Origin of the sequence: Micromonospora qiuiae (assembly GCF_016863555.1) — a bacterium.
In the GTDB taxonomy this organism is placed as follows: Bacteria; Actinomycetota; Actinomycetes; order Mycobacteriales; family Micromonosporaceae; genus Micromonospora; species Micromonospora qiuiae.
Genome location: NZ_BOPC01000073.1, coordinates 1 through 40547, shown reverse-complemented (window position 1 = coordinate 40547; position 40547 = coordinate 1). Strand labels below are relative to the sequence as shown.

At 69.9% G+C, this 40547-nt stretch carries 31 protein-coding genes and 1 tRNA gene; 15 read left to right on the top strand and 17 right to left on the bottom strand.

The features are described from left to right. From Vqi01_RS23310 to Vqi01_RS23300, 3 genes are all read left to right on the top strand, one after another. The coding region (locus Vqi01_RS23310) for a type IV secretory system conjugative DNA transfer family protein (RefSeq protein ID WP_204036969.1) at nucleotides 1-1806 on the top strand (1806 nt) is incomplete at its 5' end. Further along, on the top strand, nucleotides 1803-2009 hold the full coding sequence (locus Vqi01_RS23305) for a hypothetical protein (RefSeq protein ID WP_204036968.1): 207 nt from the start codon (nucleotides 1803-1805) through the stop codon (nucleotides 2007-2009). The genes Vqi01_RS23310 and Vqi01_RS23305, both read left to right, overlap by 4 nt. Beyond that, a complete protein-coding gene (locus Vqi01_RS23300; RefSeq protein ID WP_204036967.1) occupies nucleotides 1999-4071 on the top strand; it encodes a toprim domain-containing protein in 2073 nt (690 codons plus the stop codon). Before Vqi01_RS23305 ends, Vqi01_RS23300 begins: the two co-directional genes overlap by 11 nt. 101 nt (nucleotides 4072-4172) lie before the next feature. On the opposite strand, the gene Vqi01_RS23295 is transcribed toward Vqi01_RS23300, so the two are convergent. The 6 genes from Vqi01_RS23295 to Vqi01_RS23270 all read right to left on the bottom strand — a co-directional run bounded on the left by Vqi01_RS23295 (nucleotide 4173) and on the right by Vqi01_RS23270 (nucleotide 9467). Continuing rightward, a complete protein-coding gene (locus Vqi01_RS23295; protein WP_204036966.1) occupies nucleotides 4173-5591 on the bottom strand; it encodes a hypothetical protein in 1419 nt (472 codons plus the stop codon). Continuing rightward, the gene (locus tag Vqi01_RS23290) at nucleotides 5588-5980 is read right to left on the bottom strand and encodes a hypothetical protein (RefSeq protein ID WP_204036965.1); all 393 of its coding nucleotides are present in this window, start codon (nucleotides 5978-5980) and stop codon (nucleotides 5588-5590) included. Before Vqi01_RS23290 ends, Vqi01_RS23295 begins: the two co-directional genes overlap by 4 nt. Nucleotides 5981-6255: 275 nt before the next feature. Continuing rightward, the gene (locus Vqi01_RS23285; protein WP_239098606.1) at nucleotides 6256-6924 is read right to left on the bottom strand and encodes an adenine nucleotide alpha hydrolase family protein; all 669 of its coding nucleotides are present in this window, start codon (nucleotides 6922-6924) and stop codon (nucleotides 6256-6258) included. Beyond that, nucleotides 6924-7382 carry a DUF4913 domain-containing protein gene (locus Vqi01_RS23280; protein ID WP_204036964.1) on the bottom strand — a complete coding sequence of 153 codons (459 nt, stop codon included), beginning with the start codon at nucleotides 7380-7382 and terminating at the stop codon, nucleotides 6924-6926. The genes Vqi01_RS23285 and Vqi01_RS23280 overlap by 1 nt, the downstream gene beginning before the upstream one ends. Next, nucleotides 7379-8359: a hypothetical protein gene (locus Vqi01_RS23275; RefSeq protein WP_204036963.1), complete on the bottom strand. Its 981-nt coding sequence runs from the start codon at nucleotides 8357-8359 to the stop codon at nucleotides 7379-7381. Before Vqi01_RS23275 ends, Vqi01_RS23280 begins: the two co-directional genes overlap by 4 nt. Nucleotides 8360-8606: 247 nt before the next feature. Further along, nucleotides 8607-9467 carry a restriction endonuclease gene (locus Vqi01_RS23270; protein WP_204036962.1) on the bottom strand — a complete coding sequence of 287 codons (861 nt, stop codon included), beginning with the start codon at nucleotides 9465-9467 and terminating at the stop codon, nucleotides 8607-8609. Nucleotides 9468-10520: 1053 nt separating this feature from the next. Between Vqi01_RS23270 and Vqi01_RS23265 the strand changes: the two genes are divergently transcribed. Then, entirely contained in the window at nucleotides 10521-10772 is a 252-nt protein-coding gene (locus Vqi01_RS23265) for a hypothetical protein (protein ID WP_204036961.1), read from the top strand. 191 nt (nucleotides 10773-10963) lie between these two features. Here Vqi01_RS23265 and Vqi01_RS23260 read toward each other — a convergent pair whose 3' ends face one another. The 4 genes from Vqi01_RS23260 to Vqi01_RS23245 all read right to left on the bottom strand — a co-directional run bounded on the left by Vqi01_RS23260 (nucleotide 10964) and on the right by Vqi01_RS23245 (nucleotide 14857). Further along, the gene (locus Vqi01_RS23260; RefSeq protein WP_204036960.1) at nucleotides 10964-11194 is read right to left on the bottom strand and encodes a helix-turn-helix domain-containing protein; all 231 of its coding nucleotides are present in this window, start codon (nucleotides 11192-11194) and stop codon (nucleotides 10964-10966) included. A 174-nt stretch (nucleotides 11195-11368) separates the two neighbouring features. Further along, nucleotides 11369-11917, bottom strand: a complete 549-nt coding sequence (locus tag Vqi01_RS23255; protein ID WP_239098605.1) for a hypothetical protein — start codon at nucleotides 11915-11917, stop codon at nucleotides 11369-11371. Nucleotides 11918-12266: 349 nt separating this feature from the next. Beyond that, entirely contained in the window at nucleotides 12267-14027 is a 1761-nt protein-coding gene (locus Vqi01_RS23250; protein WP_204036959.1) for a DUF2637 domain-containing protein, read from the bottom strand. Between the two features lie 344 nt (nucleotides 14028-14371). Next, a complete protein-coding gene (locus tag Vqi01_RS23245; RefSeq protein ID WP_239098604.1) occupies nucleotides 14372-14857 on the bottom strand; it encodes a hypothetical protein in 486 nt (161 codons plus the stop codon). A 249-nt stretch (nucleotides 14858-15106) separates the two neighbouring features. Between Vqi01_RS23245 and Vqi01_RS23240 the strand changes: the two genes are divergently transcribed. Further along, nucleotides 15107-20308 carry an NACHT domain-containing protein gene (locus Vqi01_RS23240; protein ID WP_204036958.1) on the top strand — a complete coding sequence of 1734 codons (5202 nt, stop codon included), beginning with the start codon at nucleotides 15107-15109 and terminating at the stop codon, nucleotides 20306-20308. 57 nt (nucleotides 20309-20365) lie between these two features. On the opposite strand, the gene Vqi01_RS23235 is transcribed toward Vqi01_RS23240, so the two are convergent. The 4 genes from Vqi01_RS23235 to Vqi01_RS23220 form a co-directional block, all read right to left on the bottom strand. After that, entirely contained in the window at nucleotides 20366-20767 is a 402-nt protein-coding gene (locus Vqi01_RS23235) for a Mom family adenine methylcarbamoylation protein (protein ID WP_204036957.1), read from the bottom strand. A gap of 141 nt (nucleotides 20768-20908) precedes the next feature. Further along, nucleotides 20909-22486, bottom strand: a complete 1578-nt coding sequence (locus Vqi01_RS23230; protein ID WP_204036956.1) for a ParB/RepB/Spo0J family partition protein — start codon at nucleotides 22484-22486, stop codon at nucleotides 20909-20911. Nucleotides 22487-22728: 242 nt separating this feature from the next. Continuing rightward, nucleotides 22729-23031: a hypothetical protein gene (locus Vqi01_RS23225; protein WP_239098603.1), complete on the bottom strand. Its 303-nt coding sequence runs from the start codon at nucleotides 23029-23031 to the stop codon at nucleotides 22729-22731. 56 nt (nucleotides 23032-23087) lie between these two features. Beyond that, nucleotides 23088-23417, bottom strand: a complete 330-nt coding sequence (locus tag Vqi01_RS23220) for a hypothetical protein (RefSeq protein WP_204036954.1) — start codon at nucleotides 23415-23417, stop codon at nucleotides 23088-23090. A gap of 932 nt (nucleotides 23418-24349) precedes the next feature. Here Vqi01_RS23220 and Vqi01_RS23215 point away from each other — a divergent pair. From Vqi01_RS23215 to Vqi01_RS23200, 4 genes are all read left to right on the top strand, one after another. Continuing rightward, the gene (locus Vqi01_RS23215) at nucleotides 24350-24802 is read left to right on the top strand and encodes a DUF1778 domain-containing protein (protein ID WP_204036953.1); all 453 of its coding nucleotides are present in this window, start codon (nucleotides 24350-24352) and stop codon (nucleotides 24800-24802) included. A 176-nt stretch (nucleotides 24803-24978) separates the two neighbouring features. Next, nucleotides 24979-26247: a relaxase/mobilization nuclease domain-containing protein gene (locus Vqi01_RS23210; RefSeq protein ID WP_239098602.1), complete on the top strand. Its 1269-nt coding sequence runs from the start codon at nucleotides 24979-24981 to the stop codon at nucleotides 26245-26247. Nucleotides 26248-26409: 162 nt separating this feature from the next. Then, a complete protein-coding gene (locus Vqi01_RS23205) occupies nucleotides 26410-26910 on the top strand; it encodes a hypothetical protein (protein ID WP_204036952.1) in 501 nt (166 codons plus the stop codon). 254 nt (nucleotides 26911-27164) lie between these two features. Further along, a complete protein-coding gene (locus tag Vqi01_RS23200; protein WP_239098601.1) occupies nucleotides 27165-28019 on the top strand; it encodes a tyrosine-type recombinase/integrase in 855 nt (284 codons plus the stop codon). Between the two features lie 69 nt (nucleotides 28020-28088). On the opposite strand, the gene Vqi01_RS23195 is transcribed toward Vqi01_RS23200, so the two are convergent. The 3 genes from Vqi01_RS23195 to Vqi01_RS23185 all read right to left on the bottom strand — a co-directional run bounded on the left by Vqi01_RS23195 (nucleotide 28089) and on the right by Vqi01_RS23185 (nucleotide 29776). Next, a complete protein-coding gene (locus tag Vqi01_RS23195) occupies nucleotides 28089-29120 on the bottom strand; it encodes a tyrosine-type recombinase/integrase (protein ID WP_204036950.1) in 1032 nt (343 codons plus the stop codon). Beyond that, on the bottom strand, nucleotides 29117-29578 hold the full coding sequence (locus tag Vqi01_RS30970; protein ID WP_239098600.1) for an AbrB/MazE/SpoVT family DNA-binding domain-containing protein: 462 nt from the start codon (nucleotides 29576-29578) through the stop codon (nucleotides 29117-29119). The genes Vqi01_RS23195 and Vqi01_RS30970 overlap by 4 nt, the downstream gene beginning before the upstream one ends. Before the next feature lie 114 nt (nucleotides 29579-29692). Beyond that, a tRNA-Leu gene (locus Vqi01_RS23185) sits at nucleotides 29693-29776 on the bottom strand. A 209-nt stretch (nucleotides 29777-29985) separates the two neighbouring features. On the opposite strand from Vqi01_RS23185, the gene Vqi01_RS31380 reads away from it, so the two are divergent. The 6 genes from Vqi01_RS31380 to Vqi01_RS23150 form a co-directional block, all read left to right on the top strand. Then, complete coding sequence (locus Vqi01_RS31380; protein ID WP_275408840.1) at nucleotides 29986-32160, top strand: tetratricopeptide repeat protein; 2175 nt, start codon at nucleotides 29986-29988, stop codon at nucleotides 32158-32160. A gap of 273 nt (nucleotides 32161-32433) precedes the next feature. After that, nucleotides 32434-35052, top strand: a complete 2619-nt coding sequence (locus Vqi01_RS23170) for a fibronectin type III domain-containing protein (RefSeq protein WP_239098607.1) — start codon at nucleotides 32434-32436, stop codon at nucleotides 35050-35052. 25 nt (nucleotides 35053-35077) lie between these two features. Beyond that, a complete protein-coding gene (locus Vqi01_RS23165) occupies nucleotides 35078-36073 on the top strand; it encodes an AAA family ATPase (RefSeq protein ID WP_204036949.1) in 996 nt (331 codons plus the stop codon). A gap of 14 nt (nucleotides 36074-36087) precedes the next feature. Then, nucleotides 36088-37299, top strand: coding sequence for a DUF58 domain-containing protein (locus Vqi01_RS23160; protein WP_204036948.1), 1212 nt, complete (start codon nucleotides 36088-36090; stop codon nucleotides 37297-37299). 62 nt (nucleotides 37300-37361) lie between these two features. After that, complete coding sequence (locus Vqi01_RS23155) at nucleotides 37362-39632, top strand: transglutaminase TgpA family protein (RefSeq protein ID WP_204036970.1); 2271 nt, start codon at nucleotides 37362-37364, stop codon at nucleotides 39630-39632. 72 nt (nucleotides 39633-39704) lie between these two features. Next, a partial coding sequence (locus tag Vqi01_RS23150; RefSeq protein WP_204036947.1) for a DUF1028 domain-containing protein occupies nucleotides 39705-40547 on the top strand: 843 nt, incomplete at its 3' end.

Here is a 40547-nt window from a genome sequence, read left to right as displayed (position 1 = left end):
GCACCGTGGCTGATCCTGGGAGCCTGCGCCGCCACCGCGGCCTTGACCTGGCTGGCGTGGATCGCCGGCCGCCTCGCCGCCGTGGCCGCCGGCCGCCCCTGGGACACCGGCCCGTCCTTCGGCTGGGAGTTCACGGAGCGCCTGCTTGACCAGGACTGGCAGCATTTGTGGCCCGGCGTGCCACCGCTACTGGTAGCGCTGATCTACGCGCTACTGCTCACCACGACGGTCGTGCCCGGCTTCTGGGCGTGGGCGTGGTGGCAGGCCCGCCGCCCGCAGGCCGGAGACCCACTGCCGTCCCTCGCCCGCACCCGCGACGTCGACGAACTCATCGGCGCGACCGCGCTTGCGCGGGCACAGCGGCTACGGCCGAGCCTCGCCGGACGTGCACCCAAGCAGGTGCCCGCCACCGCGATCGGCATCGCGCTTGGACGACTCGTCACCGGGGGCCGCTGCGGGCCGGTCCTGCGGTCCAGTTGGGAAGACGTGCTCCTCGCCGTGATGGCGCCCCGGGCCGGCAAGACGACCAGCCTCGCCGTACCCCCGATCCTGGACGCACCGGGACCGGTGCTCGCCACCAGCAACCGCTCCGACCTTTGGGCCGCCACCGCCCGAGCCCGCGAGCGGGTCGGCCGGGTCTGGACGTTCGACCCACAGCGGGTCACCCGGCAACCTCAAACCCTCTGGTGGAACCCCCTGGCCACCATCAACGGTGTCGAGGACGCCGCACGGCTCGCCGACCACTTCATCCAGGAGATCCGCGGCGTCGGTTCCTCCGACCCGTTCTGGCCGCTGGCCGCCGGGGACCTGCTCATGTGCCTCTTCCTCGCCGCCGCGAACTCCGGCGGCACGCTCACCGACGTGCAAGCCTGGCTGTCCGACGTGACCAGCCGCGAACCGGTCACGCTGCTGCGCGCCGCCGGGTACCCCCAGGCCGCCCGGTCGCTCGCCGGCCGTCAAGGAGGGGCCCCGGAAACCAGAGACGGCGTCTACGAAACCGCGCGTACGGCCGCCCGGTGTCTGTCCGATCCGGAAATCATGGCCTGGGTAACACCGCCGACCAGCGCCCTGGACCGGCTCGACGTGACCACGTTCCCCGACTCCCGCGACACCCTCTACCTCCTGAGCAAGGAGGGCGCGGGCGCCGCCGCTCCCCTGGTCGCCGCGCTCACCGACGCCGTGTTCCGCACCGCTGTCGTCCACGCTGAGGCCGCCGGTGGCCGCATCGACCCGCCTGTCCTGGCGGTATTGGACGAGGCAGCCAACATCTGCAAGATCAATGACTTGCCGCAGCTCTACAGCCATCTCGGCGGTAGAGGGGTCATCCCGATCACCATCATCCAGAACATCGCCCAAGGCCAGGGCGTGTGGGGCGAGCGCGGCATGACGGCCCTCTGGTCCGCCGCCACCGTCAAGCTCATCGGCGCCGGGCTCGACGACGCCCGCCACGCCGAGGACATCTCCCGCCTGATCGGCGACCACGACGTCGCGACGACCTCGATCAACCGTGACGGCAACGGTCACACCAGCTACTCCACCAGCGCTCAACGGCGCCGGATCCTCGAACCGGGCGACCTCCGTGCCCTCAAGCGGGGGCGGGCGATCCTGCTCGCGACCGGCGCCCGAGCCGCCATGATCGACCTGATGCCGTGGTATCGCGGCGACCACGCCGACATCATCGGCGCCGGCACCACCGCCAATAGCGAGGCCATCACCCGCACCGCCCGCGCGGACCTGGCCGCCGACCACCCCGGTCCGTCGAATTCGGGCACAACGACATCCACCGACCGTGGAGACCTGTCATGAGCGGACACTCCTCACGGCTGTCGGCCGACCTGCGCTGGGTCGAGGCGATGCTCACCGACCTGCAACGGCAGATCGACGAACTCGCCGGTGAGCTGCGGGCGCTGTCTCACCTCGTGCATGTGCACACCCTCGCAGCGCTGGGGGCGGACACGGACAGCACCGTCGCGCCGGCCACACCCACGGAGGCCGACGATGCCCGGTGAGCGGCCCGCCCCACCGCCGGAACGCCTCTACGCGGTCAACGCCGCCGCCGCCCAGTTCTACGCCAGCCGGCTGCCCGCCTCACGCAAGGCAGCCCGCTACCTGCACAACCACGGCATCAGCAACGCAGCGGACCCCACCGGCCCCTGGCAGGTCGGCTACGCCGCGGGACGGTGGACCGAACTGGCCACCCACCTGCGGGCAGCAGGGTTCACTGACGAAGAGGTGACCGGTGCCGGTCTCGGTTTCGTCCATAACAGGAGCGGACACCTGCTGGACCGCTTCCGCGACCGGCTCATGTTCCCCGTCACCGACGTGCACAACCGCGTCGTCGGATTCACCGCCCGTGATCTGGGCGGACGTGCCGAGGCCAAGTGGCTGAACACGCCGGAGACAGCCATCTACCGCAAACGCCTGCTGCTGTACGGTCTCGGCCAGCAGCTCGCGAACCGGCCCGCCGGTATCGGCGACCCGATCGTGTTCGTCGTCGAGGGCGCCGCCGACGTCCTCGCGATGCACCGCTTGGCCGCCGCGCACGCTGCGATCCCCGAGACGCAGCCGCTGTACGCGGTCGCACCGTGTGGTACCAACGTCACCCGAGATCAGCTCGACCTGATCCAACAAACCCTGCCAGGTGCCCACCTGATCCTGGCCTTCGACGGCGACGACGCCGGACGTCGAGCCGCCGACCAGGTGTACCCGGTCGCCTCTCGATGGCCCGGCCAGGTCTCCGGAGTACGCCTGCCGGAGGGACAGGACCCTGCCGACATGCTCGGCGCCATGGATCCAGCCTGGGCGATCAGCGAAATCATCGGTGCCGTCCAGCCTCTCGCTCAGGTCCAGATGACTAACACGCTCGACCGGTTGTTCGCCACCAAGCGGATCACCGATCCGGTCCGATTCGTCGAAGATCGGATCACCGCCTACCGGGCTATCGCCGAGTTGTTCGTCGACGCGCCGCACGCCACCCGTGACATGGCCGAAGCCGCCGCCGAGCGGCTCGGCCTGGCCTCGACCGACGTCGCGCGTGGGGTCATCGAGGCATGGAGTGCCCGCACCGATACCCCTGGCGGAACCGACCCTCCTCCGGACACGGCCGCCCCACCCTCCGCTGATGAACCGGCGGCAGGCCCACCAGCCGAGGTCCCGACGCCCTCCAGCCCTTCTCATGGCGTAGCCGAGACGGACATCACCGTCTCAGCCACAGCTCACAACACGGGAAGTCGCCGCGCCGGCACCACTGCTGCGATCACACGCCACGACCCGAGCAGCGGAATCACCGTCTGGGCACTTGCCGACGGCATCGGCCGCCACGCGCAGGCCGCGACCGCCGCGCAGATGGCGGCCGACATCGCGGCGACGGTCAGCCTGCGCTCCACGCCAGCGGCCGGGCTGCACGCCGCGCGGGCAGCGATCAATGCCTTCTACAGCGGGGTTCACCCCAGCCAGGCGGGCGACGCCTCCCTGCTCGTCGTCTCTGCGTACCCATCCCCGACACACCGTCACGGCGTACGGTGGGAGCTTGCCTGGGCCGGCGACTGCCGCGCCTACACCATCCGCGCCGGCCAACTTGCCCAGGTCACCGCCGATCACACCGCCGCCCGGCAACGCCGCGATCAGGGAGAGCACCCATCGCCCGGTATCGCGGACGTGCTGCTCACCTCCAGCATCCGCGCCGGCGACATCAGCGTGTGCCCTCTTGACGAAGGGCCGCTGCTGCTGTGCAACAACGGCGTGCACCGCGCGATTCCCGAGCGCCAGCTCGCGGCAGAGCTGGCGGGCATGAGCGATGCCCAAGCCAGCGCCGACCGGCTCGCCCGCGGGGTCGGGCAGCACAACGCGCGAGATGCGACGGTCCTACTCATCCACGCCCGATCCGCACCACCGGCTCTGGTCACCACGACCAGAACCAACGCCCACGCGACGGTGACAGCGTCAGGATCCCCGGCGGCCCTGGCCAAGACCTCCTTCATGGACGCAGGAACCGGTCCTGCGGCGGTCACGACGCCGCAGGCCGAGTCGGTTCGAGGGTTCGGTCAGCCGGCCGCCGGCCGGCGACGCTGACCGACTGCGGCCCTGTGCGTCCGATTGGAAAACGCAATCGGTCCCCCGGGAAAGACCAGGGAACCGATTGAAGCCTTGCTTCCGGCGTCGTAGCCGTTGACTTACCGGCGCGAATGATCGTGGCGACTCGGACGTGGCAGGACCTCCCGTGCAGCCCGGTCTATCGCGCCTTTCGCCTGCTGGCTCGGCTCGGCGTCGACCGGCGCCGCAAAGGCGAGCTTGGCCAGGCGTGGTGCGGCGCGGGGTAGGTGCGACGGCGTCGAAGCGAGTGCGGAGGAGCCCGCAGCGGCGAGCGCTGACCTCAACCGGTAGACGTGCTCGTCGTCTGGCTGCGCGACGCACCATCGTGCGACAGCGTGGTATACGAGCGACCTGGGTACGCGTTCGAGTTGCCGGCGGCCGAGAACGAAGAAGTGGCGGTTTCGAGCGGCCGTCTGGGTTGCCACACGCAGAACCTCCGACAGTGACGGGAGCACCGCGGCTAGCTTGTGGATCGCTTCGAGTCGGGACCCACGGCTGGTGACATGGCCTGGTCGCGGTGGCCCAGGGCGGACCCATCTTGTCACCAGATCAAGCTCACGGGCTGTCTGCGCTGCTGCCGGGCCGTGTGGAGGCGTGCCGTGTAGCTGACCGGCTGCGTGGGCCGCTGCGCTCCATGATCGCCAGTCCGCTCCAACAGCGCCGGGTGAGGCGAGTGCGCTGACCGCGAGTGCCGCTTGGGTTGCCTTGGCCAGGTGCATGACGCGTACCTCGCCGGGGTTGCGGTGCATCCAGTCTCGCGTCGCGACCAGCGAGCGCAGCGCCGACGCGCCATCGCTGATCGCCCGGCGACCTGCCGGGACCGGTGGCGGCGGTTCCAGCAGGTGCAGCAGTGATGGAGCGTCGCCGGCGTCCGAGATCAGCTGGTGCACGACCTGGGTCAGGTGGCCGTTGCTGGTCCAGCGGGCCTCGTCCGCCACCGTCTCGAAAGCGCCGTACGCGAGTCGATGGCTGCCGGACAGCCACTCAGGTAGCCCGGCGTCGATGGCCAGCATGTCGGTGGTCAGTACGGCGATGTCGGCCAAGCCGGCTTTTTGCCCGGCACCGGCACGAATCGCCGCGCCTTCCGGTGTCAGCGGCTCCCGGGCCGGCGGCGCGTGACCGGCCAGGATCTCCCCGGCCACCGCGATCGCCTCCGCCGCCGACTCCAGATGGCGGCCGACCCGGCAGATCGGCACCGTGGGGAGAACGGGCCGCCGGTCGCTGCGAGCCGCAGCGGTGAGTCCCAGGTAGAGCCGTGTCGTGTGATCCCCCGCCTGCATTCGCAAGGCGACGTCGACGGTTTCGCGGTCGATGTCGGCACGAGCCGGTTGGCCGCCGACGACCAGCTCCACGAGTTTGGCCAGCCGGGCATAGACCCGCTGCCGGGCCACGACGGTCGCGCCAACGTCGTCGAGAGTGACCGCCGGATCGGACGGTAGGCGTGCTTGCGCGCGGCTGAGCTCGTCGTGCGCCCGCGACAGCCAGTTTCCGTACGTCACACCAGACCTCGCACCGCGGCGTTCAATCGCTCGGCTGTCGCGGCGTAGGCGAAGCGACGCTGGACCGACAACTCCGGCTGCCTACTCGCCTGGTCGTAGCCCTCCCCCAGCACCGAGACGAGGCGGATGAGCGTCCGTTGCGTCGCGGTGGACGTGATCGAGGACCGCGCCGTGGGGACGGTGACGGCGATCGGTGCCGGTTCGGGGTACAGCTCGGCGAGCGCGGTGAGCAACTCGAACCCGAGCAGTGCCCACTGCTGGGAGGGCACAGCCGGAGAGTCGAAAGCCAGACAGGCCAGCCGCAGGCCGGCTTGCGCCTCCGTCTCGTCGACGACTCCCCGTTCCTCCAGATGAGTGATGGCCTGCTGCAGCGCGCTGATGTAGTCCATTCCCGGATCCTTTCCACGGCCCAGAACTCTGTCCACAACGGCAGCGAAGCCCTGTGGATAACCGACGAGGCATGTCGCGCCCGACCTCGGGTGCTCGCACGGAGCAGTTGTCGGCGCTGGTCAGGTGAAGCAAGAGCTGTTGTCGCAGAGGCCACCGCCAGGTTCAAGGTCGAGCCCTGGCAGGGTTTGCTGCGCTTCGGGGATCGCTTCGGCGAGAGGGCGGTTGTACCGCGACAGCCAGACCGGATCTCTGCCGAGCGTGCTCCGCCGCGCGTTCAGGAGAGTTTCCAGATCGCAGGCCGAGTGGAAAAGGCTCGGCCGATCGCGCCGCATCTCGCCCCAGCCTCGGGGCGTCTTGAGAGGACAGAAGCAGCACGCGGACTTGGGCGGAACCGGGAGTTTCGCCCTGGCAATAATGCCCGCGCAGTCGTGGCGGCGTCGTGGAGGATCGTGGTCAAGCAGGGGATACACCGGATCTCGTACGGCATCGCCTGGCGTCTGTTGACCCGCTCGATCTCGTCCAGGCTGATGCCGATGCCCACCGTCGCCGGCCTGTCACGGCTCGCGCCGTGCTGCTTCAACCACTTCTCGATGACCTTGATCTTGAAATCCGCGGTACACGATCTGGTGCCAGGTGCGCCGTTCGACATGCGAACCGGGATGGGCAGGCTACGAGATCCCTCGCGGGTGAGTCGGCCCCACAGAATCTCGACGGTGCCGTCGCGGCGTGTGCGGTGCAGCTCGTGAAGCTCGATGCCGTGCGCCGCCGCGTACGGCTTGGCGCACCGCTGGAGGTACTCCAGAGTTGCTGGGTCCTCAGAGTCGCGACCGGTGTTGGCGAAGAGGAATGTGGGAAAGTTGATCTTTCCGGTGGCAGCGAGGACCAGCAGCGCCGTCGACTGGACGCCGCCGCCGAACGCGACCGCTCGGATCGGGGCGGTCATCAGTCCCACCACCCGTCGGGGGCGGAGTCGGCGGTCGCCGACGGCAGCTCGGTGTGACGGGCGGCGCGGTCTTCGTCGGCGGCCCGGCACTGTTTGAAAGGTCCGTCGTCCCCGAGCAGTTCGTGGATGTGCCGGTCGACCTCGACCGACCAGCCGGACATGTTGGTCGGGGCGAGACGGCTGACTTCCCAGGAGCGCCAGAGCAGTTCGAGGCGCCAGATGGCCTCTGCGTGGCGCCACCACTGCGGGCACCAATGCCACCGTTGCCCGTCGACACGCCACGCGAACATCGGGAGGAACAAGCCGGTGACCCAGGCTTCGACGGTTGGGAACCTCAAGGCGGCCGGTGCCTCGGTGGCACCGGGCGCCTGGTCATCGAGCCGCTGAGTGAGTTCCGCGACCTGGGTCTGCAAGGCGGCGACCATTCCGGCCAGATCCTCGTCACGGCGGCTGGTCACCGGGTCCTCCTCGGGGCGGGATGCGCGGTCGGGGTACGGGCTGGCATGGCACTCGGGTGAGCGGTGAGTGCCCGCTGCGCGGGCAGGGCGAAGGACTCGGCCGCCAGCCGTGCCGCCGCTGGCGCGGTCGCGTCGTGAGCGCTGGCATCGGCGGCGAGGTCACCGGCGCGGCCGGTTGCCGCTGCGGCGGCGGCGCGAGCCGTCTGATGTTCGTTGACCGCGGTGGCGGGGTCGTCAGGGGTGGCTGCGGTGGTGGCCGCGGTGCGCTGCTCGGCCTCGGCCCGGTCGAGGAGGGTCTCGATGTGGGCGAGTGACTGCGCGGACCAGCCGCTGTCTTCGAGGTTGCGCAGCAGTCGTGCCCGGCCAACCGGGTCCAGCGTGCCGGCGAGTCGGGTGATTTCCTGGTCGAGTTCTTCACCAACTTGGGTGAGCGCGCCGGCGGTGGGGGCCCGGCCGCCATGTGGCCGGGCAGGGCCCGATCCAGACCAGACGTAGCGGGCCGCGTCCGCCATCGCGTCCTGGCGTGAAAGGCCGGCGTCGCGGCCCCGATGGTAGAAGTCGATCAGGCTCGGGGCGCGGCGGCGCAGTTCCTCTTCGGCGGCCGTCAGCACGGTGGCGTCGGTGGGATTGCGGTCGGCGTTCTGGGCCGCCTGTCCCCAGTGCCGCGCCACCTCCACGACGGGCAGGTCCGCAAGGTAGCCGCGTAGCCGGCCCTCGTCCCCGGCGAGACGGGCCCATTCCCGCTTGCGCCGAGAGGCGTCCGCTGCGGCGAGCCGCTCGGCTTTCCGGTTCGCCTTCTGCTCGTCCTGCTCCCGGCGTGTCTGGTCGCGTAGTTCCTGTTCGGCTCGGTTGGCTTTGGCCCGGGCGTTCTCGGCGGCCAGCCGCGACCCGGCCTCGACGAGTACGCCGAGGGCCATGAGCCGTTCCATCGCGCGCTGGTTGCCCTCGCTCCAGGGATCGTGATGCTCGGGTTCCATGTCGGCGACGCTGCGCGGCGTGGGTTTCCGCCGGCGCTACCGGCAGCGGCTACGGGCAAACGGCCAGTGCTCCGGCTGACCGCCTACGCCTATTGTGCACTCCTTGCGTCTGCCCCATGACGCCCTCGGACGAACCCAGCGGGCACCAGCAAATTAACGCGAACGAGACCACGATTGGACCAGCCTGCACCGCCAGCGCCTCGTCCGGATCTTGAGCTACGGCTCTGGCCACGATCCTCTCACTCGGCTACCAACGCGGAAACATCGTCGGGATCGGCCAAATAGCAGGGCGGATAACGTCCAACTGCTCGCGCGGTACTCCCTCCAAGAAGCTTGTCGCCACGCAGTCCAGCTCGGTCGCGATCTCCCCCTCAGAAGAGACTAAAACCTTGAGACCGATCGGGACGCCCGCCAGGCTGACTTCCAGCCAGCGGTGGCCCGGGGTGCCGCCGCCGGCGACGACCCCGCTCCCCAGTTCCACCGGCTCCGACACGCCCACACGTCGCAGGACCGCTTCCAGCTGCTTCCGCGCTTGCTGCTGCTGCTCGCCAGACGGGCTCAAAACACCGAAGTGGCGAAAGGCGCTGAGACCGATCCCGACATCGCCACGCCACTCATCCACTTTGATCGGCCGAACCCGAAATCCGGCCCGCCTGACGGCTCGCACCGACTCTGGAAAGAGCTCCTCCGGAACGGCATAGTCGAAGCTGACGGTTCCCCGGGGCGACCATGCCGCGAGGTGCTCGATGGGAAGGATGTCCAGCCGGATGCCGCGGACGTTATCTGCGTACTGCTTGGCGGCCGGACTGATACCCACAGTGCTGACAAGCAGGCCCATGTCAGCGCCGACGTCCTCCACCAGACCGACAAACGTTCCGACGTGGTTGACGTCGAGCGGCTTCGTGTATCGCTTGCAGTCCACGACCATCGTGGCGTTGCCGGACGCGAACAGGGCCCCGGTGACCCTGACGTCAATCTGGCGTTGCTTGCCGCTCCTCTTGCCTGGCATCCGGATGTTTCGCTCCACCACGGCGGCGTCACCGGCCAGGTAGGCCAGTACGTCGGCCACACCATTCTCATACTCCGTGTCAAGCGCGTCAGCAGCCACGCCGTCGAGTATCCATGCTTGCGGAGCTTTCCGATCACGCCACGTTTGGGTCCAGCGGCCGCGTCCACGCCGAGACCAGCCGTACCAAGTCTCACGCCGGTCGGCGCAGCATCGGGCTACCCGACGGCGTGCTCCGCGAGCACCGCGACGAGCAGGACTAGAAGCATGCAGCCGCCGCCCAGCTATGCGAGGGTGTCGACTGGCTGTTCGCTGGCGGCCCGGTCAACTCGCGTAACGACTACGACGAGTGGAAGCGGCTGCTGCGGCTCGCCGGACTGCGAAACGGTCGGCTACACGACGCTCGACAGACCGCCGCCACGGTGCTGCTGATCCTCGCCTAGCGGAGCGGGCCGTAATGGGCATCATGGGTTCAATTCGGCGATGGCGGCCTGATACCAACACCTCACCGCCCAGGTACGCCGGGACATCGCCGAGCAAGTCGGCGGGCTGCTATGGCAGAAGTAAGTATTCGTCTTGCGCGACCCGGCAGAGGCGGCAATCATCACGAAATGAGCCAAGGACGCAGGATGCCTCTAGCAACCGTTGACTTCCCAACAGAGGAATCAAAGAAAGCTGCGAGAAAGAGTCTTTACCTGGACGAACTTGACCGCCAGGCTCGCATGGGTAGCGATGGAATCACGCTTGCCGTCACCCGGGGCTTAGCCACCGAAGACGTACGGGACCCGGGAGTCTGGTCAGCGCTGCAGTCGGCGCTCTTCGCATGCATCGTGGTGGCGCGCACCCTGCAGCCCACCACTAAGGGGAAGTATCAGGGGCTTACGAACGGACAGACCAAGCCAGTACGCCAAGGAGCGGGGTGAAGGGCTCCGGACCCTGCTTGGGATCGAGGCATCCTCCCCTCTCTTCTCAGTTACCGCAGTACGCAACGCCTTCGAGCATTACGACGAGAGGCTCGACGAGCATTTGGTTGGCGGGGTAACATGCATATCCGACTGGTATATCTCAGACGGAACCGCCCTGATATCGCCACCAGCGTCGAATGGCCAGACACATGCGGTTGGACTGCGAGTCTTCTACCCAGCCGGCGGGATTTTGTACTTCGACAGCGAAGCCCTCGACTTATTCGCCCTCGATATCGCGCTCCTCGACCTGAGGAATCAGATCGCAGAAAAGCAGAAGGAGCTGGCGGCTGCCATCCGGGGCCGGGGCACCTTCGGCAACCACGTCCTCGTGCAGCTGGCTGCGCCCGAGGTCGCCGCACGACGCCATCGGGAGTGGCGCGATGTCCGAGCAGCGGCGCTCGCGGGTCTCGCGGCTGCCACCGACGAAGGGCAGTCTGGCTAGGGCCTCGCGGCCAGCAACTGAGACCAAGAACGTGACCGAAACAACCCAGCGCCCGGTTGGTCCTCATGGACTGCCGGCGCTGCGCCTCTTCAAAGAGTGCCGAGTCGGTGACGTCGTGCGCGGCGTATGCACCGCGGATCGCGGCGCCCACGAGGTGCCGTCGCGCGTTATGTCGAATGATCGGGGCGTGGCTAGTCAACGTCGAGGAGCTTGAGCAGAGCCGGGACGCTGACGAGGTAGCGGCGTCCGATGCGGAGGATCTTCACCGGAAACTCGTTGGTCTTGGCGAGCTCGTACGCCTCCGTGCGGCCGATGCCGAGGATCTCCCCGGCGGTCTCGATGTCGGTGGTCATGCCGAGGGCGCGCACCGCCTGCTCCGTCCAGACCTGGGGCTGCGGTGTGGTCGCGGTACTGGTCGTCATCGGTAGGTCCTCCCGCTGCTGTCTCATGCTGACCTGTGGGCCTGCGGCAACAGCGACGGTGCCGATGACGGGGTGGTGCCGGGGCTACCCCTGTGATGTCCTGCGCTAGGCGTAGCGCAGCCGGCCAGGAGGCCCGGCACCCCAGCCAGCCGCGGTGTTACGGGTAGCTCCGGCTCATTCTCCGGCGTCCGGATGCGCGTTCTGTTTCGGCCGACCGGTGCTCGACGCCGATCCAGGGCGGTTGTTGATCCAGCTTTCGACACGGTGACGTTTCCAGGAGCGGATGATCCCGCGACGGCCGGGCTCTTCCAGATCTGGCTTGATCAGGTAGCCGTCCCGGTCCTGCTCCCAGGCCGGGACGCTCTTCTCCACGTACTTGGACCAGGCTCCGTGGGTGACTCGGATCAGGGTGCGGAATTCCTTGGCGTTGATCAGCTCGTCCGGGTCGCCCTCCAGGGTGACCTGGTGCACCCTCGCCATGCGAGCGGTCCGCTTCACTTGGAAGTAGGAGGCGTTGAACACGTCGAGATCCTCAAGCGCGTACCACTCCTGGCCGTCCAGCACGTCGACCGGCTCGCGCCAGCCGGTGGTAGGACGATGCTTCGGTGAGGCGACCCGGTTGATGGTCTCCAAGCTCCGGTTGAGGTACTCCGCGGCCCCGCGACGGTTCGTGCAGAGGCGGTCGTTGACCACCCGTAGCTCCACGCAACCCCCTGCGTTCACGTCCCGATGCGCCCCGGCGTCGCCCGCCAGGCAGCCGTTTCCGCTTCCGCTCGCCGTAGCCGGGCGGCTCCGGTCGCGGGTAAGGGCCACTGTACCGGCAGCAACGTCACCGGTTGCTTCCGCTGCTTCCGGAGGCACCACGTCAGTACGCATCATGAACCGTCCTCTGCGAACGTGGGCAGGTGCAATAAGCATCCGCAGTCGCCCGGCCCTGGCCTGGCGGGCGGCTGATCCAATGGGTCCAACGGGGCTGCGCGGACAGGAGATGGGATCCGCGCTCGGTGTAAGTACGGGCAACGCCTCCCGGACTGACACCGGGAGGCGTTGCCGAATTGCGGGGACTTGCAGATTAGGTGCCGGCGGCGGCGAGTTCCTTCCGCGATGCCGCAGAAAGCACGCTCCGAACCGTCCGGTCGGTGACGCCCACCAAGGTCGCCAACTCCTGCTGCTTCGCGTCCGGGTGATCCCGATGCGCTTCGAGCACCGCCAGGACGGTGCCCGGGCTGATCCGGTCGACCTGCGGTATCGGCCGCCCGTCGAACATCAGTGGCTCGCCCACTGGCGTGTTCGATGTCGTCCGGCGGCGGCGTGGCGACATCCGCTCCATGAGCCCGCGAAGCTGCTCCTCCGCGGCCTCGCGGCGCTGCTGTTCGTCAGCGAGGGCACGCTCGGCGGTTGCCGCCCGCACCTCCAGGTCCCTCTGGACCCGCGCCTGCTCCCTGCCCTTGAGCCGGAAGTTGGCGACCTCCGTTTCCGCGAGTTCGCCGCGCCGGCGCCACTGCTGAGCTTCCGCTTCCGCCTGCCCCCGGCCTCGGGCCGCCTGCTCCGCTTCCGCCCGCGCAGTCGCTGCTGCTTCCTCGGCCGCCACCCGCAGGACGGCTTCGTGCTCCGCCCGCCGCGTCGCTCGTTGCGCCTCCTCGGCTACTTCCGCTCGCCGCGCTGCTTCCGCTTCCGCTGCCTGCCGAGCCGCCCGGGTTTCCGCTTCCGCCTGAGCGCGCCGCGCCGCTTCTGCGGCCAGCCGCGCTTCCGCTTCCGCCAGCGCCGCTCGGGCCAGGCGGGCAGCCTCCTGCGCCGCTTCCATCTCCTTGCGCGCCGGCCCGGGTAGCGCCAGTGACGGTACCGAGGTGCCGGTCTGGGCGAGGTGCAGCAGCAGCGTCAGGGCCTTGCCGGTTTCCCCGGCACGGGCAGCGTTGCGGGCTGCGGCTCGCGCCTGCTTCCGCACGTCTGCCGCGAGCGCCTCTCGCCGTTCCCGGTCGCGCGCGACAGCGGCGAGCCGGCGGCGTTCACGGCGGGCGGCTTCGGCACGAGCGACCAGGGCAGCCGCGCCGGGGCTCAGCCGGTCGAGCACGTCCAGCCGCCAAGCGGTGAGGGTCGAGTGGGGGGCTACCAGCCACCGCCGCCATCCGAACCGCTCCGGCGGTGGCGGCAGCATGCCTCGGTCGCGCAGCGTCGGCCTGTGCTTGGCTCCGCTGCGGACCTCGTAGACGATGATGCCGAGCGCCGAGAGGAACGACAGCCCGACTGCCTTGACCGGGTCGGTGTGGTGGCCGATGGCGTTGATCGCGACCGCCGCCGCCGTGCAGATCCAGATCAGCGCCCGCGCTGTGAGCGCCCGCTCCCCGGCGAGGCGCTGCTGCTGTGCGGTCAGGGCCATCGCCAGTCCCGTGCCCTCGATGGCGACCGCCGCCACGACGCCGATCGGCGTGGGCAGACCGTTGATCCTGGCAGCGTCGACCTGTCCATACACGGCGCCCGCTACGGCGAGGCCGTAGATCACGCCGGAGTAGACCGAGGCGGCGTTGGCCCGTACGTACTCGACGCGACGCGCGTACCAGGCCGCCGTGTCCTGCCGGCGGGTCTGCCGCCGCTTCCGCCTCGCCTCGCGCTTGTTCTCGCGTTCCTTCCGACGACGCTCGGCGCGGTCAGCTTTCTGCCGATCGCGCTGGTCGTCCAGGCGCAGGCGCCCTTCCTGCTCGCGAAGGCGTCGCTGCACCGCCGCGTCCTCGTCGGCGATCCGCTGCGCGCTGGCCAGCCGCTCCCGCTCAGCGGTCGCCAGCTCACGGGCGACCCGCCGGTCGGCCCTGGCCAGGTCAGTCAGGTCGGTACTCATCGCGCCACCGGGCCTTCCAGCACCCCGCGCGCCGGCACCAACCCTGGCGGCAGGTGGCGAATCGGGGGCCGAGGGAACGGCGGTATCGGGGCCGTAAGGTCTGCCATTAGTCGGACCTCCGTTGTCCGATCAAGGTCCCGGCCGGTGGCTTGCCTCCACCGGCCGGGACCGCCTTCGTTTACGGGCCGGATGGGGCACCAACGGTGGGTGATCATCCGGCTCATCGTGAGAGCTACGGGTTATCGGCAGCGCTACGGGTAACGCGCCTGGTGTACGGTGCTCGGATTTCCTGTCCCGGCCGGGGCCGGCGGGTCGCCCTGACCGCACACTCTGCTCGGCACCGCTCAGCCCTCCGGCGGCTGGCCGGGCGAGGGGCGAGTCGGCACGGCGAACGCCTTGACGCAGTAGCCGGAGCAATGCTCCCTCCAGGTGGTGTCGTCGGCGTCGTCGGCGTAGAGCAGGTGACCGGCGGCCCGGCGGGTGCCGAGCCGATACCCGGCGGCGCGAAGCCGGGTGGCGGCGTCGGCGCGGCTGATGACGCGCCAGCCCGCCGCGTGCAACACGGCTTCCACTTCGGCCGTCGTCCGCCGGGCGAAGGGATGCCCGGCCGGTAGCGGTACCGGCGTGGTCGCCTCCAGCAACCTGAACCCGCGGGCCGGGACCGGGCCGTTGTCGTGGTGGGGACGGATGCCGATCAGGCCGGCGGCTCCGGTCGGCAAATGCAGCCACACACCGAGGACGGCGACAGCAAGCGGGTCACCAGGCCAACCCCCGAGGCGGCCAGCGCGGCGGCTGGCCCCGGCAAGGTGGCTCGTCACGAGCGTTGTCATGAGGTCTCCCGAAAACTTGGCGTCGGGCACGGGCAGCACCACCCGACGTGGCTTGTAATGATACCGCATTGCGTCGGTGCTGCCGCCCGGATTATCGAAAAGCGTGAGCTGGTCGGGGTGCGGAGCCGGGGGCGGGAGCGCCGGGGCGATGTTCTACGCCGGCCGCTCAGGTCAGGACCTCACGGTTGCATAGAGTGGGCGCTTCAGTCGATGGCCGGCCAACGGCCGAGGTGCGGCAGGGAAGGTAGGATGGTGGGGGTCGCAACGGGGTCCGAGGAACAGGGTCAGGCCGAAGCCTTTCTGTGGGCCGCGCCGTCTGGGCCGCTTCCCGTGCCGCCGGTCGAGACCAACATTCAGGTGCTGCCTGTCAGCCAGCTGAACTGGCCCGACGCCGAAAAGCTCTTCCTGCGGCTGTTGCAGACGATCCGGCCGGTGACGTACGCCAAGCTGTTCGGCACACCCGGCCAGGCCCAAGCCGGCATCGACGCGTACGCGCGATTGCCACTCCATTTGACGGCGGCTGACGCCACTGGCCGTGACTACATCACGCTGCAGTCACGTCGGGTGCAGTCCTTGACCGCCACCAAGATCAAGAAAGCGGTGGACGACTTCCTTGAGGGCGAGTGGGCGGGCAAGACCCGGACGTTCTACTACGCGACCTCATACGACTTGCAGGAGACCAGGCTCGACGAGGCACTCCGGACGCAAGGCGACCGGTTGGCCGCGCTCGGGGTGACCTTTGTTCCCTGGGGCGTGCAAGAGGTTTCCGCCCTGTTGAAGAACCATCCGCGCATTGTCGACGACTTCTTCGGCAGGAACTGGGTCGAGGCGTTCTGTGGCCCGCAGGCAGCCCAGGCCCTGGTCAACAATCTACCCGCCCTGGAAAGCAGGGAACTGCGCACGCGTTTGCGGCACCTCTACCAGGCGGTCTTCTCCGCTCAGGGTGGCGTCCAGCAAGGTGAGGACCCTGCGTCCGAGTCGCAGTTCGTGATCGTGAACGTTGATCCGCAGCCCCAGCAGAGCAGCGTCCTCGACGTCGAGCAACCGTCCCCAAAGAACTCGACGCCGTCGGAGCATCCGGAGGAGGGCTTCACCTACGTCGCCTCGCGGCTGGGTGCCCGCCGCCAGTCGTTCCGCTCAGCTCAGAAACTCATCCGCGCCCCCGCCACGGCAGACCTGCCGAGCGAGCAGGGCTCCGTACCGGCCGACGCCTGGCTGGCTGGTGGCAAGTATCGGCTCGTTATCGGCGGCCCTGGCGTGGGAAAGTCCAGCCTGCTGCGGTTCGCGGCGGCGGATCTGCTCGCTGAGCGGCCGCAGTCGGTCGCGTTGCACCGTGAGCACGGCGGCGACCTGCCGGTGTGGTTGCCCTTCGGGTTCCTGTGCCGGCACCTGGACGCCTCGACGGAGAACTCGCTGGTCTCCGCCGTCGAAGCCTGGTTACGGTCGCAAAGCGCCAGCGATCTCTGGCCACTGGTTCAACGAGCACTGCGGGACGACCGGCTGGTGCTCTTCGTCGACGGCATCGATGAGTGGAATGACGTCGGCTCAGCCGAACGTGCTCTTGGAATTCTGGAGGCGTTCCTGGGCCACACGAATACTGCCGCTGTCCTTTCGACCCGCCCGTACGCAGTCGATCGGCTCAACTGGCGGCGCCGCTGGACGCACGCGCGGATCACGCCTCTGACCGACGCGCAGCGCCGCAGTATCGCCGCCGGCATCTTGCAGTCGAGTACGGCAGCGGGGGCCGAGAGAGAACCGCGGCTGCAGTGGGGGGCAGGCGTTGAGACGTTCCTCGATCAGCTCGAAGCATCCACTGTACTCGCTCAACTGTCCCGGTCGCCGCTGTTCCTCACACTGCTCGCGACGACATGGCAAGGTGAACCGCTGCCCCGACAGCGATTCAAGATCTATGCCCGGCTCGTCGAGCTATTGATCGAGAAGCATCCGCAGATGCGGCAGCGAGCCTCTCTCGCACAGGGTGGACCGCTACCGGCTATCGACGCGAGCACGCTGTTCGCCGCAGTTGCCCACCGCCTACGTCTCAAAGATGCGGCCGGTATCGCGACCAAGCAGGAGATGCGCAGGATCATCGTTGAGTCGATGGTCGACGATGAAGTCCTCGGTTACCAGCAGGCCGAGGCCCGGCGGATGGCCGACACGGTCCTTGCGATGGCCGAGGACGAGTTCGGGCTGATCGTCTCGCACGGCGCCGGGTCATATGGCTTTCTGCACCGAGTCGTGCTCGACCACCTAGCCGGCCAGCACCTCGCGATGCTGCCGCCGGACGCGCAGCTCGACACAATCCAGCGGTTCGTCCACGACCCGGCCTGGCGCGACGTGCTGCTCGCGCTGCTAAGCGCCCAAGTCAGCCCTCACGCAACCGAACCCCTGCTCACCGCAGCCCTCAACATCGGCGAGCAACTCTGGGAAGACATCGACGGTTACGAGCTGCTGGCCGATGCGCTTGCCGCTGGCATCAAACTCACGCCCCGCGTCCAGACGAAGTACATCAACGACCTCGTCGAACGGATTGAGACCCACCCGTACGCACGGCATCGCGCCAACCTGATCACCGCACTCGTCGGAACGCTCGCGAGCCCCACCGCCAGCAGCCACCTTCTGCCGATCATGAGGAGATGGCTCACCGCGTCTCACTCCGAGCCGTCCCCCATCATGTGGGCACTGCGAGACGCATCCATCGCCGACAACGACGCCGCCGCCAGGTACCTCATCTGGGGCTTGCGGCATCCCGGCGACGGAGTGAAGATCAACGCGGCAATCGCTCTCGCCCGCCGCCTTGGCGGGCAACCACATCTCATTCCTACGCTGGTAGCACTCACCGAGACCGGACCCAGCTCCGCTACCCAGGCCGCCGCCATCTGGGCGCTCGGCGAGGGATGGCCGGACGCGCCAGACACCGAGCGACTGATCGACTGGGCCCGCCGCCAACCATCCATCGCGCTGAGACTGGTCGCTCTGCACCTGATACACAAGGCAGCCGAGGAACGAGACAGCTCCACGTTCCGACCGGAAGAGCGCACCTGGCTACTGTCGCTTTTGCAATATGAGAGATCCGGCACGGGTCCCTGGCCAGTGGCGGACATGGTGGGCACTTGCGCCGCCGGGAAAACGGAGGTTGCAGACTTCGCGCTGGAGACTCTCAAAACCAACAGGCAAACTACCGGCGGCGACCGCTATCTCGCGTGGAGTCTGGCATGCACGGTGTTCGCCGCGGACGACCGATTCAAAAACTGGGTCGCCGAGCAGCTCACCCGACCGCACGGGCTGATCCTCTACAACGTGCACATGATCCCCGAGCAGTGGCGCGATGACCCGATCTTCGCCCAAGCTCTACGCCCATACATCGAAGACGACATAACGAAACTCGGGTCCTTCGGAAGCGCTGACCTTGCCACCGCACTGCCGCACGACCAGGCCACAACGTTGCTTCTTCGTGGCCTGGACGGCTTTCGCCCATACGGCGCGGCCCGCGTCCTGGCTGACAGGTACGGCGACGATGAGCGAGTTCTCACGGCCCTGACCGGCAGGCTGCGCGGCGCATACGAACAGGCAGCGCCCTTGGCCGGCGTGGCCGTCGATGTGCTCGGCCCCGAAGAGGGATTCGCCCTCCTCGTTTCGCTGCTCCGCCAGCCCGCTGAGGCTCGGCGCGCCCAAGAACGTGTCGTCGTTGCGCAGGCTGTCGCTGAGGCATGGACCCGTCTCGTGGCCGCCGCTGACCAGCCTGATGGTGGTTCGGCACGGTCGATAATCGCCGGCTACGACCCGGCCGAATTGGCGGCCCTGTGCACGGCGGTCGATCCGCACTCCTTTACTTGGCATGTGGCCGCTGTCGTCAACGCCTGGCCCACCCAACCTGCCGTACAGGACTTCGTCGAGCAACTCGTCACCGACATCCGACCGGATGGATCAGGTATCCCGGACCCCATTCCGGCCATCATTCTCCGCGCTCTCTGGGCACGCGACGACGCACGGGCACAGCACTTCTGCGATCAGGTGTTGGGCCAGCTCCGATACCTTGAACCGGAACTACGTGAAGTACTCGCATTCGAGCTCGCGCGCAGCTCGCTCGCCATCCGGGATCTCGTTGATGTGCTGTCCCAATGGGAGAGAGAACCCGACTCTGAGGTTCGCCGCACGGCCTTCATCGGTCTGGTGCAAGCAATCAAGGGCCACCAGCAGACTCTCGACCAGACCGCCGGAACCGACGTTCTCAGCGACCAGATGCAGTGGCTGCGCCAGAAGATCAGCGACAATCTCTGCGCCTATGGCCCAGACCTCGACGAGCTGCGGCAACTGGCATGGGCCGGCATGCTGATGGTTGGCGACGTGACGCTCAGCGATGGCATCACCGAAAGAATCGGCGAGCCCCGGCCGGTCAGCGTTAAGCTCACCAGGCTCCCGGACGGTGGCGTCGACCAGATTCTTGTCGACCTCGTCGCCGAGAACTGGCAGCGCTTGCGCGGGCACTTCGGCGACAACATCTACCTACGCTTCGACCGCGACTCGGGCGATCGCACCACCACCATCGCCGAACACCGACACGAGGTCATGTCGGCGCTGGCAACGACAGCCATCCGATTTCCGGCCATCGCCGACATGCTGCGAGAGGAGGCCGACACCGACCCGAAACTACGCCAGGACCCGAACTTCCTTCTATGGGCCAAGCAGGAGAATCGGGGTGACGAAACCGTCCTCCGCGCGCTTGCAGGCAAGCTCGGCGGCACCACCCAAAGTTGGGCAAACCAGGTCCTCGAAGCGGTACTGGACAGAGAGAGTTGGACCGCCTCCGACGACAGGCTCAAAGCTGTGCTCACCGACGACGCAGCTACCAACCACTCCGGCGTCCAGCGCTACGAACCTGCGAAACTCGCAGCCTACGCGGAACTCTTTCCGGAAGATGACGTATCCGTCACCGCCTTCCGAAAGCTTGAGGCATGGTTTCGCGACGACCACTCCCAGCGCCAACCGCGACGGGATTGGGGCGACACGCTGGCGCTCGCGCTGGCGCTCGCGCCGTCACAGGATTTGCCTGCGATCTTTATCCGCGTCCACGAACGCTTCCGCCAGATTGGAATGGCCCATCTATTTCCCCTCTTGCTCAACCCCTTGGTGAGGCGACTACGACGGGATGCAACCGCAGTCGACGCCTTCAGGGACGCCTTGGACGATCCGACGGGAATCGCCGAGGAGAGTCCGCTTTTCGCCACCGCAACGGATCCGATTTCCGAACGCTGGCCGGACATTCTGCCGGCACAGCATGTTTATCTATTCGCTTTGATCTTGCGCCAAGCTGGCGGGCTGCCTGAGCTCAAGGCCGCCAATGTAATGCAAAGGCTGTCCTCCATCTCGCCTGACACTGTTGTACGTAATCCCTTTACTGAACACGAAGGTCCTCTACGCCTCGCCGTTCTCGATCTAACGCACAGTTAAGGTGTCATGTCGGCCACCCCGACTCTGCGATCATCTTCTGGCCTGGTTAATTCACTTCTAGAAAGGCGTCGGTTGCTGAAGTGCCATCACATCCGATTTCTCAGTTTCCGCGTTGGACGGCACCTCATCGAGCAGGACGAGGCGGCTGACCTCGGCAGCCAGGCCGAGGCCGAGGGTGGGGAACGGCTTGGTCAGCACGGCGGGGTGCATCGGCACGCCGAGCACGACCGCCCCGACCAGATGGTCGCCTTCGAGCAGCCCGAAGGACATCCGGGCAGCGGGAAAACTCCTGCTGGAGTGGTGCTCGGCGACGAACCGGCGGGCCGCAGCCTCCGGTACCGGTTCCAGCCGGTAGCGGCGCTGGTCGAAGCCGCCCTCGTGCACCGGCCGCCAGGTGTGGCTCCCGCCCCGCCACCGCTGGCAAAAGGCAGGGTCGAACAGGGAAAGTTGTTCAAGCATGGTGTGTCCCGTGGATCTGTTCGAGGGGCGTGAGCGGCGGGTCGCCGCCCTGGGCAGGTCGACCTGGGCGCCATTGGCACGTCGCTGGTCGCCGGTTCCTCCGGCCGCTGGCGGACGGCGGCGGCCGGAGAGTCGCGTCGGCTACGCCTCGCCAGCAGCGACGGTTGCGAGGTTGGTGTCGGTGACCGGCAGCGGTGACTCACCGCATGCCCGCAGCTCGACCGTGGACAGCTCGTACCCGTTGGCTTCGAGGTAGCGCAGGTAGCGAGTGGTGCTGTCGCTGACGGTGCGCCACGAGTTGCGGTTCGTCGCTTCCTCGTACGCGGCGAGCAGCAGGCCCAGCGCAATCATCTGGGCGCGCTCGTCGCTGGCCTTCCCGACGAGTTCGACCATCGCCGGGGCTCGCCGGCCGAGCGTGGGAGCCTGGTCCGGCAGCCCGAGCAGGTCATGGGCCAGCCGGTTGCCGCCGGTCAGCCCCGACGTGACGGCGTGGTCGGTACGGGCGAGGCTGCCGGCGATGAAGCCGGCGGCCGTCTTCGGCGCGGCCTTGCGAGCGAGGAACGTGCGCAGCCAGTTCCGGCGGACCGTCTCGGCGCTGTCCCACGCCTTGTTCGACTGGATCACGTCACGGCGCTGGGCGCGGGCTTCCTCCCGTTCGGCGTCGGTCATCTCCGCGACGGTCTTGCGCCCGCTGCCGGAGTCGTGCCCCTGCCAGCGCAGCGCGTGTCCGTGGGCGGCGAAGTCGGTGCACACGTACTCAGGCATCCAGATCCGGTACGGGCGAGCAGGCTCCGGCTCCTGCGCGTCCTCGTCTGCCTCGGTCGACGTGTCATCGCCCCACGGGTCCTCCTCTTTGTCGGCGTCGTCCTCGTCTGGGTGGACCCATTCGTCGTCGAGATAGGCAGCGTGCCCGGGGCAGGATGCGTGGTTCTCTTGGGTGAGCTGCTCCTCGCCGTGCTTCAGCTCCGACAGCCGCTTGACCTTCTCGTCGTTCCACGCCGGCCGGTCGACCACGCTGGTCCCGGCGGCAGCGAGGGCAGCCGCAGTCTCGGCCTTCGCCGCCTCGTCCGCGCGGGCGTCACGCAACTTCTGCGCCTCATGGTCGAACCCGCCGCGCTGAGCGGCGACCACGAGCCGCTTGACTGCCTCCGCGTCGTCCTCGAACTCCGCGACCACCGCGGCCTGGTCGATGGTGAGGAACTCCCACCGTTGGGTCGCCCCCCGAGCGAGCTTGCTGCGAGCCACCGACAGCGCCTTGTCGACCACGGGCCGGCTCGTGGACATCCGCTTGGCGATCTCCCCGGCCGGGACACCGCACAGGGCGAGCTGGTCGTACGCGGCCAGACGCTCAGCGACGGTGAGGGGTTCCCGGTGATCGTTCTCGTTCACCTGGTCGGTCAGCCGGTCGGCCTCGTCCGGCTTCGGAACGACCATCACCCGTACCCACGGGCGCTGGGCTTGCACGGCCGCCAGGGTCCGGCGTTGCCCGCGCAGCACCACCAGGCGGCCGTTGTCGTCGCGGTAGGCGATGACCGGCTCCAAAACGCCACGCTGGCGGACGTTGTCGACGTAGGTCTTGCGCAACCGGGGGTCCAGGCGCACATTGGCGCCCACGACCAGGGTCGCGGGGTCGACGCGGAGTAGCTCCTCCTCGAACTGCTCGTCATCGAGGGCACGAGGTGCAGTGGCCGTGGCCGTCATAGGAGCAGAGAGCGTCACGGTGAAGTCCTTTCCTCCAGGGATGTGCGGGCAGCAGCGACCGCGACGGCAGCGGGCACGGCTGGCCCTCCGCGTCGGCGGCGCTTGGTGAAGGGGTGCGGTGGCGACGAGCAGCGCTACGGGCAGCCGCAGCGGCTACGCTGGCCCCGTGCCGACCGTCTGGCGGTACGCGGGCTCGGGTTGTAGCGGCCTGGAGTCCCGGTGCCGGCCCGCGCGACACAAGACCACGCGGGCCGGCACCGTCACTTCCGGTGCAGCGGAGTCTTCAACTCGCATTGCCCGATTAGTTGCTGCCCCAGCCACGTACGGATCCGGTACCGGGCCAGCCCATCGACAGCAGGTAGCTCGATGGCCTCCACGTCGACCGGCACCAGAGCGTCAGCTATGCGGATGTAGGCAGCGACCAGGGCGTCACGGCCGTCGGGGCCGTTCAGCCGCCGGCAGATCTCGGTGTGGGCGACCGCCCGGACGCCTCCGACAATGAGCCCGGAATCCGGGCGTAGCGTGGTCAGGATGATGTAGGTCACGGACTGCCGGGTGGGCATCGCGGTTTCCGCTGGCACGAGACCCGGGTTCCCGGCGTCGCCAGGCTGCTGGCCGGTCACTGCGCGCCACCGAGCTGTCCGCCATTGGTCGTGGTCTCCCCTGCCGCCTCAGCCGGTTCAGTCGACTGGGGTGGTGGAGCGAGCAGGAAGGTCTGGCCGCCGGACAGGTCCAGGACCGTTCCGGTGTCGGTGACGACGTTGTATCGGGTCCGGCGTCCGGAGACGGCTTCCTTGTCGAGGACGGTCGCGGTGGTCGCGCCGGTCCTGACGCGGCTCGGGTGCCAGGTGCCCGGGTTACGGGTCGATGCCTTGGTCGCATCATCGGTGATGAGGATCCGATCACCCTGCGTCAAGCGGGTGGTGGTCTTCTTTCCTTGGGCAGTCATGGAGGTCCTTCTGTCTGGCGGTTGTCGGTGACGACGTGAGCCGGGTGGTAGCGACACCCGAAGGCCACACGTAGGGAAGTCAGGGCTGGCGCGAGCCCGGCCGAGGTGGTCCACCGAAGGAGAGCCACGGGTCCGAGTGACCGCCCGCGGCCTCTCCTCGTATGCCGGAGGCGGGCACCAGAAGGCACTCGGCGACAGCCGGGTGCACGGTCTCGATGGCGGTCGTGATCTTGTGTCGAGCGTCGACCAGGACCGGACGGATGATGCCGAAGCGCTCCTCGGGAGCCAAAGAGCTGCGGGGCATGCGCACCTCCAAGAGGGGTCTGGGTTTCATCCGGAGGAATTCGATCCCCCTCAACTTGTAATGATACCGCATTAAGGTCGAGATTGGCAACCATCGGACCTACTTGACCTGCAAGAACAAGAGCAACAGGCGCTCTTCCGGGCATCGCGTTCAGGGACGACAACCGAGCCGCTCAGGGGCGCGGTCCAAGATCGAGAGATCGGACGCCCGCCGCCCTATCGATGATTCGAGCCAACGCTGTCTCGCTCGGTCCCGAGCCGGGATGCGTGGAAAGGCGGCGGAGCAAGTTGTAGTACCGGTCACCGGACGTGTCGACCGAGCGCGGCCGACACGTCCGGCAACCGAGGTCCACCGACCCAGCGGGGTCGGTGGGCAGAACGAATGGCAGGAACCTTGCTTCGAAGAGTCGAGCAACAGCAGAACACCGGCCGCGCCGGATCCACAATGGGGTGCAAAGCCGTACAGCAAACATCGCGACGGCCTGCGTCGGCGGGAGTCAAACCGGAAACGGAAGTGGATCCCCTCCTCTGCTGCCGCTGCACCAGCCCGCTACCCGTAGCGCTTCCGGTAACCCCGTCGCCGCAGGCTAGGGCCAACCGCAGGGACCGGCGAGTGGAGGCGGCCAGCGATGAACTCCCAGACGCGATCGACTAGGCCGGGTGCGCCGAGCCTCAGGGGCGTTGACCGCCGTCACCAGTTCCCCGGCCGACAGCACCGGATCAACCTCCGGCTCGACGACACCGAGCATCGCGACATCGTCACCGCGGCTGCCCGCACCGGCCTGACCCCCACCGGCTTCTGCGCCAACGCCGCGCTCGCCGCCGCCAGGGGCACCACCGCCCCCGGCAGCCTGATCACCGGCACCGGCGTCACCCGAGCAGAGCTTGCCGCCGTACAGCGGGAACTGTTCGCCGCCCGCACCGCAGTCGTGCGCACTGGCACCAACCTCAACCAGGCGACCGCAGCGCTCAACGCCACCGGCGAGACGCCGGTGTGGCTCGACCACGCCGTCAAACGGTGCGAACGGGCGATCGACCGCCTCGACGCCGTCGTGGCCGAGATCCACCAGAGGCTGCGCTGATCCCCGCCATCCACCCCCGCGGCACGAACGTCAGCGGCCTGCTCCGCTACCTGTTCGGTCCCGGCAAGAACGAGGAACACGTCAACCCTCGCCTCATCGCCGCCTGGTCCGGACCTGACCAGCTGTCGTCCCTCACACCCCCACTGCGCCCATCCGGCCGCCACGATGTTCGTAACTTGGCTCGCCTACTCGAACAGCCCGTCCGCGCCGGCAAGAACCCTCCACAGAAATTCGTCTGGCACGCCTCGGTCCGCAACCACATCACCGACCGGATCCTCAGCGACAGTCAATGGGCCCACATCGCCGCCGAGATGGTCGCCGCCGTCGGCATCGCTCCGCACGGCGACCCGGACGCAGTGCGCTGGGTAGCGGTCCGCCACGCCCACGACCACATTCACATCGTCGCCACCCTCGTCCGCCAGGACGGCGACACCGTCTGGGCCTGGAACGAACGCCTCAAAGCCCAAACCGCTGCCCGCGACCTCGAACAACGCTACGGCCTCCACCAGGTCGGCCCCGTCGACCGCACCAGCCACCGCCGGCCCACCGCCGCAGAACAGAACAAGACCCGCCGCCAAGGCCGCCCAGAAATCCCCCGGGACAGGCTCCGCCGCGAGGTACGCGCCGCCGCAGCCGCCGCCACCGACGAAAACGACTTCACCAACCGACTCCAGGCCGCCGGTGTCCTCGTACGACTCCGCCACAGCACCATCCGCCCGGACGAAGTCACCGGCTACGCCGTCGGCCTGCCCGACCACCGCACCAGCAGCGGCGACACCGTCTGGTACGGCGGTGGCCGACTCGCCCCCGACCTCACTCTTCCCAAACTTCGACGACGCTGGGATTCAGCTCTGACCACAACCCCATCCGGCAGCATGCGACACCCTGGGCGCCCGCAGGTCCAGCACCGGGCAAATGCCTTCCGCCAGGCAACAGCAGCTGTCGGCGCCGGCGCCCGTCATCTCGGCGAAGCGCGGCCGACCGACGAGGACGACATCGCCTCCCTCGCCGAGGCCGCAGCCGACGTCCTAGCCGCCACCGCACGGGCCTCCGAAGGCCGTCACGGCGGACCCCTCACCGAAGCCTCGGAAACCTTCGACCGTGCCGCCCGGGAGCCGCACCAACGCCGCCTCCGGCGCCCGCACCTGGCGGTCGGCCAGCTCAGGTCCATGGCCCGACTCATCTCAGCGGTCGGCCGGCTCAGCCGTGCCGACGACACCACCGCCGCCCTACAACTGGTACTACGGATGTCGATGATCGCGGACAATCTCGCCACTCTCCGCGAGGCCCAAGAACGGCTCCACCAGGCTCAGGCAGCCCACCACGCTGCGGAGCGATTGCGCAGCATCGCGGCGTACGCCTCGGTCGACCGGGCCGGAGTCCGACCTGCCGCTGTGCCCCCACAGCCGAAGTCCGGAACATCGCGAGCGGCACGGTCGCAGTGAAGAACTCCGCTACGGGTAGCGCTTCGGTAGCGCGGCCGACGACGTCGCGCCGAAACGCTGCTTCGAGCAGACGGAGGAATGCGTGACGTGGATCGTGGTTCACGGCCTGGCCGGAGCAGTCGTTCGCGAGGCGCGCCTCCCCGAGTCACGGATGAGGGAGCCATGTCCATCCCCGAGAGTTCTCCTGCTCTCTCAGCAGGTGCGGCCAGCACAGATGATCAGGCCTCGTATCTCGACCGGCTCTGGTCGGCGTTACACATCGACATTCCGTCGGCGGCGGTGCTCGGCCGTGGGCTGCCCATGCCGACCCTGGATAGAAAGTGGGCGAGCGGCACGATGCACTTCTCGGTGGCCGCGATCGATGCCGATGGTCGACTCGCGGCCCGGTCGGCCGTAGTGGCGTTGCAGTGGCAGCCCAGGTTGGCCGTCGCCGTGTCCGCCGTTCACGACGCTCTTGTGGTCATGCCGCAGTCGGGCAGCCCGCACACCCTCGACCGGCAGGGGTATCTCCGACTGCCCGCCTCGGTACGGCACGTCGCCCGCCTGAAGGCAGGTGACCGTCTGCTCCTCGCCGCGTGTCGGAGCCGTTCGTTCCTGCTCGCGTATCCGCCAGCCGCACTCGACGCGATGGTCCTTGCCTACCATCTCGGAGCGGCACTATGACCACCACTGATCGCTCACAGAGAACGAAGCTGGAGGCGGCACGCGTTCTCCTGGACCGCCTGGGCGTCACGCCGGAGCAGCTGCTTGCCGCCGACGATGTCGTTGAGCACCAGACTCGACCGATGCCGACGTTCGCCGAGTACATCGACCGCGTAGCGGGCGCCGTGACTCCGGGAACACGTCGGGTCTACGACTCCTACTGGCGACGCGTACGTGAGGTGTGGGGAGAGCGCCGGCTGAACGAGCCGAGCCCGTTGGAGATCAAGCAGCTGGCCGAGCGGATGAAAGCCGCGGCGATCGTCAGGAGCAACTCACGTGGCGGTCGTACTGCCTCCGAACACCTGATCTCGGCACTACGGTGTCTCTACAGGTACGCCGTCGCTGATCGTCTGATGGACGAAGCCGATAATCCGGCGATCCGGGTGGCCAAGCCGCGGCGGCTAGCGAGCACAAGGCGTGCGTTGCCTGACAAGCAGCTGGCGCAGCTCTTCGCGGTAGCCGGGACGACCGGCAACGATCCGGACCTGGATGCGCTGGTTCTCCGGCTCCATGCCGAGACGGCGTGTCGCCGAGGTGGCGCACTCGTGCTACGTCCCTGTGACCTGGACGCGGCGCAGTGCCTCGTCAGGCTCCGTGAGAAGGGAGAGACCGTTCGGTGGCAGCCGATATCGCCGAGCTTGGTACAGCACCTCCTGCTGCACGTCGAAGAGCGGGGCGATGGCGACCGAAATGGACAGCTGCTGCGCTACCGCAACGGCAACCCGATTACCAGCCGCCGCTACGACCACCTGTTCCAGCGGCTGGGCCGTCACCTGCCCTGGGTGGCCACCCAGCAGATCACCGCGCACTGGCTGCGTCACACCACCTTGACCTGGGTCGAGCGGAACTTCGGGTACGCCGTCGCACGGGCGTTCGCCGGTCACGACGGAAAGAGCGACGCGGGTACGACATCCACCTACGTACGGGCAGACGTGTACGAAGTCGCGCTCGCCCTGGCAGCCCTCACCGGCGAACCGCACCCCCTGGCCCAGCCGGCGTCCGATGTCGATAGCCCGGCGGGACGGCCCGGGGAGGCATTCGCGCCACTCGGCGCCCGGCGGCCCATTTGACTAGGGTGTCGGGTGCGCTACCCGGTAACGCACCCGACGACCTCGAAAAGATTCACCCTCGTGTGTTCGTCACGCGAGCGGATGCGCCTCACCGGTCAGAGCGGACAGGGCTGCGGCGATCTCCTGCAGACTCGCCCGAACGTACGTTGTCGTGGTACCGGCGTCTCCCCCACTGTCGTTGTGACCGGCGTACGCCCGCGCGACCGCGTACCCGAAGTTGCGCTCGACCCAGGTCAGGGTGGTGTGACGCAGCCAGTGGGTGCTGATTTGCTGGGTCTCCACCCAGGGCAGATGCCTACCGATGCGCTGCCACAGATGGTCGTAACGGCGATACGTGATCGCCTTACCGCTGCGGTAACGCAGCAACGGCGTCATCGGCGTGGCCGGCCGCTCCGCCACGTGTTGTTGCAGATGCCGCATCAGGGTCGGCGACACGGGCTGCCAGCGCACCGTGTCACCCTTCTCCCGCAACAGGACGAGGCACTGGTCCGGATCGAGGTCCGACGGCCGCAACGCCAACGCACCACCCCGACGGCACGCCGTCTCCGTGTGCAACCGCAGCAGCAGACAGTCCAGCGCCGGATCGTCACCGGTGGTCGCGACGATTTGATTGATCTCAACGAGCCGGGCGTCCGCTACCGCACGGCGGGTGCTGGGCAACCGTCTCGGTTTGGCGACCTTCCGGGCCGGATTCTCCGCCTCGGTGAGAAAGCCGTCGGCGACAGCGTGATTGTAGATGCACCGCAACGCGGCGATGAGGTGCTCGGCCGCGCTACGACCGCCGCGGGCGTTACGACGCGCGACAACGTTTGTTTTGACATGCTCAGCGAGTCGCTTGATATCGGTCGGGTCCGGCTCATCCAGCCGTCGATGGCCCCACTCCTTGAGAACGCGGTTCCAGTACGAGCCGTAGACCCGACGCGTGCCGGCACTGACTGCCTCGGACACCACCGGGATGTACTCGGCGAACGTCGGCGCCGCCGCACGCGCTGGCGCGGCCTGTCGCAGATCCTCCGGCGCGATGCCGAGCCGGGACAACAGCAACAACGCCGCGTCGAGATCAGCCTGACTCGGCCGGGACGAGGACGACTCTGCGCTCATCCGGCCTCACCACCCAGGACATTCGCGTGCCAGCCGATGATCATCGCCTGCACAGCGGCCGGCGGGTGAACCACGAGCCGCCCGGCGTCCGGATCAGCCACCAACAGCACCCGGACCCCGGCCGTCAAGCCACACCAGTGCCGGACCGTCGCTGGCAGCCGTACCTGACCCGGCCGAGTAACCCGAAACGCAGCATGCGGATCGGCAGTCACGAGCACCAACCCGCCGCACACCCGGATATCCACCCGCGTGCCCGGCAGCCATCCCAGGACGGGTATGACCACGGCTTCGCTCAGCCGACCATCACGATCGATCGCGGCCATCCCATAGATCGCCGCCGGCTGAGGCTCAGGAGTAAGTGGTGCGACCGGCAAAGCCCGCCGACCGCTGATCGGCTCAGCCTCCGCGCTGGCGTGGGTCGAGGGCGGGATAACCGCCGCCACAACCCGGGCGGTCACCACGACCACCTCCGCAAAGCGAAGGTGGTCGAGCCACCATCAAGATCCCCAACCTGGTGGTCAAACACCTTCGACCACCGGTACGTCACATCACGCAGATATGCGGGGGAACTGTGTCCGAGGGGGGACTTGAACCCCCACGCCCTATACGGGCACTAGCACCTCAAGCTAGCGCGTCTGCCATTCCGCCACCCGGACTTGCTTGCTCAGCCTACCGCGCCGGCCTCGGTGGTCCCACCACCCACTAGGCCGCCCGGCGGGCCGCACGGGGAGTCACTGTACACGCCGCAGGTGGATCATGCACATCGGCATACGCGAGCCGCCGGGACAGCGCCTTGGGGAGGCGTGCGCGGTACGGCCTGTGGGTCGGGTAGCGGTCATGCCCCCGTACCCGGCAGCATGGCCACGTGCCCCATGCCTCTCCCCTGGCCGTCATCCAGCAGCGGGCCCTCGCGCTGCGCGGGGCGGGTAACCTCGCCGCTGCCCGTGACCTGCTGTCCGACGCGGTCGAGTCCGCTCGCCCGCCGTTCGGCAAGGATCATCCCGACGTGCTCAGCACCGCGCACCTGTTGGCTCGGCTGCATCGGGAGGCGGACGATCCGAGTGCGGCCCGCCGGGTCTTGGAGGAGGCGTTCGCCGCCGGGGAGCGAAGGTGGCCTCATGCGGACCCGTTGATGCTGGCTCTGTCCTACGAGTTGGGGTCGGTGGCCGACGAGTTGGGCAACCGCCACGAGGCCCGCCGCAACTACACCCGGGTCGCCGCCGCCGGCCCCGCCGTGCTCGGTGCCGACCATCCGGCGGTACGCATCGCACGGGAGTATCTCGGCGACGCCGCTCCCGCTCCGCAGCCGCCGGTTGCCCCGACCGCCCCGCCGGACCCGGCTGGTCAGCCGCATCATGGGGCGCTGGTCGAGCCGACCGTGTCGCTCGCCGTGCTGTCGACCGCCTGGAAGCCGCACGACGCGGCGACGGCGGCGTCCACCCGACCGACGGTGTCCCCGACGTTCGGCCCCCCTGCCGGTCCTCCCGCGCCCGGGGTGCCGCCGGCTCCGCCGGCACCGATCGTGCCCGCCGCACCGGCCCCGCCGGCCACCCCGGTGGTGCCGCCGGCCCTATCGCCGGCGCCGCATGGTGTTCCGCCGCCGCCAGCCGTACCACCGGCGCCGCCTGTTGTCCCGCCGCCGCCGGTCGTGCCTACGCCCGCGTTGGTGGTGCCACCGCCTCCGGTGGTACCCCAGGCCCGGGCGGCGTACCACGACCAAGCCGCCCCGGCCATGCCGCCAGGCGAGCAGGTTCCGATGGCGTCGCCAGTCTCCTCGGCACCGGCGGCGCCGGCGGCTCGGCCTGCTCACGAGCCGTCGGTCACGCCGTCCGCGGTGCCGTACGGGCCGGCACCCGGTCCGCCCACGCCTGACGTGTCGACCGGGGCCGTACCCGGTCAGCTCGGCTTCGAGGAAGCGACCGGGGTGATGGCGGTACCGCCGGCTCCGGAGGGTGAGCCGGCGGCGGGCGGCGCTGGTACCGAGCCGCCGGCCGATCCGGGGTGGGCACGGCCGACGATTCGGGTTCAGCAGATCGGCCCGCTGTTGGAGGAGGAGGCGGTCCGGGCCGGACGCCAGCCCCAGAACACGTCTGCGGATAGCGCCGCGACGTTCCCGGCCAGCGCACCACCGACGAGCGCACCACCGGCGAGCGCACCACCGATGAGCGCACCGCCGGTAAGCGGCCCGCCAGCCTTCCCTCCGGTCAGCGTGCCGCCAGCACCCGGGCAGCCCATCAGCGCCCCACCGGTCAGCGCACCACCCACCAGCGCCCCACCCACCAGCGCCCCACCGGTCAGCGCACCTCCCACCAGCGCACCACTGGGTCCGCCGTACCATCCGCCGGCGCCGGGCATACCGGGATATACCGCCCCACCTGCGGCCGGGCCGGATGCCTTGACCACGCGGCTGCCACAGCAGGAGTCCATCGGCGGGCAACCACACGGGTCGGCCCAGCAATTTGCACCCGCACCGCCGGCCTACCCACCGCCTCCGGTCAGCGGCGACGCGTCGGCGTACCCCGCTGCGCCCGGCTGGGGACAGCCGGCACCGCCGGCGGTCGCCGCGCCGTACCAAGGTCAGCTGATGCTGCCGACGACGGAGCCGGAGCCGAGCCGAAGCCGTACGGCGATCGTGGTGGCGCTGATCTCGGTCGTGGTCGCCGTCGCCGCGGTGGTCGGCGTGGGTTTTCTGCTCCTGGACCGCCGGGCCGAGTCACCGGACACGGCGCCCGGTTCGACGGTAACCGAACCGGGTGCGCCACCGACGGACCTCACGTTGCGCGACGACACCGTCACCATCACCTTGACGTGGGGCGACCCGTCGGACGGGTTGGTGCCGTTCGTGGTGGCCGGTGGGCGGGCCGGGATGCCGCTGCGGATGATGGCCACGGTCGACGCGGGGCAGACGACCTACACGGTGAACGGGTTGAGTTCCCGGGTGGACTACTGCTTCGCCGTGCTGGCCGTCTACGACACCGACCAGTTGGCCACCTCCAGCCAGGTGTGCACGTCGCGGGAGGCCGGCGGCACTCCGGGTTGACCGAGAGGACTCTGGCGCCACGGCCGCTAGCCACTCCGGCGGCGCGACCGCGCGCCGGCAGTCGCAACGTGAGCAGCGAACCGGTAGCGGCCCGGGCCGACCGTCGTGGCCGGACACGCCGACGACACACCACGCTGGGTGTCCACAGGTAGACAGTGCGGGTTCCCGGCGTCCGCAACGTGACCATATGATGGCTCCCGGCTCAGGGGAGGGGCTGCCGTCACGGGGCGCCACCTGCCAGGACGACACGGGAGGCAGCCAGCTGTGGCGAGCATCGACGAGGCCGTTCCGACCCGCACCACCCGTTCCCGGTCGCGGCTGCGTGGTGGCCTGGTGACCGTGGCAACGGTGCTCGCGCTGCTCGCGGCGATGGGTCTGACCGTGCTCGGCCTCGGATCGGCGGACAATGCGGTGGCCAGCTTCGACGCGAGTTCGTGGCTGTGGAGCGCGGCGCGCAGCGAGCTGGCCCGGGTCAACGGGGTGACGGCCCGGGTGGACACCCGGACCCAGGTGGCCGGGGCGCGGCGCCATCCGATGCAGGTGGTGCAGACCGACCGGGTGCTGGTGTTGCGGGATCTGCACACGGGCCAGATCAGCACCTTGGACCTGGCCACCCTGCAGATCACCGCGACCACGCCGACAACCCCCGGGCTGGGGGTGAGCGTGGCGTTGCACGAGGACGCGGCGTTCGTGGTGGACGCGGTCCAGGGGGTGGTGCGGCAGTTGGACCCCCGGTCGCTCGCGCCGGTGGGTGAACCGGTGCGGTATCCACCGGGGATCACCGGTGGTGCCTTCGACGGCACGGGTCGGCTGTGGATCGCGGTGCCGGCCGAGGGCACGGTTTCCGCGATCAGTCCGGCGGTGTTGCCGTCGGCCGGGGCCGAGGGGCCGCAGGTCAGCCCGAAGCAGGTGGAGACGCACGACGTGGCCGAACCCAGCCACGAGTTGGTGATGTCCGCCCTGGACGACGGCGTGGCGGTGCTGGACCGTACGGCCGGGGCGCTGGTGACCGTGGTGGCGGGCGCGGTGCGTCGGACCGCGTTGGCGGAGACGTTGACCGGGCCGGGCACGATGCCGGCGCGCACCAGCGGGCCGGCGGTGCCGGTGACGGTGGTCGGGCAGCGCCAGGTGCACACCATCACCGACGGCGGGGAGGTGCTCTCGTTCCCGGTGCCGGGTGAGGGCGACCGGCTCAGCCCGGCGGTGGCCTGGGCGGGCCGTTTCTACTGTGCGGACGAGGCGGCGGGCGTGGTGTACGCGTTCGACTCGGCCGGGCAGTTGGTGGACACCATCCGGGGCCGGTGGCGCGGACCGCTGGAGTTGGAGGTGCGGGAGAACCACCTGTTCATCAACGCTCCGGACGCGTCGACCGCGCGGGTGGTCAACGACCGGCACGAGGTGCGGGAGGTCGACAAGTACGCCAACGACGTGCTCGGTGGTGACCCGCCAGCGGTGGAGCCCCCGCCGCCGCCACCGCCGCCGAAGAAGAAGCAGCAGGTCAGTAAGCCGGGTGCGCCGCGCGGTGTGACCGCGGCGGCCGGCGACGCGCAGGCACGGGTGAGCTGGCGCCCGGCCGCGGCCAATGGCGCGGAGATCATCCGGTACGTGGTGGAGGGTGCCGGGCAGCGGCTGGAAGTCGGTGCGAACCAGCGCTCGGTGGAGGTCAAGGAGCTGACCAACGGCGAGACGTACAAATTCTCGGTGCACGCGGCCAACGCCAAGGGTGCGGGGCCGGCGCGGACCAGTAACCCGGTGACGCCGACGGCGGAGGTGCCGGACGCGCCGACCAGCGTCACGGCGGAGGCCCGGCCGGACGGCACGGTGGTGGTGAGCTGGCCGGAGGCGAACGGGCAGGGCAACCGCATCGCCCGGTACGCGGTGACGGCCACGTCGGCCGGCACGAACGCTCCGGCCGGCGAGGCGACCGGCACCGAGCTGGTCATCAAGGCGGGTGAGCTGGAGTACGGCACGCAGTACGCGTTCACGGTCGTGTCGGTCAACGACAAGGGCGCGGCGTCGGAAGCCTCGCCGGTGAGCAACACGGTGGTGCCGTTCACGGTGCCCGGTGAACCGCTGGAGCTGCAGGCGAGCACGGTGGCCGACCAGCCGGGGACGGTGGCGGTGCAGTGGTCGCCAGCAACTGCCAACGGCCGGCCGGTGACCGGGTACGTGGTGGATGTGGGTGGCCGCCGCAGCGAGGTCACCGACACCCGGACCACGGTCGGCGGCCTGGGTAACGGGCAGAACGTGACGGTGCGGGTCCGGGCGGTCAACGAGGCCGGTGAGGGCCCGGAGGCGACGACGACGGCGCGGACCGTGGCGCCGCCGCGAGTGACGGTGACCGGCTCGTCGGCGACCGCGACGCAGGCGACGGTGACGTTCACCGTGGACGCCGGGGGCGGGAAGGCCACCTGCACGTTGAGCCGGTCGGGTCAGCCGGCGAAGAGCGGCTCGTGTTCGAGCATCACGATGACCGGGTTGACGCCGGGCACCAGCTACACCTTCACGGTGACGGCGACCAACGCCGCCGGCAGCGGGACGGCCACCAGAGCCCAGCAGACCGATGCCCTCTACGGCATCGCGACCTGCAACAACGGCCCTGACGGCGACCAGCGCACCTACTGTGACCGCGATCGCGACGGCCGCAACGGCAACGAGATCTTCTCGGTGCCGCGGCAGGACAACGACCGGCAGGTCGGCTGGGCGAAGCCGGGCACCCGGCTGAAGGCGTACTGCAAGGTGCGGGGCACGAACATCGACTCCTGGATCTACAACAACAACAAGCAGAGCACCTGGTGGGTACGGGTCGAGTACAACGGGCGCAACTACATCCCGTGGGCCTGGCTCAACCTGGAGGGCGGCGACAACATCAACGTCCTGCCCACCTGCTGATCCACCTCAGGCAAGGAGCACCACCGTGAACAGCCACGAGCCGCTGACCCAGCAGGAGGTGCAGGGTTTCGCCGCCCTGGCCGCCCGGCTGGCTGAGAACGTCAACGCGGTGGTGCTCGGCAAGCCGCAGGTGGTCCGGCTGGCGTTGACCGCGCTGTTCGCTCAGGGGCACGTGCTGCTGGAGGATGTGCCCGGGGTGGGCAAGACGACTCTGGCGCGGGCGATCGCGGCGACGGTGCAGGGGCAGTGGCGGCGTATCCAGTTCACTCCGGACCTGCTGCCGTCGGACGTGTCCGGGGTGACGATCTTCAACCAGGCCACCCGGGGGTTCGAGTTCCATCCGGGCCCGGTGTTCGCCAACATCGTCATCGCCGACGAGATCAACCGGGCGTCGCCGAAGACGCAGTCGGCGCTGCTGGAGGTGATGGAGGAACGCACCGTCACCGTGGACGGGGTGCGGCATCCGGTGCCGCAGCCGTTCCTGGTGGTGGCCACTCAGAACCCGGTGGAGATGGACGGCACCTACCGGCTGCCGGAGGCGCAGCTGGACCGCTTCCTGGTGAAGCTCTCCGTGGGGTATCCGGACGAGTCGGTGGAGGTGGAGGTGCTGCGGGGGGCGACGGTCCGCTCCCCCGAGGCGCTCGCCGCGGTCACCGACACCGCCACCGTCGGCGAGATGGTCCGGATGGCTCTCCGGGTGCACATCGCCGAACCGCTGTACGCGTACGCGGTGCGGCTGGCCGCGGCCACCCGTACCCATCCGCAGGTCCGCGTCGGGGTCAGCCCTCGTGGGGTGATCGCGCTGACCCGGGCGGCGTGCGCGTACGCGTTGATCGACGGTCGCGGCTGGATCATGCCCGAGGACCTGAAGGCCCTCGCCGAACCGGTGTTCGCCCATCGGCTGCTGCTCACCCCCGACGCCCAGGTGCGCGGGGTGACCGCCGTGGACGTGCTGCGTCAGGCCGTCGCCTCGGTGCCGGTGCCGCTGCCGTCGGGCCAGCCGGCCCCGGCGCACCCCTGACCCGGCAGGCTGGCGTGGGGATCACCGCTCGGGGCATCGGTCTGCTCGTCGTCGCCGTACTGCTGCTCGGCGTCGGTTTCCGGTTCGGCTATCCGGAGCTGACGCTGCTGGGTGCGGCGGCCGGCATCGCCGTCGCGGTGGCCGTGGTCATCGCGGCCCGGCGGCCCCGCCTGGCGGTGCAGCGGCGGGCGGACCCGGACCGGGTGGCCCGGGGTGAGCCGGCGACGATGACGTTGACCCTGCGCAACGCGGGACGGCTGCGGGCGGCGAGCCTGCTGGCCACCGACCGGTGCGGCGACCGGGTGGTGCCGGTGCCGGTGCTGCGGCTACGCCCGGGGACGGACACCACGGTCCGCTACGACGTGCCGACGGTCCGCCGGGGCGTGGTGCCGGTCGGTCCGCTGCGGGTGATCCGCCGCGATCCGCTGGGCCTGGTGGTGCTGGCCCGTTCCTACGGCGACAGCGTGCCGGTGTGGGTGCATCCGCGCATCCATCCGCTGAGCGCGGTGCCCACCGGTGCCGGTCGCAGCCTGGACGGGCGGGTCGACGCCGTGCCGCACGGCTCGATCACCTTCGACTCGTTGCGGGAGTACGTGGTCGGCGACGAGTTGCGGCGGGTGCACTGGCGGACCAGCGCCCGGGTGGGTGAGCTGATGGTGCGGGAGAACGTGGACACCAGCCTGCCGCGGATCGTGGTGCTGCTGGACAATCGGGCCGCCGCGCATCCGGAGCGGGTGGACGGGGTGGCCGAGTCGTTCGAGTCGGCGTGTGAGGCGGCGGCTTCGGTGGTGGCCGCGGCAGTGCGGGAGGATCTACCGGTGGCGCTGCTGTTCGTCGCCGCCGCGGAGTCTTCCACCGAGTCGCCCACCGAGCCGGCGGCCCCCGCCATGCCGGCCAGCAGCGGCAGCGAGAGAGTGGACCGGCCGGCTGTCGGGCCGCTGGACCGGTTGGCCGCGGTGACGTTGACCGCTGACGGCACGTTGGAGGCCGCGACGGCACGGCTGCGCCGCGACCGGCTCGGCGACACCCTGGTCGTTCTCACCGGCCCGGGGGGCCGCGACGACCTGGGGTACGTGGGCGCGTTGCGCGGAGCGTACCCGTCGGTGGTGGTCGGGGTGTTCGGGGCGGCGGAGCCGACACGGCCGGACGCCGCCGGCCTGGTCGTCGTCGACGCCCCCGACGGGGCGGCGTTCGCCGCCGAGTGGGATGGGGTGCGCCGGTGGTGAGGCTGCTGCGGGCGGTGCCCGCCGCGCTGGTCGCCCTGGTCCTGCCGGCGGCGCTGGTCACCATGGTCACGCTGGCCGGGATGGCGCTTGACCGGGTGTACGCGGGCTCGCTGCTGACCGTGCTGGTGGCCGGCGCGGCCCTCGGCTCGGTGCTGGTCAGTGTCGTGGCACGGCGGCTACCCTCCTGGCTGGTCGCCCCGGTGTCGGTGCTGGCGATGGCGGGCTGGACCGCCTGGGGCCTGCGGCTGGCCGCGGACCGGGCCGACCTGCCGGGCAGCTTCGTCGAGGTGGCCGGTGACGCCGCGCGTAACGGCATCCCCCGGCTGCTGACCGCGATGATTCCGGTGGAGCCGACGCCGGACACCGTGCTGGTGCCGCTGGTGGGCGCCTGGCTGGCCGGGCTGGCCGGCGCGGAGGTGGCGCTGCGGGCCGGGCGGGTGCTGCTGGGTTACCTGCCGCCGGCGTTGCTCTTCGCCGGCGCGGTGTACGTGGTCGGTCCGAACGCCGAACCGGCGATCGGTGAGACGGTGGCGCTGGTGGCGGTGGCGGCGCTCGGTCTGGCGGTGTCGGGACGTACGGCCGGCGGCGACCGGGTGGACGAACTGACCCCGGCGGCGGGGGCGGGGTTGCGGGTCCGGCTGGCGGCGGCGTCGGCCGCCGGAACGGCGATGGTGGTGGGTCTGGCCGCGTTGCTCGGCCCGGCGCTGGCCGCGCTGGTGGAGACCCGCCCGGTGGACCCGCGCCGCTATGTCGAGCCGCCGCAGGTGGAGACGCTCGACGAGAACCCGCTGATCCGGATCTCGGGGTGGGCGCTGAACCCGGACCAGCAGCTGTTCCAGGTGACCACGGACCGCAGCGGCCCGACCGACAGCAGCCCGACCGACAGCGGCACGGGCGGGACCGAACCGGCGGGCGAGACGCCGCAGGCCACCAGCGGCGGGGTACGCATCCGGCTGGCCGTGCTCAGCGACTACGACGGGGTCACCTGGCGGGTCGGCGCCACCTACCGCAACGCCGGCCGAATCCTGCCCGTCGTGGATCCACCGCCGAACGCCACCGTGGAGACGATCCGGCAGGAGATCACCGTGGGCGACCTCACCGGTCGGCTGCTGCCGGCGGTGGCCACTCCGCGCGAGGTCAGCGGGGCACGGGTGGCCTACGACCCGGACACCGGCACCCTGATCCGGCCCGACGGGCTCACCCCGGGGCTGCGGTACGCGGTGACCTCCGGCCGGGAACGCCCCGACTCGAACCTGCTCGCCACCGCGAACACCCCGGCCGGTGACGAGGTGGCCCGGGTGCTGCACGTCGCCGACGGGGTGCCCGAGCAGTTGCGCCGGCTCGCCGCCCAGTTGGCCGAGGAGAACGGCGCACCGTACGCCCGCGCAGCGGCGATCGAGCAGTGGCTCGCCGAGCACTACCGGCTGGTCGCCGACGCACCCAGCGGCCACGCCTACCCGAACCTGGCGTTCTTCCTGTTCGGACCGGCGGGCGGCGGCGGGCAGCGGGGCACCTCCGAACAGTTCGCCGCTTCCTTCGCCGTGCTGGGTCGGCTGGTCGGGCTGCCGACCCGGGTGGTGGTCGGTTTCGCCGCCCCCGCGTCCGGGCCGGTGCGGGCCGCCGACGCGTACGCCTGGCCGGAGGTGCTCTTCGACGGGCTGGGCTGGGTGCCCTTCGACCCGCTGCCCCGACCGGACGACCAGCCGCGACCGGTCGAGGAGGACTTCCGCCCGCAGCCGGAGGAGCCGCCCCCGTCGGAGCAGCCGGAGCCCACCCTGGAGCCGACCTCCACCCCGCCGCCGCAGGCGCTCCCCGGCGGCCCGGCCGACTCCGGCGGCCCTTCGACACCGGTGCTGGTGGCCGGCACCGGCGGCGGTCTGCTGCTCGTGCTGGCGGTGGCGCTGACCACCCTGGCCGGGATGCGCCGCGCGCAGACCCGCAACCGGCTGCACCGGGGCGACCCCCGGCACCGCATCGCCGGCGCCTGGCGGGAGCTGACCGACGCGCTGCGCCTGGCCGGGCATCCGGTGGCCGCCGACCTGTCCGCCACCGAGGTCGCCGCCGCGGCCCGGCGCGCTCTTGCCGCCGCATCGACCCCGACCGCCGGCCCCGACCCGACCGGCCAGCGGACGACCGAGCAGGACACGGCCGTCGAGGAGCTGGCCCAGCTGGTCAACCAGGTCGGCTTCGCCCCCGGCAGCGTCACCGACGGGCAGGCGCGTGCCGCCGCCGAGGCCGCCACCGCCTACACCGGGGCGCTGCGTGCCGCCCGCCCTGCCTGGCGGCGGCTGCTCTGGGCGGTGCACCCCGGGCCGCTGCGCTGGCCCCGCTGAGCCTGGCCCGTTTCTCCCACCCACGCCCGCCGACCGGCAGTTGGGCTGCGACCAGCCGCTAACCTGTGCCGCGTGACCTTCTCGCTCGTCGCCCGCTCCGCCGACGGCCGCATGCACGGCATCGCGGTCGCCAGCTGCTTCCTGGCCGTCGGCGCGCTCGTCCCGGCGGCGGAGGCCGACGTCGGCGCGCTCGCCTCCCAGGCGCACATGAACCTCGCCTACCGCCCGCAGGGCCTGGCCCTGCTGCGCACCGGGGTGTCCGCCACCCACGTGGTCGCCGGTCTGGTCGCCGCCGACCCGGAACGCGATCACCGCCAACTCGGTGTGGTCGCCGCCACCGGCCCCGGCGCCACCTACACCGGCGCGTACTGCCACGGCTGGGCCGGTGGCCAGGCGGGCGACGGCTGGGCCGCCCAGGGCAACATCCTCACCGGCCCGGAGGTGGTCGACGCTTTGCGCGACACCTGGCTGGCCGGCATCGACCTGCCCTTCGCGCAGCGGCTGGTCGCCGCGCTGCGCGCCGGGCAGGAGGCCGGCGGCGACCGGCGGGGCCAGCAGAGCGCCGGCCTGATGGTGGTCCGCCAGGGCGGCGGGTACGGCGGCACCGGCGACCTCATGATCGACCTACGGGTCGACGACCATCCCGACCCGATCACCGAGCTCGACCGGCTGCTGGCCGAGCACACCCTCATGTTCACCCGCCCCGACCCGGCCACCCTGCTCGACCTGACCGGCGCGGTGGCCGCCGAGGTGGCCAAACTGCTGACCGCGCTCGGATATCCGGCTGACTCGGCCGAGCCCGAGGACGCCCTGGTGGCCTGGGCCGGGCTGAGGAACCTGGAGGAACGGCTGGTGCCCGGCCGCATCGACCCGGTGCTGCTGGCACACCTGCGCGCCGCCGCCCCGCCCGCCACC

Coding starts and splice junctions, on each gene's coding strand:
- Vqi01_RS23305 (WP_204036968.1), top strand. CDS start 1,803: ATGAGCGGACACTCCTCACGGCTGTCGGCCGACCTGCGCTGGGTCGAG.
- Vqi01_RS23300 (WP_204036967.1), top strand. CDS start 1,999: ATGCCCGGTGAGCGGCCCGCCCCACCGCCGGAACGCCTCTACGCGGTC.
- Vqi01_RS23290 (WP_204036965.1), bottom strand. CDS start 5,980: ATGGACTACATCAGCGCGCTGCAGCAGGCCATCACTCATCTGGAGGAA.
- Vqi01_RS23285 (WP_239098606.1), bottom strand. CDS start 6,924: ATGACCGCCCCGATCCGAGCGGTCGCGTTCGGCGGCGGCGTCCAGTCG.
- Vqi01_RS23275 (WP_204036963.1), bottom strand. CDS start 8,359: ATGGAACCCGAGCATCACGATCCCTGGAGCGAGGGCAACCAGCGCGCG.
- Vqi01_RS23260 (WP_204036960.1), bottom strand. CDS start 11,194: ATGACGACCAGTACCGCGACCACACCGCAGCCCCAGGTCTGGACGGAG.
- Vqi01_RS23250 (WP_204036959.1), bottom strand. CDS start 14,027: ATGAGTACCGACCTGACTGACCTGGCCAGGGCCGACCGGCGGGTCGCC.
- Vqi01_RS23245 (WP_239098604.1), bottom strand. CDS start 14,857: ATGACAACGCTCGTGACGAGCCACCTTGCCGGGGCCAGCCGCCGCGCT.
- Vqi01_RS23240 (WP_204036958.1), top strand. CDS start 15,107: ATGGTGGGGGTCGCAACGGGGTCCGAGGAACAGGGTCAGGCCGAAGCC.
- Vqi01_RS23235 (WP_204036957.1), bottom strand. CDS start 20,767: ATGCTTGAACAACTTTCCCTGTTCGACCCTGCCTTTTGCCAGCGGTGG.
- Vqi01_RS23225 (WP_239098603.1), bottom strand. CDS start 23,031: ATGCCCACCCGGCAGTCCGTGACCTACATCATCCTGACCACGCTACGC.
- Vqi01_RS23220 (WP_204036954.1), bottom strand. CDS start 23,417: ATGACTGCCCAAGGAAAGAAGACCACCACCCGCTTGACGCAGGGTGAT.
- Vqi01_RS23215 (WP_204036953.1), top strand. CDS start 24,350: ATGAACTCCCAGACGCGATCGACTAGGCCGGGTGCGCCGAGCCTCAGG.
- Vqi01_RS23205 (WP_204036952.1), top strand. CDS start 26,410: ATGTCCATCCCCGAGAGTTCTCCTGCTCTCTCAGCAGGTGCGGCCAGC.
- Vqi01_RS23195 (WP_204036950.1), bottom strand. CDS start 29,120: ATGAGCGCAGAGTCGTCCTCGTCCCGGCCGAGTCAGGCTGATCTCGAC.
- Vqi01_RS23155 (WP_204036970.1), top strand. CDS start 37,362: ATGGTCACGCTGGCCGGGATGGCGCTTGACCGGGTGTACGCGGGCTCG.